The sequence below is a fragment of the Deinococcus sp. Arct2-2 genome (assembly GCF_004801315.1).
Classification (GTDB): Bacteria; Deinococcota; Deinococci; order Deinococcales; family Deinococcaceae; genus Deinococcus.
Genome location: NZ_SSNW01000001.1, coordinates 113154 through 169298 on the forward strand (window position 1 = coordinate 113154; position 56145 = coordinate 169298).

General features: G+C 61.3%; 53 protein-coding genes, 1 tRNA gene and 1 pseudogene (1 of these 55 cut by a window edge). 22 read left to right on the top strand and 33 right to left on the bottom strand.

What is annotated here, in order from left to right; translation table 11 throughout:
• The first annotated feature begins 105 nt into the window (after positions 1-105).
• The 3 genes from E7T06_RS00515 to E7T06_RS00525 all read left to right on the top strand — a co-directional run bounded on the left by E7T06_RS00515 (position 106) and on the right by E7T06_RS00525 (position 4551).
• Positions 106-1422 carry a hypothetical protein gene (locus E7T06_RS00515; RefSeq protein ID WP_240740769.1) on the top strand — a complete coding sequence of 439 codons (1317 nt, stop codon included), beginning with the start codon at positions 106-108 and terminating at the stop codon, positions 1420-1422.
• A 159-nt stretch (positions 1423-1581) separates the two neighbouring features.
• Positions 1582-3018 (top strand): hypothetical protein, encoded by a 1437-nt coding sequence (locus E7T06_RS00520; protein WP_136363892.1) that lies wholly within the window; start codon positions 1582-1584, stop codon positions 3016-3018.
• A gap of 243 nt (positions 3019-3261) precedes the next feature.
• Positions 3262-4551: a DUF4139 domain-containing protein gene (locus E7T06_RS00525; RefSeq protein WP_136363893.1), complete on the top strand. Its 1290-nt coding sequence runs from the start codon at positions 3262-3264 to the stop codon at positions 4549-4551.
• Between the two features lie 155 nt (positions 4552-4706).
• On the opposite strand, the gene E7T06_RS00530 is transcribed toward E7T06_RS00525, so the two are convergent.
• Positions 4707-5384 (bottom strand): methylenetetrahydrofolate reductase, encoded by a 678-nt coding sequence (locus E7T06_RS00530; protein ID WP_240740788.1) that lies wholly within the window; start codon positions 5382-5384, stop codon positions 4707-4709.
• A gap of 92 nt (positions 5385-5476) precedes the next feature.
• Positions 5477-9286, bottom strand: a complete 3810-nt coding sequence (gene metH / locus E7T06_RS00535) for a methionine synthase (RefSeq protein WP_136363895.1) — start codon at positions 9284-9286, stop codon at positions 5477-5479.
• Between the two features lie 627 nt (positions 9287-9913).
• Here metH and E7T06_RS00540 point away from each other — a divergent pair.
• On the top strand, positions 9914-10231 hold the full coding sequence (locus tag E7T06_RS00540; protein ID WP_136363896.1) for a hypothetical protein: 318 nt from the start codon (positions 9914-9916) through the stop codon (positions 10229-10231).
• A 93-nt stretch (positions 10232-10324) separates the two neighbouring features.
• The gene (locus E7T06_RS00545) at positions 10325-11308 is read left to right on the top strand and encodes a vWA domain-containing protein (RefSeq protein WP_136363897.1); all 984 of its coding nucleotides are present in this window, start codon (positions 10325-10327) and stop codon (positions 11306-11308) included.
• 270 nt (positions 11309-11578) lie between these two features.
• Here the strand turns inward: E7T06_RS00545 and E7T06_RS00550 are convergent.
• A pseudogene (locus E7T06_RS00550) lies at positions 11579-12651 on the bottom strand (IS4 family transposase).
• A 74-nt stretch (positions 12652-12725) separates the two neighbouring features.
• On the opposite strand from E7T06_RS00550, the gene E7T06_RS00555 reads away from it, so the two are divergent.
• Genes E7T06_RS00555 through E7T06_RS00565 form a run of 3 tightly spaced genes read left to right on the top strand, consistent with a single transcriptional unit; the run spans position 12726 to position 13657 of the window.
• On the top strand, positions 12726-13097 hold the full coding sequence (locus E7T06_RS00555; protein WP_136363898.1) for a hypothetical protein: 372 nt from the start codon (positions 12726-12728) through the stop codon (positions 13095-13097).
• Between the two features lie 51 nt (positions 13098-13148).
• On the top strand, positions 13149-13361 hold the full coding sequence (locus tag E7T06_RS00560) for a VWA domain-containing protein (RefSeq protein ID WP_136363899.1): 213 nt from the start codon (positions 13149-13151) through the stop codon (positions 13359-13361).
• 41 nt (positions 13362-13402) lie between these two features.
• A complete protein-coding gene (locus E7T06_RS00565; protein ID WP_136363900.1) occupies positions 13403-13657 on the top strand; it encodes a hypothetical protein in 255 nt (84 codons plus the stop codon).
• Between the two features lie 47 nt (positions 13658-13704).
• Here E7T06_RS00565 and E7T06_RS00570 read toward each other — a convergent pair whose 3' ends face one another.
• The 10 genes from E7T06_RS00570 to ccsA all read right to left on the bottom strand — a co-directional run bounded on the left by E7T06_RS00570 (position 13705) and on the right by ccsA (position 20881).
• Entirely contained in the window at positions 13705-14160 is a 456-nt protein-coding gene (locus tag E7T06_RS00570; protein ID WP_346763180.1) for a GNAT family N-acetyltransferase, read from the bottom strand.
• Between the two features lie 26 nt (positions 14161-14186).
• Entirely contained in the window at positions 14187-14420 is a 234-nt protein-coding gene (locus tag E7T06_RS00575) for a KTSC domain-containing protein (protein ID WP_136363901.1), read from the bottom strand.
• Between the two features lie 9 nt (positions 14421-14429).
• Positions 14430-15014: a Rieske 2Fe-2S domain-containing protein gene (locus tag E7T06_RS00580; RefSeq protein ID WP_136363902.1), complete on the bottom strand. Its 585-nt coding sequence runs from the start codon at positions 15012-15014 to the stop codon at positions 14430-14432.
• A 121-nt stretch (positions 15015-15135) separates the two neighbouring features.
• Positions 15136-16179 carry a c-type cytochrome gene (locus E7T06_RS00585; RefSeq protein ID WP_240740770.1) on the bottom strand — a complete coding sequence of 348 codons (1044 nt, stop codon included), beginning with the start codon at positions 16177-16179 and terminating at the stop codon, positions 15136-15138.
• The gene (locus tag E7T06_RS00590) at positions 16179-16682 is read right to left on the bottom strand and encodes a cytochrome c-type biogenesis protein (protein ID WP_240740771.1); all 504 of its coding nucleotides are present in this window, start codon (positions 16680-16682) and stop codon (positions 16179-16181) included. The genes E7T06_RS00585 and E7T06_RS00590 overlap by 1 nt, the downstream gene beginning before the upstream one ends.
• Positions 16682-17254: a TlpA disulfide reductase family protein gene (locus E7T06_RS00595; protein ID WP_136363904.1), complete on the bottom strand. Its 573-nt coding sequence runs from the start codon at positions 17252-17254 to the stop codon at positions 16682-16684. Before E7T06_RS00595 ends, E7T06_RS00590 begins: the two co-directional genes overlap by 1 nt.
• Before the next feature lie 236 nt (positions 17255-17490).
• A complete protein-coding gene (locus E7T06_RS00600; RefSeq protein ID WP_136363905.1) occupies positions 17491-19488 on the bottom strand; it encodes a heme lyase CcmF/NrfE family subunit in 1998 nt (665 codons plus the stop codon).
• 5 nt (positions 19489-19493) lie between these two features.
• On the bottom strand, positions 19494-19970 hold the full coding sequence (gene ccmE, locus E7T06_RS00605; protein ID WP_136363906.1) for a cytochrome c maturation protein CcmE: 477 nt from the start codon (positions 19968-19970) through the stop codon (positions 19494-19496).
• Position 19971: 1 nt separating this feature from the next.
• The gene (locus tag E7T06_RS21080) at positions 19972-20148 is read right to left on the bottom strand and encodes a hypothetical protein (protein WP_168733302.1); all 177 of its coding nucleotides are present in this window, start codon (positions 20146-20148) and stop codon (positions 19972-19974) included.
• Complete coding sequence (gene ccsA, locus E7T06_RS00610) at positions 20141-20881, bottom strand: cytochrome c biogenesis protein CcsA (protein ID WP_136363907.1); 741 nt, start codon at positions 20879-20881, stop codon at positions 20141-20143. Before ccsA ends, E7T06_RS21080 begins: the two co-directional genes overlap by 8 nt.
• A 487-nt stretch (positions 20882-21368) precedes the next feature.
• On the opposite strand from ccsA, the gene E7T06_RS00615 reads away from it, so the two are divergent.
• Together E7T06_RS00615 and E7T06_RS00620 are read left to right on the top strand one after the other, a co-directional pair.
• Entirely contained in the window at positions 21369-22091 is a 723-nt protein-coding gene (locus E7T06_RS00615) for a hypothetical protein (RefSeq protein ID WP_136363908.1), read from the top strand.
• A 367-nt stretch (positions 22092-22458) separates the two neighbouring features.
• A complete protein-coding gene (locus tag E7T06_RS00620; protein ID WP_136363909.1) occupies positions 22459-23589 on the top strand; it encodes a citrate/2-methylcitrate synthase in 1131 nt (376 codons plus the stop codon).
• 132 nt (positions 23590-23721) lie between these two features.
• Here E7T06_RS00620 and E7T06_RS00625 read toward each other — a convergent pair whose 3' ends face one another.
• From E7T06_RS00625 to E7T06_RS00640, 4 genes are all read right to left on the bottom strand, one after another.
• Positions 23722-24177, bottom strand: a complete 456-nt coding sequence (locus tag E7T06_RS00625; RefSeq protein ID WP_136363910.1) for a hypothetical protein — start codon at positions 24175-24177, stop codon at positions 23722-23724.
• Positions 24178-24492: 315 nt separating this feature from the next.
• The gene (locus tag E7T06_RS00630; protein WP_136363911.1) at positions 24493-25485 is read right to left on the bottom strand and encodes an MBL fold metallo-hydrolase; all 993 of its coding nucleotides are present in this window, start codon (positions 25483-25485) and stop codon (positions 24493-24495) included.
• A 35-nt stretch (positions 25486-25520) separates the two neighbouring features.
• Positions 25521-25997 carry a metallophosphoesterase family protein gene (locus tag E7T06_RS00635; protein ID WP_136363912.1) on the bottom strand — a complete coding sequence of 159 codons (477 nt, stop codon included), beginning with the start codon at positions 25995-25997 and terminating at the stop codon, positions 25521-25523.
• Between the two features lie 80 nt (positions 25998-26077).
• Positions 26078-26632 carry a hypothetical protein gene (locus E7T06_RS00640; protein ID WP_240740772.1) on the bottom strand — a complete coding sequence of 185 codons (555 nt, stop codon included), beginning with the start codon at positions 26630-26632 and terminating at the stop codon, positions 26078-26080.
• A gap of 96 nt (positions 26633-26728) precedes the next feature.
• Here E7T06_RS00640 and E7T06_RS00645 point away from each other — a divergent pair, with 96 nt between their 5' ends.
• The gene (locus E7T06_RS00645) at positions 26729-28534 is read left to right on the top strand and encodes a PQQ-binding-like beta-propeller repeat protein (RefSeq protein ID WP_136363913.1); all 1806 of its coding nucleotides are present in this window, start codon (positions 26729-26731) and stop codon (positions 28532-28534) included.
• Positions 28535-28723: 189 nt separating this feature from the next.
• On the opposite strand, the gene E7T06_RS00650 is transcribed toward E7T06_RS00645, so the two are convergent.
• Positions 28724-28799: transfer RNA gene (locus tag E7T06_RS00650), tRNA-Ala, on the bottom strand.
• 163 nt (positions 28800-28962) lie between these two features.
• Between E7T06_RS00650 and guaB the strand changes: the two genes are divergently transcribed.
• Both guaB and E7T06_RS00660 read left to right on the top strand, forming a co-directional pair.
• Complete coding sequence (guaB, locus tag E7T06_RS00655) at positions 28963-30489, top strand: IMP dehydrogenase (protein WP_168733308.1); 1527 nt, start codon at positions 28963-28965, stop codon at positions 30487-30489.
• A gap of 102 nt (positions 30490-30591) precedes the next feature.
• On the top strand, positions 30592-31251 hold the full coding sequence (locus E7T06_RS00660) for a hemolysin III family protein (RefSeq protein WP_136363914.1): 660 nt from the start codon (positions 30592-30594) through the stop codon (positions 31249-31251).
• A 121-nt stretch (positions 31252-31372) separates the two neighbouring features.
• On the opposite strand, the gene E7T06_RS00665 is transcribed toward E7T06_RS00660, so the two are convergent.
• The 5 genes from E7T06_RS00665 to hslO form a co-directional block, all read right to left on the bottom strand.
• Positions 31373-31981: a site-2 protease family protein gene (locus E7T06_RS00665; RefSeq protein WP_136363915.1), complete on the bottom strand. Its 609-nt coding sequence runs from the start codon at positions 31979-31981 to the stop codon at positions 31373-31375.
• A gap of 68 nt (positions 31982-32049) precedes the next feature.
• Positions 32050-32667 carry a hypothetical protein gene (locus E7T06_RS00670; protein ID WP_136363916.1) on the bottom strand — a complete coding sequence of 206 codons (618 nt, stop codon included), beginning with the start codon at positions 32665-32667 and terminating at the stop codon, positions 32050-32052.
• Positions 32664-33794 carry a CCA tRNA nucleotidyltransferase gene (locus E7T06_RS00675; protein WP_240740773.1) on the bottom strand — a complete coding sequence of 377 codons (1131 nt, stop codon included), beginning with the start codon at positions 33792-33794 and terminating at the stop codon, positions 32664-32666. The genes E7T06_RS00670 and E7T06_RS00675 overlap by 4 nt, the downstream gene beginning before the upstream one ends.
• Positions 33791-35071, bottom strand: a complete 1281-nt coding sequence (locus tag E7T06_RS00680) for a trypsin-like peptidase domain-containing protein (protein ID WP_136363917.1) — start codon at positions 35069-35071, stop codon at positions 33791-33793. The genes E7T06_RS00675 and E7T06_RS00680 overlap by 4 nt, the downstream gene beginning before the upstream one ends.
• A gap of 177 nt (positions 35072-35248) precedes the next feature.
• Complete coding sequence (gene hslO / locus E7T06_RS00685; RefSeq protein ID WP_136363918.1) at positions 35249-36160, bottom strand: Hsp33 family molecular chaperone HslO; 912 nt, start codon at positions 36158-36160, stop codon at positions 35249-35251.
• Between the two features lie 312 nt (positions 36161-36472).
• Here hslO and E7T06_RS00690 point away from each other — a divergent pair, with 312 nt between their 5' ends.
• The 4 genes from E7T06_RS00690 (at position 36473) to E7T06_RS00705 (ending at position 40420) form a co-directional block, all read left to right on the top strand.
• Complete coding sequence (locus E7T06_RS00690; RefSeq protein ID WP_136363919.1) at positions 36473-38227, top strand: ABC transporter substrate-binding protein; 1755 nt, start codon at positions 36473-36475, stop codon at positions 38225-38227.
• Positions 38228-38370: 143 nt separating this feature from the next.
• The gene (locus E7T06_RS00695; RefSeq protein ID WP_136363920.1) at positions 38371-38847 is read left to right on the top strand and encodes a winged helix-turn-helix domain-containing protein; all 477 of its coding nucleotides are present in this window, start codon (positions 38371-38373) and stop codon (positions 38845-38847) included.
• Positions 38751-39410, top strand: a complete 660-nt coding sequence (locus E7T06_RS00700) for an IS630 family transposase (RefSeq protein WP_136363921.1) — start codon at positions 38751-38753, stop codon at positions 39408-39410. Before E7T06_RS00695 ends, E7T06_RS00700 begins: the two co-directional genes overlap by 97 nt.
• 314 nt (positions 39411-39724) lie before the next feature.
• Positions 39725-40420, top strand: a complete 696-nt coding sequence (locus tag E7T06_RS00705) for a response regulator transcription factor (RefSeq protein ID WP_136363922.1) — start codon at positions 39725-39727, stop codon at positions 40418-40420.
• 106 nt (positions 40421-40526) lie between these two features.
• Here E7T06_RS00705 and E7T06_RS00710 read toward each other — a convergent pair whose 3' ends face one another.
• Entirely contained in the window at positions 40527-41756 is a 1230-nt protein-coding gene (locus E7T06_RS00710) for a lipid-A-disaccharide synthase-related protein (RefSeq protein ID WP_136363923.1), read from the bottom strand.
• 130 nt (positions 41757-41886) lie between these two features.
• On the opposite strand from E7T06_RS00710, the gene E7T06_RS00715 reads away from it, so the two are divergent.
• The 3 genes from E7T06_RS00715 (at position 41887) to E7T06_RS00725 (ending at position 43693) form a co-directional block, all read left to right on the top strand.
• The gene (locus tag E7T06_RS00715) at positions 41887-42306 is read left to right on the top strand and encodes a hypothetical protein (protein WP_136363924.1); all 420 of its coding nucleotides are present in this window, start codon (positions 41887-41889) and stop codon (positions 42304-42306) included.
• A 63-nt stretch (positions 42307-42369) separates the two neighbouring features.
• Complete coding sequence (locus E7T06_RS00720) at positions 42370-43413, top strand: alpha/beta fold hydrolase (RefSeq protein WP_240740775.1); 1044 nt, start codon at positions 42370-42372, stop codon at positions 43411-43413.
• 25 nt (positions 43414-43438) lie between these two features.
• On the top strand, positions 43439-43693 hold the full coding sequence (locus E7T06_RS00725) for a hypothetical protein (RefSeq protein WP_136363925.1): 255 nt from the start codon (positions 43439-43441) through the stop codon (positions 43691-43693).
• Between the two features lie 233 nt (positions 43694-43926).
• Here E7T06_RS00725 and E7T06_RS22020 read toward each other — a convergent pair whose 3' ends face one another.
• From E7T06_RS22020 to hpt, 4 genes are all read right to left on the bottom strand, one after another.
• Positions 43927-44049 (bottom strand): hypothetical protein, encoded by a 123-nt coding sequence (locus E7T06_RS22020; RefSeq protein WP_276605539.1) that lies wholly within the window; start codon positions 44047-44049, stop codon positions 43927-43929.
• A 314-nt stretch (positions 44050-44363) separates the two neighbouring features.
• Positions 44364-46820, bottom strand: coding sequence for a leucine--tRNA ligase (gene leuS / locus E7T06_RS00730; protein WP_136363926.1), 2457 nt, complete (start codon positions 46818-46820; stop codon positions 44364-44366).
• A 262-nt stretch (positions 46821-47082) separates the two neighbouring features.
• Positions 47083-47553, bottom strand: a complete 471-nt coding sequence (locus E7T06_RS00735; protein WP_136363927.1) for a GNAT family N-acetyltransferase — start codon at positions 47551-47553, stop codon at positions 47083-47085.
• Positions 47554-47576: 23 nt separating this feature from the next.
• Complete coding sequence (gene hpt / locus E7T06_RS00740) at positions 47577-48104, bottom strand: hypoxanthine phosphoribosyltransferase (RefSeq protein WP_136363928.1); 528 nt, start codon at positions 48102-48104, stop codon at positions 47577-47579.
• Positions 48105-48211: 107 nt separating this feature from the next.
• Here hpt and trpC point away from each other — a divergent pair, with 107 nt between their 5' ends.
• The gene (gene trpC, locus E7T06_RS00745; RefSeq protein ID WP_136363929.1) at positions 48212-49012 is read left to right on the top strand and encodes an indole-3-glycerol phosphate synthase TrpC; all 801 of its coding nucleotides are present in this window, start codon (positions 48212-48214) and stop codon (positions 49010-49012) included.
• Positions 49013-49015: 3 nt separating this feature from the next.
• Here trpC and E7T06_RS00750 read toward each other — a convergent pair whose 3' ends face one another.
• From E7T06_RS00750 to E7T06_RS00765, 4 genes are all read right to left on the bottom strand, one after another.
• The gene (locus E7T06_RS00750; RefSeq protein ID WP_136363930.1) at positions 49016-50137 is read right to left on the bottom strand and encodes a hypothetical protein; all 1122 of its coding nucleotides are present in this window, start codon (positions 50135-50137) and stop codon (positions 49016-49018) included.
• A gap of 158 nt (positions 50138-50295) precedes the next feature.
• Positions 50296-51147 carry a carbohydrate ABC transporter permease gene (locus E7T06_RS00755; protein ID WP_136363931.1) on the bottom strand — a complete coding sequence of 284 codons (852 nt, stop codon included), beginning with the start codon at positions 51145-51147 and terminating at the stop codon, positions 50296-50298.
• A gap of 15 nt (positions 51148-51162) precedes the next feature.
• Positions 51163-52095: a sugar ABC transporter permease gene (locus E7T06_RS00760; RefSeq protein WP_136363932.1), complete on the bottom strand. Its 933-nt coding sequence runs from the start codon at positions 52093-52095 to the stop codon at positions 51163-51165.
• A 238-nt stretch (positions 52096-52333) separates the two neighbouring features.
• Entirely contained in the window at positions 52334-53593 is a 1260-nt protein-coding gene (locus E7T06_RS00765; RefSeq protein WP_136363933.1) for an ABC transporter substrate-binding protein, read from the bottom strand.
• 511 nt (positions 53594-54104) lie between these two features.
• Here E7T06_RS00765 and gatA point away from each other — a divergent pair.
• The gene (gatA, locus tag E7T06_RS00770) at positions 54105-55589 is read left to right on the top strand and encodes an Asp-tRNA(Asn)/Glu-tRNA(Gln) amidotransferase subunit GatA (RefSeq protein WP_136363934.1); all 1485 of its coding nucleotides are present in this window, start codon (positions 54105-54107) and stop codon (positions 55587-55589) included.
• 541 nt (positions 55590-56130) lie between these two features.
• Here the strand turns inward: gatA and truB are convergent.
• Positions 56131-56145 carry the final stretch of a tRNA pseudouridine(55) synthase TruB gene (truB, locus tag E7T06_RS00775; RefSeq protein ID WP_136363935.1) on the bottom strand. It continues 918 nt past the right edge of the window, so only the last 15 of its 933 coding nucleotides appear in the window; the start codon falls outside the window, past its right edge; it ends in the stop codon at positions 56131-56133.

Consider the following 56145-nt stretch of genomic DNA (forward strand, 5'->3'; position numbering starts at 1 on the left):
AGCGTTCAAAGTGTTTAGGGGCTAGCCCTCTTGCTCATTTCCGCATTCCCAATCAGGTGAATCATGGCATGGTAGAGCGTGCGACTTTCAAAGACTTTCCGGCAAATGAAATTGAAACTGGGACTCATCACAGCGGCAGTTGCTCTGGCATCGGCGGCTCTGACCTCGGCGGCGCAGACGACCTCCTTGCGGCTGTATCCCAGCTTTGCCGAAGTGCAGGAACCCGTCAGCGCGGCCAGCACCAGCTTCAGCGTTTCGTTGTCGCCAGCGGTCTGGGCGGGCATCATTCCCGGCACGGTCAACTTGCGCGGCCTCGCCTTCAGCAGCGCGGTTCAGGGCCAAGACCCCGCGTGGCTTAGTCGCTGGGAAGGCAAAATCGTGACCCTCAGAACTGGCGCAGCGGGGGAGAAGGCCGAACCTGTGACGCTGATCCGGGCCGCCGACCTGACCGTAAGAGACGCGGCTGGAGAGTTTCGCCGGGTCACGTTGGCACAACTCAGCTTCTCCGAATTGCCGCCGCTGAACGCCGAAGCCGCTACGCCAACACTGACCTTCGCCTTGCCCCAACCGGGAACGGGAACGCTGTCGTACCTCACTCGCGCCCTAAGTTGGATGCCCCGCTACACACTCAATATCGTTGGGATTGGGGCGGCAGCAAAGGCCGACCTGAGTGCGCTGGCCGACATCCGCAACGGCACAGATGGGGTGGTGCAGGCTCCGGGGGCCGAACTGTTTGCCGGAGATGTGCGGCTGTCAGTGCCGTTTGAGATGAACGGTCTCGTGGGGAGAGTCGGGACGCTGACGAGTGGGGGAGGTGCAGCCGATGCTTCCTTCCAGAACATCGTTTCTCAGGGTGAATTGGGCGGCCTGTACCGTTTTGCGCTGACCCAGCCGCTTGTGTTGCCTGCCAAAAGCACAGTCACACTGCCGTTTCTGAAGCCTGCCCTCACTACTTTTCAGCCATTGTCCCGCCTGAACACAGGGTTTCAGTCCAACGACTCTGAAGGCATCCTGCAACGTGCTTACCGCCTGAAGGCCGATCAACGCCTGCCCGCTGGCGTGGTCAGTGTGCTGGAAGAAGACCGCCTGACCGGGCAAGCTAATATCGGCGACTTGGCAAAAGACACGGAGTTTATTTTGGAGTTGGGCGCAGACCCAGACGTGCGTTATACCTGCACAGTGGTTCTTCAGAACGTGCAGCGCGGGCTGTTGGGTGGGGGTAGCCGCACCTACCGCGTCACTTACACCCTGCGAAACGAGCAAGCCCAGCCGAGGCGGGCCGAAGTACGTGAGCAGGTGTACGGCACTCAGGTAGTGCTAGACAGCAAAACCACAGCGGGTTCGGCCACCGCCGTCCTTCTCTTTGACTTGCTCGCTGGAGGTAGCCTTTCCAAGTCGTATACCGTGGAGTTGCCGCAGTAATCCGGAGTCCGACTTGAATCTCAGCCGCCTCTTCGGGGGCGGTTTTTGCTGTGCTGCCGCCGATCATGCCGTGATCATGCGCTCAGGCTTACAACGGGCTTGCGGGTCAGTCTTATTCTCGTTTCTTATTCCGAGGCGGGCCGCGCACTGGGAGAGCGTATGCAAAACAGGGTGACGTACACGGTCAGCATGAACATTACGGACGACGAAACCTTTGGCAGCAACGAGCACGCCAGCATCAACCGGGGCGGGACGCTGGTGCTGGACGCGGGCACGCCGCAGCGCGAAGACCTGACCATCGGCAAATGCGGCGGCGAAGTGCGGGTAGAACTGCGCGTGACTTACCGCCAGCAGGCCGGGGGCGCGGTGAACGTGATGGGCAAAGCGCTGCTGTACGAGGGCACCAGCGAGAATACGGGCGATCTGGACGGACGGGCCGAGTTCAGCGGCGTGGTGAACAGTGGGCAGGGCCGTACCTTCAGCCTGCGCGTCCGCAACACCGACGAGGGCGGCGATTTTGCCGATATGACGGTCACGGTGAACAATCTGGCCCTCAGCGAAAACGATCCCTGCGCCAACATAGAAGCCAAAGCAGCGGCGCTGGGCGCAGGCTTTACAGGTGCGGCGGTATCGGGCTGCGAGGTGGTGCGCGGGGGCCACCGCAGGCGCTACCAGAACTGCGACATCTCCTATTCGCCGTCCACCGGAGCGCACGAAGTTCATGGCGATATTCGGCGCAAATACGACACCAAAGGCGGCCCCGACAGTGACCTGGCCTTGCCCGCCACCGACGAAACCACCGCGCCCGACAGCGTAGGCCGTTACAACCATTTCAGCGGCAACGGCAGCATTTATTGGCATCCCCGCACCGGCCCGATGGAAGTCCGGGGCGGCATCCGCGCACGCTGGGCACAAACCGGCTGGGAGCGCGGCGCATACGGCTATCCCACCAGCGACGAACTGAACATCAACCAAAGTCCGTGGCAGTGGTATAGCGATTTCCAAAACGGTGTGATCTTTTTTGAGGGGAACGCGGTGGTAGAACCGGCGACGGCCAGCCTCAGCGGAGCGGGCGTACTGGCTGCCTTCGACGCTGCCTTCCGTAGCCGTACAGCCGGTGACGCCCGTGTGCAAATCGATTCGGTGGTGGTGGTGGGGGTCAGCGACACCAACTACGATTTCACCCGCAGCGGCAACCGCGTCGTCACCTACCGCGTGTCGGGCGAGATCAGCAGCGGGCATTGGTACATTCCCGATCCCGATTTCGAGGTCACGATTCCGGTGCAGTTTGCCGCCACCCCGCAACCCGACGCCCGCCGCGAAGTCACCTTGCTGGCGCGGCAAGCAGGCGTGATCCACATTCATGTCAGCAACTTTGCCGGAATAGGCGTGGGAGACGTAGCAACCGCGCTCCGTGACAAACTGGCGGCCATTTTCAACGCCCCGATTCGGTTGGGCAACGTGCCTGCCGCCGCTGGTCTGCTCAGTTTCAAGGTCATGAAAGACGGCGGCCTCACACTGTATTTCCGCCCCGACTTGGCAGGCCGCTTTGCGGCGGTGGCGGCACAGGGGATGCTGGACAATATTCAGATTTGACAGCATTCAGAGTTGACAGCGCAGCAGACATGGGCCTGCACCGGACAGACATTCAGGGCCGCCCGCTCTGGATGTCCGTTTGGTGCAGGCCCGCTTTCTCTGGCTCCGACGGGGGTAAGCCAAAATATAGAACTCACCTTTCTGGCGTGATGTACGGCGTTTTATGTTTCCCATCCCCGAAGCTGTCGCCCGTCTGACTGGCCCTCTCACATCTCATATTCGGAGCGGCGTAAGGATAAGACTATGAAACCCAATCTACCCTACAGTCTGATGATGGCACTGGCTCTTGCAACTGGTTCGGCTTCTGCCGCCGATCTCCGTATTTACCCCAGCTTTTCGGAAGTGCGCGAAACCGTGAAGGCGACTGGAACCACCCTCGGCGTGAATTTGCCGCAGGAGACGTGGAATAGCGTGATTCCCGGCTCGCTGGACTTGGACGGCGTGGCGTTTTCCAGCGCCGTGCAAAAGCAGGAAGCCAACTGGCTCACCAGTTTGGAGGGCAAACCCGTGTTCCTGCGAACGGGCGACAAAATAGAAACGGTGACGCTGATCCGCGCCCGCGATCTGTTGATTAAAGACGCGCAGGGCCGTTACCGCAACGTGCCCTACAGCGACCTCAGCTTCACCAATCTGCCCCCGCTGAACCCGCAGTCGCCCACGCAAACGCTGACCTACACGGTTCCCAGCGGCGCAACGGGAACTTTAAGCTACCTCACGCGGGCCGTCACTTGGTCGCCGCGCTTTACCCTGAAAGCTAGTAGTGCCGGGGCGCAACTGTCCGCGTTGGCCGATATCCGCAATGGCACCGAGTTGCCTTACAACGTGCAAAACACCGAACTGTATGCCGGAGACGTGGAAGTGCAGGACGGCCAGCCGATGCCTGCCGCGCCGATTATGCAGATGCGGGCCGAAGCGGCCTCTGCCGACTTCGCCGCTCCCAAAGTCAACACAGTGGGCGAACTGCGCGGCCTGACCCGCTACGACTTGTCGGCTCCGTTTACCTTGCCCGCCAGCAGCATGGTCACTCTGCCCTTCCTGACGCCCAAGCTGACCAGTTTCGAGCGCTACGCGGGCCTGAATACCTACTTCAATACCGAAACCAGCAAGGGCACCATGAGCCGCTTTTACCGCTTCAAGGCCGATGAGCGCCTTCCCAGCGGCAGCTTGACCGTGCGCGAAGATGGCCGCATCGTGGGCCAAACCACCATCCCCGAAACGGGCAAGGGCGCAGACATAGAATTTAGCCTCGGCAACGATCCAGACGTGCGCTACACCCGCAGCGTGGAAACGCAGAACCAGCAAAAAGACAGCAAAGGCAACGTGACCCGCACCACCTACCGCGTGACCTACGCCTTCGAGAGCAGCAAAGACCGCGTGATCCGCGCCGAGGTGACTGAACGCGCCGGGGGCCGCCGAATCATCATCGACACTGCCCCAGCCGTGCAAAATCAGGGTGTGGCGAACCTGCGCGTAGATGTGCCCGCGAATGGCAAGGCGAGTAAGAGCTTTGTGTTGGTGATCGATAATTCTTGAGGGATCGTGGAGCGTGGGAGAAGATAGGGGCTTGAACAGTTCCACCGCTCGCTGAGCCACAACCGAAGAAAAGGGCCGTCTATTCCGACTGGCCCTTTTCGCTGTTTCCACGATCTACTCACCACCTTCTACGTTCGGGCGGTGTCGTTCCGCCCCTAAACAATTCCTTCCAAATAGTCGCGCGCATCGGCCCGCACTGGCATAAAATACACGTGCTGGGCGCGTTCGCGGGCAAAGTGTAGGGCGGCGGCGGCAAAAGTACGGTTCCACTCCAACGTCGGTTCGAAGCTGCGGGGAAACACGGCGTGGTTTCTGGCCCGCCAATAGTTCAGGGTTTGCTCGGTGGTCACGGTGGTCGCGCCCCACCACACGTCCGCGCCTTCTGGCATCAGATCGGCGTAGGCGTCCATCAAGCGCAGATCGAAAAAAGGCTGGGTAAAAAAGCCCACCGCGCCCGCGTCCAGCTTGCGCTCTAGGTAATCGCGCTCACGGGCAAAGCTTTGACGGTACGGATCAAGGCCCGCATACACTCGCACGTCCGGTAACTCGCGCCGGAAGCGGCGAATCACGTCTACAGCGTCCACGTCGTACACTTTGGCACTCATATCAGCGGGCGCGTCTCCGGTAATAATCAGCACTTCGGTGATGCCGTGCGCGGCCAGTGTGTCCAGCATCGGCAACGGCTCGCGCGGATTGATGTCCACCGCCCGGATATGCGGAATAGCCCGGTGGTGAGGCCGCGCCATCGCACAGCCCATCCAAGAGCGGGTAGAAAACCGGGGAAAATCGGGAATGTTGATGGTGTCTATGCCCGGCAAATGCTCCCGCACCATCTCCAATTCGGCCCGCAGGCCAGAGCGGGAACGCGGAACAAGTTCGATGGAGACGCGGGTTTGGGGCGCGGCCCCAGTCGCAAAACTTTGGCTCACTGTGCGCCGCCCGCTGAAGAGATCGGTCCAAGGGTCGAAGGGTCTGAGGGACTAAGCACCCCCACCGCCTTATCTTCTGCCGTTCTTAGACTCTTAGACCCTTGACCCTTAGACGCCGTGCCAGCCGGGTCATACGCCAAAATTGGCCCCAGCCAACGCTCGGCTTCCTCTACAGGCCAGCCTTTGCGCTGGGCATAGTCTTCGATCTGATCGCGCCCAATTCGGCCTACCGCAAAGTAACGTGCGTCGGGATGACCAAAGTACACGCCAGACACGGCAGCGGCGGGCCACATCGCGCAAGATTCGGTCAGGCTCAGGCCCACTTCTTCGGCGTGTAGTAGGGCAAACAGGGTACGTTTTTCGGTGTGGTCGGGCTGGGCAGGGTAGCCGGGGGCGGGGCGAATGCCGTCATAGCGCTCGCGGATCAAGTCCATGTTGTCCAGCGCCTCGTCTGCCGCGTAGCCCCAGTACTCCATCCGCACATCCCGGTGCAGTTTTTCGGCAAAGGCTTCGGCCAAACGGTCAGCCAGCGCCTTCACGAGAATGGAGTTGTAGTCGTCGTGCGCGGCCTCGAACGCCTGTGCCAATTCCTCGGCCCCGTGTATGGCGACGGCAAAGGCTCCGATATGGTCGCCGTGCGGAGCGATGTAGTCGGCAAGGGCAGTGTTGGGGGTAGTCTGGTCGCGCTGCTGGCGCAGGGTGTGGAGCTGGGTCAGGTGGGCCAGAGGGGTTCGCCCCGCCGCCACCTCATGGGTGTGATGATCTAGAGAATCCCTGTGCTGCTCGGCGTTCACCAGAATATCGTCGCCATCACGTTCGGCAGGCCACAGCCCAATCACGCCCCGCGCCGTTAGCAATCCTTCGTCTACCACGCGCCTGAGTAACGTCTGAGCATCGGCAAACAGCGAACGGGCTTCTGCGCCGCGCAGGGGGTCGGTCAGAATGTTGGGGTAGATGCCCTTCATCTCCCACGCGATAAAAAACGGTGTCCAGTCGATGTAGTCCAGCAGGCCGCTGATGGGCTGTTCGATGATCTGGCGTCCGGGTTGGCGCGGCGCGGGCGGCAGGGCGGGGGAGAGCCGGGGCGCACGTTCGCGGGCCGTGTCGATGGGAATCAGGCGCACCTGACGGTCTCCGTGCCGCTCGCGCAGAGCGTCGTATTCGGCCCGGATGCGGTCTTGCACGGCCACCGGGTCGGCCAGCAGCTCGGCAGTCACGGTCACGGCGCGGCTGGCGTCCAGCACATGCACCACTGGCCCGCCGTAGGCCGGGTCAATTTTCACAGCGGTATGGGCGCGGCTGGTGGTCGCTCCGCCGATCAAGAGGGGCTGGGTCATGCCCCGGCGCGTCATTTCGCGGGCCACCGTCACCATTTCATCCAAACTGGGCGTAATCAGTCCGCTGAGGCCGATGATGTCTACGCCCAACCGCGCCGCTTCGTCCAGCACGCGCTCGGTGGCTACCATCACGCCCAGATCGGTGACTTGATAGCCGTTGCAGGCCAGCACCACCCCCACGATATTTTTGCCGATATCGTGTACGTCGCCCTTTACCGTTGCCAGCAGCACTTTTCCTTTACCGCCCGCCTCCTGCTTCTCGGCTTCCATGTACGGCGTCAGGTGGGCCACCGCCCGTTTCATCACGCGGGCCGACTTGACCACCTGCGGCAGAAACATTTTCCCGGCCCCGAACAGGTCGCCCACCACGTTCATGCCGTCCATCAGCGGCCCCTCGATCACGGCCAGCGGCGATCCGAGCAGGCGGTAGGCTTCCTCGGCGTCGTCCACCACGTAATCGGTGATGCCCGAAATCAGCGCGTGCGTCAGGCGTTCGGTCACGGGCAGTTCCCGCCACGCGCTCACCGCCGTCGCCTCGCGTTTGATGTCTTTATAGCTTTCGGCCAGCGTCAACAAGCGGTCTGTGGCGTCCGGGCGGCGGGCCAGAATCACGTCTTCCACAGCCTCGCGCAGTTCGGGTTCTATGTCGGCGTACACGGCCAGCATCCCGGCGTTCACGATGCCCATGTCCAGCCCCGCACCGATGGCGTGGTACAGAAAGACGGCGTGCATGGCCTCGCGCACATGGTTGTTGCCCCGGAAGCTGAACGACACGTTGGAAATCCCGCCCGACACCAGCGCCCCCGGCAGGTTGGCCTTGATCCAGCGCGTGCCCTCGATAAAGTCCAGCGCGTAGCGGTCATGCTCTTCTATTCCCGTAGCGACGGTCAGCACGTTGGGGTCAAAAATAATGTCCTGCGGCGGAAATCCGGCCTGTTCGGTCAGCAACCTATAGGCGCGGGAAGCAATTTCTATTCGCCGCTCCAGATTGTCGGCCTGCCCCTGTTCATCAAAGGCCATGACCACTGCCGCCGCCCCGTAGCGCCGCAGCAACCGGGCGCGTTCCAGAAAGGTTTCCTCGCCGTCCTTCAGGCTGATGGAATTGACGACGGGCTTGCCCTGCACGCGCTTCAGGCCCGCTTCCAGAATCTCCCATTTGCTGGAATCCAGCATCAGCGGCACGCGGGAAATGTCAGGTTCTCCGGCCAGCAGATTCAGAAACTTGACCATCGCGGCCTCGCCGTCCAGCATGCCTTCGTCAAAATTCACATCTACGATTTGTGCGCCGTTGGTGACTTGTTGCCGCGCAATCTTGAGGCCCGCGTCGTAGTCTCCAGCCAAAATCGCCTTGGAAAAGCGGGGGCTGCCCGTCACATTGGTTCGCTCGCCCACGTTCACGAAGTTGATTTCGGGTGTGATGGTCAGGGCTTCCAGCCCGCTGAGGCGCAGGAAGGGTGGCAGCTTGGGCGCGGTGCGGGGCGCGATTCCGGCCACCGCGTCGGCAATGGCGCGGATATGTTCGGGCGTGGTGCCGCAGCAACCGCCCACGATGTTCACCAACCCGTCACGGGCAAACTCGGCCAGCACGTTGGCGGTGTGTTCGGGCGTTTCATCGTACTCGCCGAAGGCATTGGGCAGGCCCGCGTTGGGATGCACGCTGACTAACGTTTCGGTACTGGCGGCAATGGCCCGCAGATGGGGGCGCAACAGGTCGGCCCCCAGCGCACAGTTCAGGCCGAGGCTAAACAGGTTGGCGTGCGCCGTGCTGATGGCGAAGGCTTCGGGCGTTTGCCCACTCAGCGTGCGGCCCGAAGCGTCGGTGATGGTGCCCGACAGCATCACGGGCAGGCGGCGGCCCAGTCGCTCAAACACCGTTTCGCAGGCAAACAGCGCGGCTTTGGCGTTCAGCGTATCGAACACCGTTTCGATCAGCAGCAGGTCGGCCCCGCCCACCATCAGGCCTTCTATGGCGTCGCCGTAGGCTTCGGCCAAACTGTCGAAGGTCACGTTGCGGAATTCGGGACGCTCTACATCGGGCGACAGGGTGGCGGTGCGGTTGGTCGGCCCCACCGCTCCAGCCACCCAGCGCGGGCGTCCATCCAGCGCCTCGAATTCGTCGGCCACTTCGCGGGCTAAGCGTGCGCCCGCCTCGTTCATGGCGCGGGCCAAGCGTTCGGTGCCGTAATCGGCCTGACTGATGGTCGTGGAATTGAAGGTATTGGTGGAGGCGATATCCGCGCCTGCCTCAAAATAAGCGCGGTGCACGCCCCGGATGATGTCGGGCCGGGTCAGTTGCAGTAAATCGAAGTTGCCCCGGTACATCCGCAGCGGGTCGGCGTCGGGCAACCGGAAATCGGCTTCCGTCAGGTTGGCCCGCTGAAGCATGGTGCCCCACGCGCCGTCCAAGACTAAAATTCTTTGCTGCGCTTCTGTCTGTAACGCCTGTGCGCGTTTGCTGTTGATTTGCATCCTCATCACCTCTGCACATCCCCTGCGGGACAGCTCTGGCAGGTCGGCTGTGTGCGCCGCCCGCGTCTATAGCGTTTGCGCTCTATTTGCGCCGCCTCTGGGCCATCTGCTCGCCGCCGCGCCATCGTCGGCACTGCTTGGCGGTCAAGCCTTTCTATTTGGGGCACCGAATACCGTGATGAAGGCCGGTTGCCGCGCCGTCTACGGGCAGAAAAAGTCCCTCGGGCGCTCTGTGAGATGGCCGTGCGGGAGGCACGACGCCCAGCAGTTTAGCGCGGCGCGGGCAGGACAAAAGAGCATGGGTCAGACAGGTTGGGTAACGTCGGGTGGATGCCGATTTGATACGTAGCTAGAGTTGAGCCTCGTGTAAACCCCCCAGTCTGCTCCGCAGCCAGCCCCCTTAAGGGGAGCGCAAAAGCTTGTGTCCTCCCCTCTAAGGGGGGGCGTTGCGCCAGCAACGGGGGGGTTCACCTTGCCAGTCAGATTGAACTCGCCCGTAACCCCCAGTCTGATCATGGCCTGATCATGCCCCCTGCTGATGATGGGTTCAGGCGCGGGCCAAGCGGAAGCGGCCACTACAGATGGCACGGCAGGCACGGGCCGAGTTCAGACATTGGAGGAATTGCCATGACCGCATCCATCACCCCAGCATCCAGCCCTTCACCCACCCCAGCACCTACACAGTCCCACCCATCCGACACCCTGCACGACATCAAAACGCTGACCCGTGAAGTGCGTGCCTTGCGCCTCAGCCTGCGCGAACTGGCGGCCTCCGATTCGCTGGAGCGCCTGCTGAAACTCATTCCGCGCCCCGGCTGGACAACGCCCGCCGAATTTGAGTTGGTGCGCGGCAGTGTGGCCCACATGCAGGCCCAAGTGGACGCGCTGCACAGCTTCCAACGCACGGTACTGAAGGGAAGTGAATTGGTGGGGCGGGGGCGTTAAACGGCTGGGCACGTTGCTGTAACGGGTGACGTGAAAGATGGCCTTAGAGTTTATGAACAATTGGCCCTTCTCAAGCTTTCCGGAGGTTTTACCATGACGTACCTGCACAAGACGGCGCTCGCTCTGACCACTGCCCTGCTGACGCTGGCTTCTTGCGGCCCGGATGTACCCAATGTCATCTTGCCCACCATTCCGGCGGCGACAGTGCTTCAGATCAACGGAACCCGTGTGCTGAACGCCACATCCATCCAGTTTGGGGTCACGGCGCTCAATGGAACCACCGTGGTAGGCACGGGCCAGATCACCAATCCGGCAGTCGCCTTCACCACACCCGGCGTCACGGGCAGCGTGAGTGTGTGCGGGCAAATTACGGCCCAAAACGTGGTCACGGCGGCAGTGACGTTAGACGCTACCGGCAGCATGAGCAGCACCGATCCTGCCGAAAACCGCAAGCTGGCCGCCAAAGCGTTTGTAGACCGCCTTACCGGAGACAGTCAGGCCGCCGTGCTGTCGTTTGAAGCGAGCAGTACGCCCACCGCTGGGCTGCTTGCCAGCCGTTTGCAACAAGCCATGACGGGCGACAAGGCTTTGCTGAATATGGCCATAGACAACGCCACCTACGCTTCCGGCAGCACCAACTTTTATGACGCTGTCATTGACGCCGTGAAGATTGCCAAAGACTCTGGCCGAAGCAATCCCATCGTATTGGCCCTGACCGACGGTGAAGACAATTCCAGCAACAACACCGCCACAGAAGCGATTGCGTATGCCAAAACCAATAATGTTCCGGTGTACGCCGTGGGGCTGGATGCCACCAACACCATCAATTTCAGCGAAATGGAACGCATCGCCAGCGAAACGGGCGGCCTGTTCCGCAGCAACATCAGTAGCGGCGACCTGAACGACTATTTTTCCAAGCTCTACAACGCCTTTACCGCTCAGGGCTGCGTGCAACTGAATCTGGCGACTGCTCCGGCCACAGGCAGCACCATTGAAGGCACACTGACGCTGGACATTACGGATACGGGCAAAGCGGCAGCCACCTTGAATGTGCCGTTCAGCTATACAGCCCGCTAAACTTCCATCTTTATAAGCCCGTGCCGTTGGTTGGTGCGGGCTTATAACTGATTTTTGTAATGTCTGTCTAGTCAAGCAGTTAAATCTTCTCACTCCGATATTGCAATACCGTCAATATAGGTTTAGCTCATGAAAATGTGATTTGAGCCTTAATAGATGCACCCTCACTTTCACACCGTTTCTCGTGTGATGGGCACCTCTGCCTGTCCTTATTGGGGGTCTTCAATGAAATCTACGTATAAAACTGCTTTGGTGTTGAGCGTCAGCTCTCTAGGGGTCAAAAGTGGCCAGAAGTCGCTGGAATGACGGCCTAGACGCACTCTTTTTCTTGGGTCGACTTGACAGTGCGCTCTGGAGGGCATCAAGGCCCACTCGAAAGAGACTTTTTGCGGGGTAGCCGTGTTTGAGCATTTTTGGTGGGGACTTCGTTGCGACGAAGTCCCCACTCAAGCAGCACCAGATAAACGCCAGTGATACGACGCCAAACAGCAGGCTCACCCGTGTGCCTTCGGTCAAGCGCGTCGCTTCGAGATCAAAGCCTCTTCCCTTCAAGGCCTGATGCATATTTTCGCAGTTCCAGCGCCAAGAATAGCGTGTGATGGCCTGGGTGCCCCACCCGTGATAGGCCAAATAGAGCGTCTGTCCGTGAAGGTTCTGGCACGCCAGAACCCGCAGCCGTACCCCGTAGATCGTTGTCGGGGCATGCCAAATGCGAAGTTCTCCCGGTTGCAGCTTTTTGAAATAGGCCCAGACCTCAATACCGTTGACTTTGGTGGTCACGTGCAACCGGATGGTGGGTTTGATTCCGAGTCGTTTCAGTGCCCCAAACCACTCTTTGCCGATGAATTCTCGATCTGCGAGCAGGGCAAGACTCTTGCCCTGCATCAACGGCAGCACCGACTCCAGCAGTGCAATTCGGGTCGCAGTATTGCTGTTGCCACACAGTGGCAACAGCTGCCAAGCCAGCGGAAAACTGAAGGATTTCCACATGATGCTGAGAATCAGGAAATTGAGATCCGCTTTGCCCCATTTCCAATTCGTTCGGTCAAGGATCAGCACGAGTTCGGGGTCATCTCGGAAATGACTCAACACGAGTCGGGCCGTCAAGAGCTGCTGATCCTGCCATGCGAATTGAGCAAAGCGTTTGAGTCGCTGATAGATCGTCTCGTCGGCAAGGCGAGACGGATGCAACTCACCAACTGAGCGAGACACACCGTGCGCTTCTCGATGATGGCGAGGATCAGCGCGGCCAGCACCGTAAGACGACGAGGATCAAGAGGAAGAACGGTGGCGAGGTAAACGGACAGAGTATCTTGGGGCTGTCGGCTCCGGGGATTTTTCATCGCAGAAAACACCCTACAGGAGCCGACTTCTGCTGCCTATTCCCGACTTTTGACCCCTAGAGAGGAGCGTCAGTTTGTTGGCTTTGGCATCCTGTCAGCGGGATGTTGTTGTCGTCGCGCCTGCGGCAACGATCGTGCAGGTCAATGGTACCCGTGTCATCAACAACACGACCATTCAATTTGGAGTGACCACATTAGCCGCTTCGACTGTGGTCAGCACAGGCAAAATAGACAAAGTCACAGTCATGTTCACCACGACTGGTATTACTGGCACGGCTAACGTCTGCGGTCAAATAGCTGCACAAAACGTAGTCACGGCGGCAGTCACGTTAGATGCGACGGGGAGTATGGTAGACAATGATCCCAACAAAGACCGGAACGTTGCTGCCAAAGCTTTTGTGGATCGTCTGACGGGGGCTAGCCAAGCTGCAATTCTATCTTTTTAGGCTGACAGTGTTCCAAGTAGTGGTTTGCTAGCCAGTCGTTTACAGCAGAAGATGACCAGCGACAAAACTCTTTTGAAGGCAGCCATAGATAAAGCGACATATGCTTCTGGTGGCACGAATTTTTATGATGCAGTCATGGATGCGGCATTCATAGCTAAAGATTCGGGTGGAGCTAATCCCATCGTTCTGGCTCTAACTGACGGAGAGGACAACTCAAGTAGCAATTCTGCCGATAGTGTAATAGACTATGTAAAAAAAAATTAGGCGTTACTGTTTACACCCTGGGTTTGGATACATCTAACAATGTGAATTTTAGTCAGATGGAGCGCATCGCCAGCCAAACGGGCGGTCTATTTAATACAACCAAGAAAAGCACCGATCTCAACGACTATTTCTCTAAGCTCTACAACGCGTTCACAGCTCAGGGTTGTGTGCAGATCAATTTGGCTAACGCGCCTGCCGCTGGAACAGTTATCGAGGGCACACTGACGCTCGACATCACCGATGCAGGCAAGGCAACGGCGAGTCTGAAAGTGCCGTTCAGCTACACCGTTCGCTAGGATGTAACTCCTGTTCCGCCCGTGCCAGACAATGGTGCGGGCCTTTTCTATTCAACCCTCAAGCTGTACAGCACCACATGGTAAGCACCCACTTGCCGCCCTCCCACATTCTGAAAGCCGAAGTCGCCGTATAGCGCTCGCAATTTAGCCCGGTCTGAAGCCGTATCCAGACGCAGGAAAGGCGCACCCATACGGCGTGTTTCCGCGACAGCTTCAGCCAACAGCAACCGTGCCAAGCCGCCCCCCTGCACGTCGGGATGCACCGCCAATTTGTGCAGATACAGGGCCGTACCGGGCGCGTCGTCGGGCCAAAACAGCTCATCCTTGTCCAGCAGCACGTAAGCGCCCACCGCCTGACCGTCTTGCCACGCCACACGCCAGCCCGCATCGGGGTAGTGCCGCGCCAAACGTTCGGGGGTCAGACTTTGCGGCGGCCAGAGCGGTTGTCCGCGTGCAGCAAGGGCGGCGGCAGAGGCCATCAGAATCTCGGAGGCGGTCTGCACGTCGCCGGATGTAATGGTGAGGGGCTTCAGCGGCGGCCCCGCTTCGTGACCAAGCGGTCTGGGTAGCAGTCTAAAATCTCGTTCCTCATAAAACTGCCCTTAGACGTAGACGCCATCAGCCGTTCGTACACTTCCGGCTCTACACCGCTGTATTCGTACAATTTGCCGCTGCCAAATAAGACGGTCAGGGTGTGGGTCGCCGGATCGTAGCCCACATGGGACATCATGCTGGAGTCAACGGGCAGCAGCGGCACGCTCATAGTCACATTCTAATCGCCCAATTTTGGTGCGGGTTCTATTCCGGTGGCATATAAGTCGTTTCCGCGCCGTTCCAGCCGCACACGGGGCAGCGGGCCGTTCGCTTTGCCAAACACGGCTTCGCCTGCTTGCAGTGGGTCGAATACGCTGTAATGGCAGCGGCAGCCCAGTTGCGGGTGATTCGCGTCGGGCGGGGGGCGGTAATTGAAGGCGAATGCCAGCACTTCTGGGTCTCGCACCAAGTTCACAGTGCAGCCCAGATGCGTGCAAATGCGCGAGTAGGCCACGTAATGCGTCTGACCGAGATTCAGCCCGCCCGGAACGGCGCGTGGAATTCTCAGCACGGTACAGGGGCGCTTGTCGTAGGTAAAGTTCACTTCGGCCCAGTCTTGTGCCAGTTCAGAAATCGCGGCCACCCGCTGTGGTTGGCCTGATACAAATTGGGGTGCGCCTGCCCGCTGTTTGCCCAGCAGCACGCGGGAACCGTACCAGCCCATATACCCGAACGCGCCCACCGTTCCCGCGACGGGCAGCACCCACCACCGCGCGAGCAGGGCGCGGCGCGACAGGATGCGGCGGCCTTCCAGTCGGCTCACACGGCTTCCGGTGAGGTTTCGGAGTGGAGTTTCATCCGGTCAGCGTTTGGGAAGTGGGAAGGGCGTGGTGGCCGTACTAGCCCAGCTTCTGACAAGTGAATAACCGCTTGAAACGCTGGCATCATTCGCCCTCTTTCTGCCACTTTTCCATCAGGTCAAGCAGGCCATTCAGTTCCGCTTCGGTCAGGTTGGGAAAGGCGGGCATGGCTCCGCGCCCGTTGACTGTCACCAGTTTCAGGGCTTCCCGCGTGAGGCTAGAAGCACGCAGGCTGGGGCCGATGCCGCCGCCGCCCGCCGCGCCGTGACAACTGGCGCAACTGGCCGCGTAGACGCGCAGGGCCGGATCGCTGTCGTTCTGGCGGGCGCGAATGGCCGTAATCAGTTCGTCGGCGTCGCGGCCTTTGGGGTCAAGGGTGCGGTAGCTTTCCAGCGCCGTCAGCGCGGCGGCGTCTTCTCCGTAACGGGCCAGTGCGAAGCCCAGCAGCAACTGAGATTCGGCTTCTTTGGGGGCCAGTTGCGCCGCCGTGCGAATCAGTAGAGTGGCGCGTTCGGCGTCACTCTCACTGACCTTTTGCCCAGTCTGATCGCCACGGGTCAGCAGCAAAATCCCCAGTCGGCGCAGGGCTTCGGGTTGGCGGGCGTCCCGTTTCAGCGCGTTCCCGTAAGCCGTCACCGCCTGATCGTATTGCCCGGAATCGAAGGCGGCTTTGCCCCATGCCACGTAATCGGCGTTTTGGGTGGTGCGTTCGGCAGTGCGGCGCAGTTCCGGCAGTTTGAGAACTGCTTGCACGTTCTCGGCCTCGCCCGCGTTCAGGGCGGCCAATTGCCAGCGCGGAACGAAGGTCAAAGCTCCGGCCACCGTCAGGAGCACCACCGCGCCTACGCCGATCAGGGCCAGCGTGCTTGTGCGTTTGGGATTGCCCTGCACAGCGGGCGGCAGGGCATCCAGCCCACGCAGGGTCAGGGCGGCGCGGCGCTCTAAGTCGGGGCGTTTGGGGTCGTCTTCGTGCAACTGCGCCAATTCTGAATATAACCTGTCGCGTTCGGCCAACAAACGGTTACGCTCCGGGGCGTCGGGGTCGTCCGGGGTGGCCTGCCGCAGTGGGGATAGCACCAGCCAAAGCGCCGCGCCCACGATCAGCGCCAGCAACAACACACTCAACATCACGATTTGCCCTCGCTCTGGCCTGTATCGCGCCGCACCTGTGCCAAGAAGGGGTCAAAAGGTTCATCGGCAGTCTGTTCGCCCGCTACAGTCGGAGCTACCGCGCCTTGCTTGCGCCGCAAAAACAGCCACAGCACCGCGCCGCCGCCGCCCAATGCGGCTAAGGGCGCACCCCACAGCAGCAAGTTGCTCCCCTCTTTGGGGGGATCAAGCAACACAAAATTGCCGTACCGCGCCGAAAAGTAGGCGTACACGTCCCGCGCCGAGCGTCCGGCAGCCACCTGTTCGCGCACGCCGCGCAACATTTCGCGGCTGATGTCGTTGGTGCTTTCGGTGATCGGCACGCCAGTACAAATCGGGCAACGGATATTCACGGCAATTTGCCGCGCCTGCGCTTCCTGCTGCGGCGTGAGTGGAGCGGCGGCGAGGGCAGAAGCAGACAGCGCGAAAGCTAGGGCCAACGCCCTTCCCACGCCCCACGTTCCACTACCTACAGCACCCATCAAATCCCCTTCACCCCAATTTTCTCTAGCCCCACATTCAGCCGCTCGCGGGTCAGGCCGCCTCTGTCCATGTGCCGCACCGTGCCAGAAGCGTCTATGAACACAGTTTCGGGAATGCCGCTGACGCCGTAGTTAATGCCCGTTTTGATTCCGGGGTCTTGCAGATTGGGATAGGCCAGCGCGTACTCCTGAATAAAATCGCGGGCGCTCTTTTCGCTGGTTTCTTGAAAGAGCACGCCGATGACCGCTAAGCCCGTGCCCCCCGTTTGGCGCGTACTCAGTTCACGGAACAGCGGCGCTTCTGCACGGCACGGCCCGCACCAAGAGGCCCAGAAATTGACCACCACAGGCCGCCCCTTCAGCGAAGCGAGGCTGAGGCTGGAGCCGTCAAGCGTGTTCAGCACGAACGCGGGCGCGGGCTTGCCCACCAGCGGGCCGCCATCGGTGGCGTTGCGGGAGGGACTGAACAAGGCCAATCCCAAGACGACCACCAACGAGGCCGCCAACACAGGCGGAACGAAGCGCCGCCAAGCGGGAGGGGTTGCGGATTTGGTTGGAGGAGTGTGGGTCATTGGGTTCTCTCTTGTCTTTGCCCTCGCCCCTTGTGGGAGAGGGGCGCTGCGTATGCAGCGGGGTGAGGGGGTGAGCGGAGCGATTGCCGTTCCACACAGGGTCTAAGGGTGGCTCGTGAACCTTGGTGTTCGGCTCCCTCTCCCTTGAGGGGGGAGGGCTGGGGAGGGGGTGAATAAGCGCAGCGATTGCAGTTCCTAGACCCTTAGACGCCTTTCGCACCAGCCGACACCAACGCCTAATCCGTCGCGGGAGCCAGTCCAGACGGCACGCGCCGCGCCTGCATCTGCCGGGGCGACACCAGCGTCAGGCCCGCGCCGAGGCACACGATCAACGTTCCCCACCAGATCCACGACACCAGCGGGCTTTCGATCAGGCGCACGCTGACCCATTTGCCTCCGGGGTCGATGCTGGTCAGCACAAGGTAGGTGTCGGTCAGCGCTCCATACCGCACGGCGGGGGCAGGAAAGAACGTGCCGGGCGCTTGACGGAAGGTGTTCAGGCGGGCTTCGAAGGCACGGCCATCGATCAGCACGCGGGCAATGGCGCTGCTGCCGTAGGGCTTGTCTTCTTGGCGGAGAGAAATCAGTTGCACTTGCTCGTGCAGGAGGGCTTTGGGAGCCGCGCCCACATTCAGCGAAGCCTGAGCGTCGCCCCGGTAAGCACCGCTGAAGGCCAGCCCCAGCGCCAGCACCGCCAGCCCGATGTGTGCGGTGTACGCCCCGTAGCGGCGCGGTTGCTCCCGTACCAGTGCGAGGAAACCGCCGCTTTGACGGCCTTCGCGGCGTTGTTTGAGGGCGCGGCCCGTGAGGAGCGCCAATCCCAGCACGTTGTAGGCCGCCAGCGCCACCGTTGCCAACACACCTGCACTGCGTACACCCAGCACGAACGCCAAGGCTGCCGCGCCCACACCCACGATCAGCAGGGGCCGCAGTGCCCGCCAAAACGTTTGTCCATCGGCCCTGCGCCAAGGTAGGAGTGGCCCCACACCCATCATCAGCATCAGGCCGAGGCCCAGCGGAATAGCGAAGGCGTTGTAGAATGCTGGCCCCACGCTGGCGTCGCGGCGGCCCTGCACGGCCTCGATGAAGGTGGGAAACAGCGTGCCCACCAGCACCATCACGGCAAACACCACAAACAGCCAGTTGCCCGCCAAGAAGGCTCCCTCGCGGCTGAGGGCCGAGGGTGGGTCTCCATCATCCCGAAGTTGGGGCGCACGCCACGCCGCCAGCCCGATTCCGGCCACCAACAGGAAGGCCAAAAAGCCGAGGAAGACTGGCCCCACCGGGCCACCCGCGAAGGCATGCACACTCTGCACGATGCCGCTGCGGTTCAGAAACGTGCCCAGTACCGTACTCGCGTAGGCCAGCACGATCAGCCACACGTTCCAAGAGCGCATCAGCCCGCGCCGTTCCTGAATCTGCACGCTGTGCAGGAAGGCGGTGGTCAGGAGCCACGGAATAAAGCTGGCATTTTCTACCGGGTCCCACGCCCAGTAGCCGCCCCAGCCCAACGTTTCGTAGCTCCACCAGCCGCCCGCCACAATTGCAGCGGTCAGGAAGACCCACGCCACCAGCGTCCAGCGCCGCGTGACCGTGACCCAGTGATCGCTGAGGCGACCCGTAACCAGCGCGGCCACCGCGTAGGCAAACGGCACGCTGAGGCCCACGAAGCCCAGATACAGCAAGACCGGATGGACGGCCATCATCCAGTGGTTTTGCAGCGCGGGGTTGGGACCGCGTCCATCGGCCAGCAGGGTAGCCACAGGCGTAAACGGAGAAGCCACCGTCGCGCACACGCCCACGAAGAACAGCAGGCTGGCAAACATGGCCGCCAATGCCCAAGGCCGCAGCGAATCGCGCCGCAAGGTCAAACTCAGGATGAACGTGAAGCCCGCCAGCAGCCACGCCCACAGCAACACGCTGCCTTCCAGCGCCCCCCACAGGCTCGTGATTTTGACCCAAGTCGGAGAAGACCGCATGGAATGTTCGGCCACGTACCGCACCGAAAAGTCGTCGCGCAGCAGGGCCGTCATCAGGACGAGGGCGGCCAAAGACACCAGCGCGAATACGGCCCAAGTGGAGCGCCGCGCCGCTTCGGTGGCCCGTGCATCGGCCCGGACGCCGCCCAGTACGGCCAGCCATGCACCCGCCAGCGTAAAGGCGAGGGCGGCCAACAGCGCCAGTTGTCCCAGCGCCCCCATCGGACTGGACGAAAATGAAATCAGATTCAGCATGAGGCTTACTCCGTGCGCTGGAGCAGGTCTTTGAGTTCGGCCTGCGTCTTGGGAACGTTGTACTCTTCGCTGTGCTTGACCACCAATTCACGCGCATGGAAGGTATCGCCCGTAAACTCGCCGCGCACCACCACGCCCTGATTTTCCTTAAACAGGTCGCTGACTGCGCCGTTGTAGGTCACCGGAAAGCTGGCCCCGCCGTCGGTGACCGTAAACTTCAGATCCAGCGTTTGCGGGTTGTACTGCACGGCCTTCACCAGCCCGCCAATGCGGATCGGGCGGCCTTCCAGTTCGGTGCGTTGCTGCACATACTCGCTGGGGGTCACAAAATATTCCAAACTTTTGCCCAGATTTCCAAAGGCGATAAACCCGGTCAGGCCCACCAACGCCACCACGCCCAGCACCACAGGCAGCGGGCTACGCTTGCGGCGGCGGGCAGGCGGCAGCGGCGAGGAGGGTGGGGGAGAGGCGGGAACGGTCATGTCAGCCTCTCTTGCCCAAACTGCTGGCGGGTGTGCTGGCGGGTGTTCCGCCCTGTTCGGCCATTCCGGCTTCGTCCCGTGTGGCCCGCAGGCGTTGCGCCAACCACACCAAATACGCGCCCAGCAGCACTAGCGTCACCACGTACACCACGATCACGTATACGGCGTACTTATCCATGTTGGGCACTCTGTCCGGCAGCTTGCGGCGTCAGGCCAGTCAACTCACCTTGAAGATCGTTCATCAGTTCTCGTTCCTCGCGGGCATCGTCGCGGGCAGCCACGATGCCGCGCACGCGCAGAAGGTAGATGTACAGCAGGGTAAAAGCAGCGGTAGCGATCAGCAGCACCCAGCCGTAAATCGGCGCGGCGTCGAAGCGCACTTTGCCCAGCAGCTTGAGCGTCTGCGTCTGGTGTACGCCGCGCCACCATTCCACCGCCATGTAATTGATCGGAATGTACAGCGTGCCCACGATGCCCACCACCGCCGACACACGGGCGCGGCGTTCGGGATCGTCGATCATGGCGCGAATGAGCAGGTAGCCGCCGTACACGACCAAGCTCAGGGCGGTGGTGGTCAGGCGGGCATCCCAGACCCAGTAGGTGCCCCAAGTCGGCTTGGCCCACAGCATTCCGCCCACGATGGTTGCCACCGTAAACAGCACGCCCAGTTCTCCACTTGCCATCGCCAGCCTGTCCCAGCGGCGCTTACGTGTTATCAGGTACAGCAGCCCAAACAGGCCCGTGCCGCCATAAGCGAGGTAACTGACCCATGCGGTGGGCACATGCACGAACATCAGGCGCACCAGCGAACCCTGATTCACGTCCAGCGGCGAACTGAGGCCGAGGCCCACTGCGACGAGCAGCAGCAGCAGGGTCACGGCCCCCAGTGGGGTGGTTACGCGGTCTTTCATCTTCACACTCCCTATTCTGATCCGCGCCCTTCAGCGTTACCGTAATGCCTGACCGGGCGGGCGATCCGTCTTCTGTACCTGTCATTCCTAATTTGGTGGCGTCGAGGTGGTTTGGTTCCTGTCTTCCCTACTGCCACAGCATGCCGCTTGCGCCCTCTCAAACCAAGTGCGAGTGTCCCCCGCCGCACGGATCTAGTGTTATGGAAACAGGTTGGAAGGTCTTTGCCGAAAGCTGGCATGGGGTGGCCGCATTGATCGGCAGGGCCGGGTGTGCAGTAATGAAATAGAGGCCGTACCAGAGCTAGCCAGAGCCGCCAACGTCCTGCTGACTCTGGGGTAACTTAGAAACCGTGAGTGTGAAAAATTTACATAACATGCTCTTCAAGTCATCCGCTAAGCTATGGAGTCACCCTTTCCCCTTCAATTCAAGCCAGTCCAATTCATGCCACTCCGATTCATGCGAGTCCCAGCTCACCGAGGAACACTTATGCCTATCAACCGCTCTGCCTTGACACTTTCCGTTGCTGCCCTGTCTGCCGCCCTACTGCTAAATGCCTGTGCGCCTGCCCAAAGCAGCGGCCCCGCACTTGATCCGGCCACTTTTGTACCTGCTCCCGGCGAAGTCTTTACGGGCATAGACGATGTGGGCGACATGGGCCTGTGGATGATTACCAAAGACCTGAAAAACGCGACTTGGCTGGGCGAACAATATAAGGGCCGCACCCTACGCGAACCCGTCAACGTGATCCTGATCGACAAGTTCGCTACCACGCCTGAGCAGGCTACCGCCCGCATGTTGGACGGCATGAACAAAGCGGGCTACGGCCCTAAAGGTGGGCATAGCACCGGCTATTCCGGCTACCTGAATGGCCGCCTGTACGCCCAATATCCGCAGGGCAACGGCGAGGCGTTCAGCGACGGCAACTGGTGGCAAAGCAACAATCACGGCCGCATGTTCGGCCCAGTCAAAACCAGCGGCGGCTACGTGTTCATCGGCGCGGTCAGCGGCGAAGATTTCCGCTTGCTGCCCAATCCCGGCCACCCCTTCAACAATTTCATGGTGGCCCGCGAAAACTTTGCCGATAAATTGACGGCCAACACGGTGTTCAAGAAGAAAGGCTACATCGACCTGAAAGCCAAAATTGATACGGCCACCGAGACGACGGCAGATCATGACGGCTGCGCGGTGATTCTCGTCGCACGCGAGTAAAGGATATCTAAGGGTCTAGGGTCTGAGGGAAGGCAATCGCTGGGGCTCACTCCCCCCCTCCCCCCTCAAGGGGGAGGGAGCTAAACAAAGCTTGTGGCTCTTGCTTTTGCCCTCGCCCCTTGTGGGAGAGGGGCGCTGCGCCAGCAGCGGGGTGAGGGGAAGTGAGCGAAGCGATTGCCCTCCCTTAGGCCCTGAGCCCTCGACCCTTAGACCGCCCCACCCACAACCTCCCCCCAACAGCAGGGCCAGGCCACCCCGGATCGGCCCTGTTCTATTGACTCCTGTTGTCACCACAGCAGGAACGCTCAGGCTTTCTGACCGGCTTCTGAACCGCCCCGGCCCTGACCGGTGGTATGTTGGGCGCAACATGACAGATATCGCCAAGGGGCTGGAAGGCGTCCTCTTCACCGAGAGCAAGCTGACCTTTATCAACGGAACCGAGGGCATCCTCACCCATTTGGGCATTCCCATTCAGGAGTGGGCCGAAAACAGTACCTTCGAGGAACTGAGTTTTGCCCTGCTGCACGCCCGATTGCCCAACGCCGCAGAATTGGCGAAGTTTGACGCCGATTTGCGGGCCAACCGCGCCTTGCCTGAAAAATTGGTGGAAGAAATCGCCACTTTCCCCAAGCATGCTCACCCGATGCAGACGCTCCGCACGGCGGTCAGTTACCTCGCGCTGTTTGACCCACAGGCTGAGGACACCACGCCGGAAGGCCGCTACGACATCAGCTTGCGCCTGATTGCCCAGATGTCCACCATTATTGCCGCCAGTGCCCGCACCCGCGAAGGCCAAGCCATCGTTGCGCCACGCATGGATCTCACGCACGCCGCCAACTTTTTGTACATGCTGACGGGCAAAGAGCCGACGCCCGAACAGGCCCGCTTGTTCGACATCGCGCTCGTGCTGCACGCCGATCATGGCATGAACGCCAGCACCTTTACCGCCATTGCCACCTCTTCAACGCTCAGCGACACTTATTCCTGCATCGTGTCGGCCATTGGCGCACTGAAAGGGCCGCTACACGGCGGAGCCAACGAAGCCGTAATGGACATGCTGGACGAAGTAGGCACGCCTGACAAGGCCGCCGCGTATATCAACGGCAAGCTTGACCGCAAAGAGAAGATCATGGGTGTGGGCCACCGCGTCTACAAATACTTCGATCCCCGTTCCCGCGTGTTGCGCGACTACGCCGAGCATGTAGCGAACAAAGAAGGCAAAAGCACCTACTACCAGATTCTCGAAACCATCGAGAAGACGGTGGTGGAGCGCATCGGCTCCAAGGGCATCTACCCCAACGTCGATTTCTACAGCGGCACCGTGTACAGCGATCTTGGTATCCGCAAGGAATACTTCACGCCCATTTTTGCGCTGGCCCGGATCAGCGGGTGGTGCGCCAGCGTGAACGAGTACACCAAAGACAACCGTTTGCTGCGCCCCGATGCGGTGTACACCGGGGCCACCGACGCGCATTACGTGAAGCTGCAAGACCGGTAAGGATGGTCTAAGGGTCGAGGGTTGAAGAGTCTGAGAAAGGGCTAGGACGACTTCAAGACATAGAAACAGCAGGGCCAGAGATGCTTATTCTCTGGCCCGCCTTCATCTGTTCCCACTCACCACTTACCGCCGTCAGGCACTCATGCCCTTGCCCCCGTGCAGCGTCCGTTCTACCGCCTGCGTCACCTCGGCCTCAAAGCGGCGCAGGTGTTCATTCAGGCGGTCTAACTCGGCTTCCCCCAAATCGGGCAGCCACAGCACGGCGCGGCCCAATACGGCAAAAGCCACGACTGGCGCGTCAACGGGCGAATCGTCGTCGTCATCTTCAACGGGGTCTAGAATCAGCGCTCCGTAGTCCAGTCCTTGGTTCATCAGGTTCATGCCGATCAAAATGTCGGGCAGGCTTTCTTCTTCTACAAACAGGTCGAGGTCGAGGTGCAGCCGCACCAGCACGCCGCCCCGGTGATCCGGTTCAGTAAACAGCGCCACGCGGCTTTCTCCGTACTGAACCAGTGCGCCGTCTTCCATCGTCTCCACGGCCAGTCCAGTTGCCGTCAACGCGCTCACGATGCGCCCCAGTTCCGTCATGCGCGGAGTATAGAGCCGAGAAGGTCAGAGTTCTGAGGCTTGGGCGGGATTCGGGGGGCGATTGCGGTTACTGGGTGGCCCCCTCACCCCGCTGATGCTCAGCGCCCCTCGCCCACAAGGGGCGAGGGCGAACAGACAAGGGTTGGCATCTAGGGCTGTTGCTCCCTCTCCCTTGTCTGGGACAGTCCGAAGGGAGGGGGGAGGGCCGGGGAGGGGGTGAATGAGCAAAGCGATTGCCCTTCCGCCCTATCTTAGACCCTTAGACTAAGCCCCCAGAGCCGCCCTCCCCACTCACTACTTACCACTGACGGTTTTCTACCCGTGATACACCCACCCCCCATCCTGCCAAGTGCGGGCCAGTTGCCCCAGCAGGCGCAGATGCTCGGCGTGGGCCAGCGTTTCGGCCAGCGCAAAACGGCGGCCACTGGTGTTCAGATCGCGGTTGAACATCGCCAGAGACAGGCCGTAGGCGGTACGAGGCTCGGCGGTGGCCTCGGCGCGAATGAAGTCCAGCCGCTCATGGTGGTGGCCGCGCAACTGGCGGGCGCGGGCCTGCACGCCGTCCATCACCGGGCCGTGATGCCCGACAACGGCCAAGCGGGGATTCAGCGCCTCCAGTTTGCCCAGCGTTTGCAGGTAGTCGCCCAGAGGATCGGGCCGCGTGTAGGCATACAGGCCGATATTGGGGCTGATGCGCGGCAAAATGGCGTCCCCAGCAATCAAAATCGAATCGGGTTCGTTCCATAAACCCAAGTGTCCGTCGGCGTGTCCGGGCAGCCACAGCACTTCCCATTCGCGGCCCGCCAACGTCACATGTTGGCCTTCGCGCAGGGGTTGTACGCGGGTGGCAGGCTGAACGCGGGTGCGGCCCCGGCGACTGTCGGCCTCCAACGTCGCCAGCAGTTCGGGCGGCAGGCCGTGATCCTGCATATGCTTGATGTGCCCCGGCAGCCAGTCTTCCCACATGTGCCAGTACCGCTCACCGCGTCCGATTTCCACGTCCAGCATGAACACGCCTGCGCCGCTGCGTTCCTCGATCACGCCCGCCAAGCCGTAGTGGTCGGGGTGATGGTGCGTGATGATGACGCGCTCTATATCAGGCCAGTGCAGGCCCAGTTCGCTCAGGCCGTCTTCTATGGCCTGCCGCGCTTCAGGGGTGTCCAGCGCCGTGTCGATCATGGTGACCGGGCTTTGGCCGCCGCCCGTATCAATCAGTACCGTCACCGTCTTCATAGGGTAAGGAATCGGCACCTGCAAGGCGTGCAAGGTGCCGATGATGGGGGTCAGCAGGGGCGCGGCGGCAGTCATAGGGGCGAGCGTAGCACCCGGCCCACACGCGGCCCCTAAACCTCCAGCGTGACAGGCTCGGCCGTGATCTGGCCGCCACTGAGATGCAGCCACGCGCACGCTATAGGCAGCCGAAAGCGGCGCGGCCCCACCGAACCCGGATTGAGAAACAGCACGCCGCCCCGCTGCTCCAGCTTGGGCTGGTGCGTATGCCCACTGATGACCACTTGCACGCCCGCCACTTCCGGCACGAGGTCTAGCGTGTTCAGGTCGTGCAACAGGTACACCCACACGCCGCCCAGTTCCAGCAGCAGGGTTTTGGGCAGGGCGTTTAGAGGGGCCACGCGGTCTACGTTGCCGCGTATCGCATACACCTTCCCTGATGTGGCGTCCCCCAACGCTTCCAAAATCTCTGGCCGTCCCACATCGCCCGCATGGAGTACCACGTCTGCTTGCCGCACCAATGCCACGACTTCTGGCCGCAACAGGCCGTGCGTATCCGAGATCACCAAGACCTTCTGGCCCACCTTCATCACCCCTCCCCCGTAAGTTAAAGGAAAAATAAAAGCCGCGCCTCCCAGTGCAGGGGCGCGGCTTTCCTAAGTTCTTCGGATTACATCAAGCGCTTCATGATGGCTTGCAGGCTGGCGCTGTCCTTCCACGCCATGCCTTTCTCGACGTAGGTGCGGGCGCTGTCCATATCGCCGCGCTGGAGGGCCAAGTAGGCCAGTTTAGCAGCGCTCAAGGAGGCGTACTCTTTCTCGGTGTCGTTCAGTTCGCCCAGTTTGTCCCACGCGTTGTAGGCGTTGATCCACCACTGGGTCTTGGTGTACAGCTGAGCCAAGTAGGCGTTGTAGTCGCGGTTGGTGGCTTCGGTGGTGGCGGCCACGTAGGCGGCGTCTACGGCAGCCTTCCAGAGGGTGCGGTCATAGAAGGACACGGGGTAGGCCACGTCGGCCTGCACGGCGTATTCCTGCGCCTTACCAAACGCTTCGCTGGCGCTCATGGGCATTGCCATGGTCGCGTCGGTCATCGTGGTGTCGGTGGTGGTTTCCGTCGTGGTTGTTTCGGTGGTGGTAGGAGTCTCGGTGGTTGTGGGGGTGGTGGTGTCCTGCGCAGCGGCGAGGCCAGCAAGCGCGAACGCGGTCAGCATGAGAATCTTCTTCATAACGAAACGCATCTTAAGGGCTACCCTAGCGGGCGTCCACCTCTTCACGCCCGACCCGCCTCACCGTAAAGGCAATGTAAAGGAGCTTACCTTCAAATGAGAAAACTTCACTCGAAACTCACAAGCCTGACCCTCACCACCGGCCTCCTGCTGGCCGTGCAGGGTGCGTCGGCCCAAACCACCGTGCCACGCGCTACGCCTGCCCCTACCACCAACCCCGCCACCACCCCTGCTACAACCCAACCGGGTTCCAATCAGCCTGCTCGCCCCGCCGCTTCTGCTGCGGTGGCCGTCCCCACTGCCGCGCCGCAAGTGGCTTGGTTCAAGGAACTGCGCGTGCTGTCGGGCGTTGCCGTCTCCGACACCGGAGATTTGGTCTTTGTGGGCGCAGATGCCCGCATTCACCGCACCGATGCACGCGGCGTGGAGAAGTGGAACTATGCCACAGGAGACATAGGCCGCGCTCACCCCATCATGACCCCCGACGGCAAAGTGATCGCCGCTTCCTACGACGATTATTTGTATTCGCTGGACGCTGCCGGAAAACTGCTGTGGCGTGTCAGGCTGGACGGCGACCTGTTTGCCAGCCCCGCCCTGCGTGCCGATGGCAGCGTGATCGCCACCACAGCGGGCGGCAGCGTGTACGCCGTTTCTCCTGCCGGAAAGATTCTGTGGACGCTGAAAATCGCCGCGCCCATCTTCAGCAGTCCGGCCATTGCGCCCGACGGCACGATCTACTTTGGCGGCCAAGACAACCGCATGCACGCCCTGACGCCCGAAGGTAAGCTGAAATGGGCCTTCACTGCCGGATCGTTGGTGTTCAGTAGCCCCGCTGTAGACGCGCAGGGCAACGTGTATTTCGGTTCCAGTGACCGCCGAATCTATGCCGTAGGGCCAGACGGCAAGGTGCGCTGGTCCAAGCCTACGGGCCTGTTCGTGAATGCCAGCCCGATCATCACCAGCAGCGGTCTTGTGGTGGTGGGCAGCTACGACGGCAGCCTGTATGCCATCAACACCACCGGCGAAACCGAGTGGACGTACAAGGCAGGTGCGCCCATTGCCGCGCCCGCTGTGGAACTCAGCGACGGCACGGTTGTCGTGGGCGACCTGAGCGGCACGCTGCACGCGGTGGGCAAGGCGGGGCAAGCCATCTGGACGCTCAAAACGGGCAAAAAGATGGATACGGGCGTGGCTGTCAGCGATCAGGGCATGCTGTATTTCGTGACCGAAGGCGGCGGCCTAAGCGCCCTTGCCAAACAGCGCCCACTGGCCGACGGCGCATGGACGATGTTCCGGGGCGTGCCGAGTGGCTGGGGCCGTGTGCTGACGCCCGCCGAAGCTCAAGCCCGCACACTGGCCCGCCGCGCCGCTGCAGCGGCGATGTTAGCCACGTTGCCGCCCGCGCCCACGACTCCTACCACCCCGGTCACGCCGCCCCGCCCGACTCAACCCACCACGCCGACGACGCCAACCCCACCCAAGCCGCCTGTTGTCGTCACTCCGCCCGCGCCCGTTGTCCCTGTGCTGACGCCCGCGCAATTGGCCGGGGCCGCTGCTACAGGCGCACGTCTAGAGGCCGGACTAGTCTACTTGCCTCTCACGCCCGCTGCCGGAGCCTTGGGCCTAACGGTACGGGTGCAGACGCCACGCACGGCCACGCTGGCCGCCAACGCCGCCGATGGGGGCCAAGTCGTGCCGGTGCGAATGCTGAATAAAGTGGCGTATGTGTCACTGGCGGCGCTGGCCAAGCTGTCCGGAACCCAAGTGACGCTGACTCAAACGCCTGCGCCCGCCGTCACGTTCACCCGTGCAGGCCGCGTGACTGCCTTCCCGCTGAATCTGCCCAAAGTCACGCCGCTTAAGCCTGTGCCGGAGTATCCAGACGTGATCGTGCGGAAGTAGGGGGTCTCGTGAAACCTTGTTTTTGCTCCCTCACCCTTGAGGGGGGAGGGTAGGGGAGGGGGTGAGTGAGCAACGCGAATGCCCTTCTTAGACCCTTAGACCAACCCCCCCCCGCCAACCCAATCCACAAAAAACCCGCCGTCACAGGCGGGCTTTCTTGTACCAAGACCAACTCGGACTGCTCTTTTCTGGTGGAGTCGAGGGGGATCGAACCCCTGACCTCGTCATTGCGAACGACGCGCTCTCCCAGCTGAGCTACGACCCCACACCTTGCCCCCCACACTTTGCCCTAAGCGGCGACAGAAAATCTAGCATGAGGCCCCGGAGCCTGCAAGCAGCACGGCAATCTAAGGGTACGGGCTGTCGGTGGCCCACAGGTGTGGACACCGTCACCGCACAAGGCAGCCCATCAGAGTAAACTCCGGGCCATGAGTGCGCCAACGACACACCCGACTGCCCCCAACTTACCCGGTGAAACGCTGGGCAGTGGGTCAGACCGATTTAATTACAAATTTGCACAAGAAGGCATTACCTTCGACGATGTATTGTTGCAGCCCCGGCATTCTACCGTATTGCCGCACGAAGTGAACGTGGAAGCCCAACTGACCCGCCGCGTGCGCCTGAATATCCCGTTCGTGTCGGCGGCGATGGACACCGTGACCGAATTGGCGATGGCCGTTGCGATGGCCCGTGAAGGCGGCATCGGCGTGATTCACAAGAACATGACGATAGACGCACAGGCCGAAATGGTACGCAAGGTGAAGCGCAGCGAAAGCGGCATGATCGTAGACCCGATTACGCTGCCGCCGCACGCCACCGTGGGCGACGCTGACCGCCTGATGGGCGAATACCGCATCAGCGGCGTGCCCATCACCGATCCAAATGGGTTGCTGCTGGGCATCATCACCAACCGCGACATGCGCTTTATAGATGACCTGACCACGCCCATTGCCGACGTGATGACCCGCGAAAATCTGATTACAGTGCCGGTGGGAACCACGCTGGAGCAGGCGCACGAGATGTTCAAGCGCAACCGCATCGAGAAACTGCTGGTCACCGATGAGGGCGGCATGTTGCGCGGCCTGATCACCATCAAAGACCTGACCAAACGCGTGAAATACCCCCGCGCCGCCAAAGACCACTTGGGCCGTCTGCGGGTGGCTGCCGCCATTGGCGTGAGTGCCGACCTGATGGACAGGGCCGCCGCGTTGGTGCAGTCGGGCGTAGACGTGCTGGTGCTGGATAGCGCTCACGGCCACAGCCAAGGCATCCTAAACGCCCTGAGCCGCGTGAAAGAGCAGTTTGACGTGGACGTGATCGCCGGAAACATTGCCACCAAAGCGGGAGCTAGAGACCTGATTTTGGCCGGTGCAGACGCAATTAAGGTGGGCATCGGGCCGGGTTCGATCTGCACCACCCGCATCGTCACAGGCGTCGGTGTGCCCCAGATCACCGCCATTTTTGAAGCCAGCGGTGTGGCGCAGGAAGCTGGGATTCCCGTCATCGCAGACGGCGGCATCAAGCAAACGGGCGACGTGCCCAAGGCCATTGCCGCCGGAGCCAGTATCGTGATGATGGGCAGCATGTTGGCCGGAACCGACGAATCTCCGGGTGAAACCGTGCTGCGCGATGGCCGCCGCTACAAGAGCTACCGGGGTATGGGCAGCCTTGGCGCAATGGATCAGGGCAGCAGTGACCGCTATTTCCAGTCGGGCAGCCGCAAGTTTGTCCCCGAAGGCATTGAGGGCATCGTGGCTTACCGGGGGACGGCCAGCGAAGTCATCTATCAATTTGTGGGCGGTTTACGGAGCAGTATGGGCTACTGCGGCGCACCCGATTTGCAGGCCATGCGCGACCATGCCCAGTTTGTACGGATCACGGGGGCCAGCCTCGTGGAAAGCCACCCACACGGCGTGACCATTACGCGGGAAGCGCCGAATTACGGCGGCAAGTAAGCTTCTTGCCCCCGTGTCCACATCCCTGTGTCTAAACGAGCGGCTTTGCACTGTGTCCCCTTTCCTACACCCCACATCCACGGGCGCACTACCCTAGAGCTTATGAACCGACTGCCTTCTCCCCGCGAGCCTGTGAACGCCCTGACCCACTGGGCGGGAGCGGCTGCGGCCCTGATTGTGCTGGGGCCGCTGCTGTGGTGGGCGCACTCGCGCGCGCTGAGCCTGTGGCCTTTCGTGGTGTTCGGCGTCAGTATGGTGGCGCTCTACGCGGCCTCGGCCAGCTACCATTCCTTCCGGGCAGGCGAGCGCGGGCTGCTGTGGCTCCGCAAGTTGGATCACGCCGGAATTTTCTTGCTGATCGCCGGAAGCTATACCCCGGTGGCCTACTACGGCCTAGAAGGCGTGTGGCGCGAAGCCGTGCTGTGGGTCATCTGGGGCATCGCTTTGGCCGGAATTACCCTCAAGCTCGTTACCATGCGCCTGCCCCGCTGGATCAGTACGCTGCTCTACGCGGGCATGGGCTGGACGGCCTTGGCCCTGATGCCGCAACTGGTGAAGAATTTGCCCCCAGTGGCTATCTTCTGGCTGGCCGCAGGCGGCGTGATGTACTCGGTGGGCGCAGTCGTCTACGGCACCAAGCGCTGGCTGCCCGGCCCACGCGGACGCATGTTTCCCAAACATTGGGGTTTTCATGAAGTCTGGCACCTGTTCGTGTTGGGCGGAACGGCGGCGCATGTGGCGATGATGTTTAGCTTAAGCTGACCCCGATCAAGTTCCACCGCTTGCTTATCAAATGAAACACCGCCCCACTCTCTAGCTGGGGGCGGTGTTTAATTGTTGCTTCTGATCGCCAGTTCATGCCGATCAGGGCAGGCGATTAGGCCTACCCCACAATGCCTAATACCCAAGTTTGTACGGTGCGAATGATTCCGTTGATAGGTTCGCGGGCCAGAAAGATAAAGCCCATGACCAATAAGAAGCTAAACGGCAGTGCTTCAAATTGCGCGAGGCTGCGGCCCAATGACGGCACGAGTGCGCCCAGAATGCGGCTGCCATCCAACAGAGGGATAGGAATGAGATTGAAGACGGCCAACACGACATTGATGCCTAGAACGGTGAGCAAGACCTGAAACGTCAAGTCGTTTTGGGGCAGGACACGCAGCAAAATGGCGGCAACAAAAGCAATGAGCAGGTTGCTGATAGGGCCTGCTGCCGACACCCAGAGTACGCCCCAGCGCCCCAAATTGGCCGGATTGATGGGCACAGGCTTGGCGAATCCGAAGCCTGCCACCAAGAGCAGCAGCGTGCCCAGCGGGTCGAGGTGCTTGCCCGGATTGAGGGTGACTCGCCCGTAGCGGCGCGGTGTGGGGTCTCCCAATTTATCGGCCACATACGCATGGGCAAATTCGTGCACGGTCAGGGACAGGGCGAGAGCCAGCGCGATAATGACGAACGCGGTAGGGTTGGAGTTCAGCAGACTGAGAAGGCCCATAGACTCAGCATTCTATGGGCAAGCCGCAGCGCGAACAGAGACCATTCTTCCCACCCGTTTAAATGGTGTTAAGGCAGCAGCGCAATGGTGCTTTGCAACCCCGCCCACAGCGGCGCGGTGGCCTGTTGCAGTGCGCCAGTCAGGAACAGGGCCGTCCAAGCGAGGGCGGGCAGCAGCGTGCCGCGCAGAGGCCGGGGCAGGCGCGGCAACTGGGCAATGTGGCCCAACATGCGCCCCAAATCCAGCTCCGGCAGCGGCAAAAAGTTGAACAGGGCGTGCAGGCACAGGCCGTAAGCGGCGCGGCCCAGTCCGGTGCCGATCACGTCGGCGGTGGCGGGCAGGAGTTGTTGTTGGGCACGCTGGAGGGCCAGCAGCACGAGGGCAAAGGCCAGCAGGGTCACGGGGCCACTCAGCAGTGCAGCGGCAGCCTTCGCCCCGCGCAAGGCCAGCGGCACGGGCCGGGGCAGGGCCACCCCGATCAGCAGGTGCAGCGCCAGCCGCCACAGGTCAAGGTGGACGGCAGGTTCAGGCCAACCGAAGCCCGCTTGCACGGCGCTTCTGTCCCCCCAATGGGCCGCGAGCCGGGCTTGTACCACTCCCTTCAGAAGCATGCCTGCCAGCAGCGCGGCGACTTGCACCAGCAACAGCAGCGGTTCGGTGGTCAGCAGGGTCAGTGGGCCAATCATGGTGAGAGGTGGCTCTGTACATAACGGGTCAGCGCCGCCCGTTCATCCTCTGCCGACTGCACTTGGCCCACTGCCCGCAGCCCCGCCAAATAAGCCAGTGCCGCGCCGATCTCTTTGCCTGCCGGAACGCCCAGCGCCACCACGTCGCGCCCAGTCAACGGCGTGTAGGCGTCCGGGCGCAACAATCGCCGCAGGATTCGTTCGGAGCTGCCATCTGGAAACGGCGTGTCAGACAGGGCGCGGGCGAGTAGCGCGGCGGGCTTGTCGCCCAGATTCAGGCGGGCGGCCAAGTCGGCGGGATTCGGCGCGGCGTGCAGCAATGCGGCGGCATAGGTTTGAAAAGTGACTGTCGCGCCGCTGTATTGCTGGGCATCCAGTGCGTCTAGCAGCGGCAAACTGGCAAGCGGCAAGAGTTCGCCCGCGCCCCAAGTTTCCAGCATTCGGGCGGCCCGTCCGGGGCGAGGTTCGTCTAGCAGCAACCGCAGTTCGGCCCACAGGCGCGGAGTGTGTTCGGACATCTTCAGGGCGTTTGGAACTTGCGCCAATAGGTCAGGATGGGCCGCCAAGTCCAGCCGCGCCGCCAACCGTGCCGCCCGCACCAATCGGCTGGCATCCTCATAGAAGGAGCCGGAATGCAGGGGCCGCAGTACCCGTGCCTCTACATCGGGCAGGCCGCCGACTACGTCCAGCAGGTGCATTCCTTCACCCAGCACCAGCGCCAGCGCATTGAGGCCAAAATCGCGCCGCTGCAAGTCTTCGGCAAGGGTTCCGGGTGCGGGCACGGGGTTGCCGCCCGCCACCGGGTACGTTTCGCGGCGGGTACGGATCAGGTCTACGGTTCGGCCACCCGGCAGGGTCACGGTGGCATTGCCAAACGCGGGGTGAAAGGTGAAGGGGAGGCCTGTAGCCGTTGCCAAAGCCTGAAGATCTGCGCCTTCTATCGCCAGATCGAGGTCAGGGGATTTTGTAGCCGACAGCCCCAGCAAGCCGTCCCGCACCGCGCCGCCTACCAACGCCACAGTTGCCCCCGCCGGAGCCTTCGACGCCAAGTCGATCAACCAGCGTTGATCGTTTGGGGGAAGGCTGCCCCAGACGGCGTTTGCTTCTTCTTCCAACTCGTTAATCACTGAAAAGCGGCGGCGTCCAGCGTGACCTTCACCTCACGGGTTTTGCCCGCATTCACCACCTTCAGCGTTACTGTGTCGCCTTCCTTCTTGTCTATCAAAGCGGCTTGCAGGTCTTCCAGTGCGTCTACGGGCAGGCCGTCAGCGGCTACGATCACATCACCGCCCAACTGAATCGCTCCGCCCCGGAAGGCTTGGGTATCGGTGCCGCCGCGCAGTCCGGCCCGTGCCGCAGGCGTTCCCGGCTCTACCCCGCCCACCACCAGCCCCGATACAGGCAGATTGAGGGTGCTTTTGCCCTCGCTGGACAGCATGCTGAGACCCACCGCCACGTTGCGTGCGCCGCCCGCCGTGCGCTGCTGCACCACCAAACCGGGCGTGACTCCGGTCAGTTTGGGCGCAAGCACCACGCCGCCGCCCGCAGCCTGAAGGCGGGGCAACAGGTTTTTGGCCGCGTTGATGGGAATGGCAAAGCCCACGCCCGCACTCTGAGACGCGCCGCTAGCCCCGCTGGGAGAATAAATTTGGGTGTTGATACCGATCACGCGCCCGCCGCTGTCTAAGAGTGGGCCACCGCTGTTACCGGGATTGATGGCCGCGTCAGTCTGAATGGCCTTTTGGGTAATGCCCTCACCGCTGCCGCTGGTAGAAAAGCCAATGGGAATCTGGCGGGCGGTGCTGCTCACGATGCCTTCGGTCACACTAAAATCCAGCCCGAACGGAGCGCCCATCGCCACTGCTTTTTGGCCCACCTGCAACGTGTCCGAATTGCCCAGCGGAATCGGTTTGATCAGGCCCGCAGCCAACCCTTCCGGGCGAATCAGGGCGAGGTCGTATTGCGGGGCCAGCCCGATGACTTTGGCGGTCACCGTATCCGTGCGGCCCATCACGCGAACGCGGATTCTGTCGGCGGCTCCCGCACCCGCCTCTCCTGCCACCACATGATAATTGGTCAGAATATCGCCCTCGGCATTCACGAAAAAGCCGCTGCCGACGCCCTGCTGAACTTGCGTTTCTTCTGTGCCACCGCCAAACATCCAGCCGAAGGGATCGCTGCTGGCGATGTCTTGCTCGGTGCTGATATAGACCAGTCCCGGCTCGAACCGCCGCACGATGTCGATGGTATTCAGTTCGTTCTGCAACTTGGCAGCGGCTTCGTTGGGCTGCGTAACTGGCGCGGGCGCACCCGCATTGCCTATCGGCACTTGATCTCTGAGCAACGTCGCGCCCAAGCCAAGTCCAGCGAGTACCAATGCAATTCCAATTAAACGAGCCTTCATAGGGGGAATTGTAGGGGCGCGTCGGGGGCATGTGGGTTACGTGGTCTGGGAAGTGGGCTAAGGCTGACTGACAGGAGCGTGCCGCCCCAATGCTTGGGCTGAAAACCTAAGAGTTGGAACGGCACTGCTTTTGTCTTTTTTTATCTTTCGCTCTCGTCTTTTCCTTGCAACGTGGCTTTAAGCTTTGGCCCGCCCTGCCGCCGCTTCCAGCGCCGCAATTTCGTCGGGGCTGATCTGGTAATGCTCGCCGCACCAGTGGCACACGATTTCTTGCCCGCCCGCGTCCATCATTTCCTGACGCTCCTCGGCAGTAAAGAATTTTAGGCTGTCGCTGGCCTTTTCGCGGGAGCAGCGGCACTGAAAGCGGGCGGCCTGTGCTTCGGCGGCCAGCAGCAATTCCAGTCCTTCGGCGGCGCGGTGCATGGCTTCCATCAGGCTGCCCCGGCGCAGGTTGTCGGTGATTTGGCCCATCGCCCGGATGTTGGCTTCCAGCTTGCCCAGCGTTTCGTCGGTCACGCCCGGCATGGCCTGTACCAGCAGGCCGCCCGCGTGGGCCACCCGCCCGCCTTCCTCGTACACGCCCAGCAGCACGGCATTCGGAATCTGCTCCGACACGCCTAAGTACATGCTCACGTCTTCGGCAATCTCGCCGCTCACGAGGTCGACGCTGCCCGTGTACGGCTCGCCGTTGTCCAGCAGGCGGGTCACGGCCAGTTCACCCTCGGTGCCCACGATGCCGCTCACGTCCAGTTTGCCGTCGCTTTCGCGCAGAGGCAAATCGGCGTCGGGCTGGCGCACGTAGCCGCGCACGCTACCGTCGGTGCTGCCCTCGGCCACGATCCACCCCACTGGGCCGCCTCCCTCTAGGCGCAGGGTCACGCGGCTGTCGGTCTTTTTGCCCAGCACGACGGCTAATAGTGCCGAGGCCGCCAGAGTACGTCCCAGCGCCGCCGTCGCCGTTTTGCTGAGGTCGTGGCGCACGCGGGCATCTTCTACAATTTTGGTTGCGTCTATGCCCACAAAACGCAGCGTGCCGCCCGCCGCCGTGCCGCGCAACACATAAGAGTCAGAGGTTTGGCTGGATGTCATCAGGGAATCTTACATGAAGGCACTCAAGGCTGATGTGGGACGACTTGCATTCAGCCTGCCGAGGTTTGACCGCGCCGAAGGAAGACCTGCTTGGCCCGCCGTAAGTCAGGCTCAAGCTTTTGCCAGAACGCCTTCTTGAGTCTTTTTATATCCGGTGCAATGTGCTGGCGGGCCTTCGCAGGCTTGTCTGACGCGGGCAGCCTTCACCCTTGATGGTTGTCCTAACGCGCGCTCATGTCTCCTCTCTAATCTGCCTTTCCATTTCCCGAATGTCCACCCGAAGTGAGTCATTCGCCGAATCCAAGGAGAACCATGAACCGACCTCTTTCCCCCAAAAAAGCCCTCAGCGCCGCCGCGCTTGCCACCATCGCCCTCACTCTGGCTGCTTGCAACCAACAGGGCAAAACCGGCGCGTCCAGCACGCTCGTGGTGCAGGAATCCGCCGACATTCCCACGCTTGATCCCGGCACGACCTACGACACGGGCAGCGGCCAAGTCGTAGAGAACCTGTACGAAACGCTGCTGACCTATAAGGGCAACAGTCTGACCGAGCTTGCGCCGCTGCTGGCAACCGAGTGGACAGAAGGCGACGGTGGGCGCGAGTACCGTTTTACGTTGCGTGAAGGCGTCAAGTTTCATACCGGAAACGACTTCAAGTGTGCCGACGCCGAATACACCTTCCGCCGGAATCTGGTGACCAATACGGGCGAAAGCGGTAACTGGTTCATGTCCGAAAGCTTGCTGGGCACGGGCGCGAACGCCAACGACGACAAGTCCATCACTTGGCAGCGCATCGCGGGTGTCGTGAGGTGCGACGGCGAAACACTCGTGTTTGCCCTGCCCAAGCCTGACCCGGCCTTCTTGGCAAAGCTGGCCTATACCGGCCAAAGCATCGTGGACAGCGCCCATGCCAAAAAAATTGGTGAGTGGGACGGCACCGAAGCCACGTGGAAGGCAGCCGTGGGCAAAGACCTGATGGGCAGCCCTCTGGCTAAAGATCCCAGCGGCACTGGAGCCTACCGTCTGAATCAAAAAACGGCCACCTCCCTGAGCGCCACCGCGTTCGACGGCTACTGGGGCGACAAGGCCCAGATCAAAAACGTGATTCTTCAGCTGGTGCCGGAGCAGGCCGCCCGAATTCAAGCCTTCGAGAAAGGCGACGCCGATTTGATTGAAACTGGTGGACGCTCGATCATTGAGGAGCAATTGAAGGGCAAACCCGGTATTGCCATCGTGGACGATTTGCCCGATACAGGCGCGTTCGGGTTCTCTATGAACCAGAACATGAAGGACGCCACCAAAATTGGTAGCGGCAAGCTGGACGGCAAGGGCATTCCGGCCAACTTTTTGAGTGACGGAGACGTGCGCCGGGGCTTTGTGGCCGCCTTCAACGTGCCGCAGTACATCGAGGAAGTTCAGGCGGGCAAGGGCGAACCTCGCAACTTCCTCTTGCCCGATACCTTCCCCGGCTACGACAAGAATCTGGTTGCGCCCAAGTTTGACCTAGACGCCGCCCGCGCCGCCTTCCAGAAGGCTTGGAACGGCGAGGTGTGGAAGAACGGCTTTACGCTGAACGCCACCTACCGCGCCGGAAGCGTGACGGCCCAGACGGGCATGGAACTGCTGAAACAGAACGTGGAATCGCTGAATCCCAAGTTCAAGGTCAACATCGTCGCTAAGCAGTGGTCAGACATCCTGAGTGACGGCGCGGCGGGCAAAGAACTGATGATCATTACGGGCTGGGCACCCGATTACGCCGACCCAGACAACTACGTGCACACCTTTTACAGCAGCGACGGCTACTACCAGCCCCGCCTGAACTTTAAGGACACGCAGTTGGATGCTTGGATCAACGAGGCCCGCAGCACCACCGATACGGCCCGCCGCAACACCCTGTACAGCGACATTGCCCGCCGTGCCGCAGATCAGGCGTACTACGTGTTGCTGCCCAGCAATCCCGGTATTCTGGCCTACCGTGACACCCTCAAGGGCATCAGCGCCGACGCCTTTAACCCGATGCTCTCGTTCCGCACGGGGACGCTCTGGAAGGCGCTTAGCAAAGGCTGAAGCGTTGAGTACTTGAACTGCCGTTCCTTGAGTGGGACGGCGGTTTGTGTTTGGGTGAGTGGGAGTTGGAGGGCGTCTAAGGGTCTAATACGGATTCCGAATAAAGATGCCATACTGGAGGGATCAACAAGTTCTATTCTCCGGTGAAGTTTCAGCATCAAGCTGATGAGTTCTGGGCGATTTACCGCGTGAGTACCTGTGCGGTGGAGCGACGACGGGCGCAATTCTTCGCGCTGCTGGCCGAAGGGCGAAGTGAAGGTGATGTCATGGACATCACCACATATGGGGTGCGCTCCGCTCGCTACGTGGTTGATCGCTATCACCAGTTCGGTTTGAAGGGCTTGCAAGATGGACGGCGGGACAATCGGGGGGCACCACGCGTCTTAACCGCTGACGAGCAGCAAGCACTTGCGGCTCAGTTGCACGCAGATGTTGAGCAGGGCGTGGTGTGGGAAGGCAAGCGGCTTCAAGAGTGGATCAAAGAGCAGTTTGGCAAAGAGGTGTATCTGGGCCGCACCTATGAATTCATGCGTGCCGCCGGGTTCTCCCCCCAGAAGCCCCGTCCACAGCATGTCAAAGGCGATCCGGAGGCCAAAGAAGCCTTCAAAACAAAGTCTTAGGGGAGGCGCTCCGCCGTGCGGAGCGTCTCCATCCTCGGGTCTCTCTGTGGGCGATGGACGAACATCGTCTGGGTCTCAAGCCCATCCTTCGGACAGCGTGGGCACCGACGGGGCAGCCGTTCAGTTGCCCCGTACATCCCCGCTATGAATGGCTCTACATTTATGCCTTTGTCAATCCAGAAACCGGGGAAAGTCGCTTCTGGATCGTTCCCGCGCTCAATCAACAGGCCTATCAAGCTGTTCTCGCGGCCTGTGCCACCAGTGTCGGAGCGGGCCAAGATCATCACGTCGTGCTGGTGGAAGACAACGGAGGCTTTCATGTCCCGGCCAAGCCGGGACATCCACTCGGGATCGAGATTGTGCGCCTCCCCCCCTATGCCCCAGAACTGCAACCTGTCGAACGTGTCTGGCACCTCACCGATGCCTCCATCGCTAACACCTGTCCGGACAACTTTGACGCATTGGAACAAGCAGTGGGGAAGCAATGTGCATGGCTCGAAACTCAACCTGACCTCATCACCCAACACACGCTCTTCCACTGGTGGCCTTTGTGTCAGAATTAATCGGAATCCGTATAAGGGGGTCAAGGGCACTCGCTACGCTCACTCCTCCCACCCCGCTGCTTTGCAGCGCCCCTCCCCCGCAAGGGTGGAGGGATAAAAGCAGGAGCAAGAATCGTGGGCTTTTAGCTCCCTCACCCTTGGCTTGCAAAGCTCCGCAGGAGAGGGGGGAGGGCTGGGAACTCGCAGAGCTGCGCGGCAGAGGGGGTGGGGGGAGTGAGCGTAGCGATTCCCCTTGCCCTTCCTTAGACCCTCAGCCCTTAGACCCTTAGACTTCCTGCCCCATCTTCCCCCGCCGCGCCGCGTATTCTGCGCCTATGCTTGATGCAGACCCCCGCGAACCCGACACCGAGACGCCCCGCGCCATTACGTTGCTGCTGGTCGACGATCATCCGGTGGTGCGGAAGGGCACACGGGAACTCTTGGAAACCGAAGCCGATTTGCGCGTGGTGGGCGAGGCCGACAGCGGTGAAGACGCGATTGTGAAGGCCCGTGCTCTGCGCCCAGACGTGATCCTGATGGACGTGTCTATGCCCGGTATGAACGGCATCGAGGCCACCCGCGCCATTAAAGCCTTCCTGCCCGGTGTGGGCGTGCTGGTGCTGACCAGCTACGACGACGATGCCTACGTATTTGCCCTGCTGGAAGCGGGCGCGGCGGGTTACCTCCTGAAGAACGCCAGCGAGGATGACCTCTTGGGCGCGGTGCGGGCGGTGGCAGCGGGCGAAAGCGCCCTGCACCCCAGCGTGGCCCGCAAGGTGCTGGAGCGGTTCAGTGCCCAAACCACGCCCACGCCGCCCGAAGACGCCCTCAGCCCGCGTGAACTGGAAGTGCTGCTAGTGGCCGCCACAGGCCGCACCAACAAAGAAATTGCCCGTGATCTGGACATCAGCCCGCGCACGGTACAGGTTCACCTTGCCAATATTTTCTCCAAACTGGGCGTGGGCAGCCGCACCGAAGCGGTGTTGTTCGGAATCAAGCGGGGCTGGATCGATCCGAAGCAGATTGGGTAGGAAAACCGTGAATGATGAGTGGTCAGTAGTGAGTGATAAGGGCGGGACGCTTCGCAGGGATCGTAGAACGTGGATTGTGGGTTGGGCTGTTTCTACAATCTACGTTCTACATTCCTGCTACTCGCCGCACTTCCTCGGCAATCACTTCTAACGCTCCGGCTGGCCCGATTCGCGTTATGCCTGCCAGTGCAGCGCGGGCGCGGCGGGGGCCGTCTTGCATCAGCGCACGCACTTCGGCAGCGAGGGTGGCTGGGTTGGCATCTACCACACTCAGCGCCTCGCCCAGCAGGCGGCCCTGCCTGCGGGCAAATCCTGCGGTGAATTGCGGGCCAGCCGTCGCAAAGGCCACCACTGGTTTGCCCAGTCCGGCCAATTGTTCGTTAGCGGTGCCTGCTGTCCCAATGGCTACATCTGCGGCGTGGGCAATGGCCCCGAATGCGCCGCGCAGCACAGGCACACGCATACTTTCGCCCACTGCATAAGCCTCCGTTTCACCGTGAATGTCCAGTGTCCAGCCAGCGGGCAGGGTCACACTGTCCCAGTCGTGCGGCCATGCCACCAGCGCGGCCAGTTCGGGGAAGCGGGCGGCGGCCAGCAGCATCAGCGGCAGGCTTTGGCGGTGGTCTTCGCGGGAGCCGGGGATCAGGGCCAGCACGGGCTTTTGATGCGTGAACTGGCTCAGATCGCGTTCGGGGGCGGCCAGCACATCCATCGCAAAACTGCCTGCCCAGCGTGCGGCCACACCCCGCGCCGCGTAGTAGGCAGCGGTGGGGGCATCCCGTACAAACACGGCCCGCGCCCCCGCTGCCAGCCGCAGTTCGTAGGGCATCGGCAGGTTGGCCCCCAGCGCGTTCAGTTCTTGCATGGCCCCGCGCACGCCTAAGCCTTCCAAGTATTGTGCGCTCAGCAGAGGTTGCACATGAATCAGCCCAATCCCGGCCCGCCGCGCCGCCAACGTGCCTACCATCAGGGCGTAGGCGTCGCCTACCACCACTATTACACCCGCGCCGCGTGCCCCCCGCACGGCGTCTTGCCATTGCCCCAGCGACTCTTGCACCAAGCCCGCCGCTACATCTGCCCGCAAATTTCCTACGCTGCCGAAGGGGAAACCGCCGCTTGGCAGCCTCAGCACCTGGCCTACCTGCACCGCTCCCGGTACGCTCCCATACGCTTTGCCTTCTCCTACCAGCGGGCAGTAGCGCACGGGCAAACGCAGCAAGCGGGCCAACCGCGCTCCGATCAGGTCTTCTGCCGTGCCGTTGGAAATCAGCAAGGCGGGCTTGGCGTCAGAATCAGCCTTAGGGGTGGGGGAGAGCGGCAGGCCAGCAAGGGTCACGCCCCGCAGGATACCTGTGCCGGGGCTGCCGCTCTCATGCCGCCTTTGTCTTCTTCTGGATCAGGGCGCGGGCGGGGGCCAAACATGGTAGGAATACGGCCAGATATGCCTGCCCTCATCGCTACCCCTCATGAGTGACTTCGACGCCCTGCAAGCGGCCATCCGCCGTCATGCCGAGGCTCGGCAGGCCGAACAGCGGGCGTGCGAGGCCTTTATCAATGCGCTGTATCACGCCCTGAGGACGGCCAGCGGCCCCGGTTTGCCCCTCAACAATGTCACGCTGGACTTTACGCCCGATCCCGCCAACCGCCTGCGTCCCGCTCCCCCCGGCGGCTGGGTGGCGGCGTGGCTGCGGCTGGGCCTATGTGAAGTGCTGGTGCGGGTGCGGCGCGTAGAGGGCCTGTTTCAGGGCGAATATGGCGCGGGCGGCAGCTTCCGGCTAGAGCGCATTTCGGAAGACGATTTGATTGCGCTGGCCCGCCAATTGCTGCGCGATGTGGCCGCCACCTATGCCAGCGAACCCTCTGGAACCGCCAGCCAACTCAATTGAAGGGAAGGCAGATATCAACCAAAGTTACAATCGCTTCACTCACCAAGACTGAACGATAGGTTCATGAAATTCGGCCTCAGCGTTCTGACCACCGCGCTCCTCTTGACTTCCGGTACAGCGGGGCTAGCCCAAACCAGCACTCCAGCGCCCACCATTACTGTTTCTGCCAACGAGACTGTTCCGCAGCTTCAAGTTCAGACCACTGTGACTGTTGCGCCTCTTCTCGGCGTGCCGACGGTCAGCCCCTTGCGGCCTGCGCTGGGTGGGCAACGCTACAGCCTAGAGCTTCCCGGCTTTGGCCCCATCAACGTGTACGCCGACATACGCGGCTCGGGGCGGCCCCTGATTCTGACCCATTCGGTCAATGCCGCCGCCAGTGCCTACGAGATGAAACCGGTGTGGGACGCCTACGCGGGCACGCGCCCGGTGTACGCCCTAGAGTGGCCCGGCTTTGGCAGCAGCGCCCGCCCCGATATTGCCTACACCCGCGACCTGATGACCCGCGCTCTGCTGCTGTTGGTGGCCAAGCTTGGAAGTGATGTAGACGTGGTTTCGATGAGCCTCGGCAGCGAATTTGCCGCCCGCGCCGCCCTGCAAGACCCCCGCATTCGCACACTGGCCCTGCTGAGTCCCAGCGGTCTCGGCACGCCACGCGGAAACACCCAGCAGGCCAACGCCGACGACGGCGGCCAGCAGCTTTACGGCACCCTCAGCCGCTTCGGAACGCCGCTGTATGCCATTTTGCGAACTCGCCCCGTCATCGAACTGTTCCTGAATCCGTCGTTTCGCGGGCCGGTCAACGTGGGCCTGATCGACTACGCCGTAGACACCAGCCGCCAGCCCGGAGCCAAATACGCGCCCCTGTATTTCATCGGCGGCCAACTCTTTACGCCCGATGCTTACGCCGACTTGTACAGCAAACTGACCATTCCAGTGGTCGTCATGTATGACCAAGACGCCTTCGTCAACTTTGCCCGCCTGCCTTACTTTGCCGCGCTGCCGGGCAAAAGTGCAGTCAGAATTGCCGACACCGATGGCCTGCCGCACTGGGAAAAAATGCTGGATGTGAAGGTGACTCTGGACGCCTTCTGGCGGGCGAATCCTTAAGCGCTGATTTGTGCCACTCTGAACTATGTCGGTTGCTTCCCTTACCCCGTCCCAAATCTCCATTCTCAAAGAGTTGGCGGGCGGCGCACTCGGCTATTACCGCGACGACGTGTGCGTGCTGCTGTATCTGCTTTTTGCCGAGCAGGACATCAGCCTGAGCGACGTGCTGGCGCTGGAACATGCGGGTCTGTTGGTAGGCGGCAGCATGTTCGAAATCAGCGACGCGGGGCGGCAGGCTCTTGCTGAATGGCAGGCCAGCAGCTCGCCTCAAAGTCTCTAAATCCTTGCCGTGAAAACCAAAAACCCCCGAATCTGGGGGACTTATGTTGCCTTACAGTGAAGATAAAATCAGCTCATACGAAACTAAACTGAATCCCGAACATGAGCAGGAACGCCACTCACACGCCCCCTCTCCTGCGGAGCTGTACCAGCCACCCCTCTGCGGTGCAGCGCCCCTCTCCCACGAGGATAGAGGGGAAGACCAAGATGTACGAAACTCTTTTTAATTCCGTATCAGACCGCTTCGGCTTCCAACTCCTGCCGGGTAATGCGTCCGCTCATGGCCGAGCAGATGACCAACACGGCGAAGACAGGCACGACGAACACGGCGTAAAGAATCCTAAAAACGTAGCTCATCGGGAAACTCCTCTCGGGCGGGTGGGGTATGAGGTGGTGGTAGCTCGAATCTGCATCAAGCATAAACATGAAGGACTGACAAAGGTCTTACGCTTGATTGGGTTGAGTTGGGTGGGGTTCTGCCCAAAGCGGGGCCAGTAGCAGGAAAAAGCTTCAGGTCAGGGAAGGGCCACAGTCTCTCACGGCTGAGCTATAAGCAGATGAGTTGACCAGCCGGAATCTAGGAGTCCATAAACAAAAAATCCCACCCACCAGCCTGAACTGGGGAGTGGGAATGAGACTGCCTTGAGATAATTGCTTAGCTGTCTATTTTGTCACTTCACCACGATGTTGATGATTCGGCCCGGCACGTACACTTCTTTCACCACTGTTTTGCCTTCCGTGTATTTCTGTACATCGGGCAGGGCTTGAGCAGCGGCCATCGCCTCGGCCTGCGTCGCGGTCTTGGAGATGGTGACTTCACCGCGTACTTTCCCACTGACCTGCACGCCCAAAGTCACGGTGTCGCGGGTAGCGGCGGCTTCGTCTACGGCGGGCCAACTCTGGGTATGAATGCTGCCGCTGTTGCCCCGTTGGTTCCAGACTTCCTCGGCCACATGGGGCACTACCGGAGCCAACATCAGATTCAGAATATCCAGCGCTTCGGTATAGGCGGGCGTGCTGCGTACTGGGCTGCGTTTGGCGTCGGCCAAGGCGTCGGTCAGGATGTTCAGCGTGGCAAAAATAGTGTTGAAGTTCAGGCGCTCGAAGTCGTCAGTGACGCGCTTCAAGGCCGAGTGCGTGGCGTAGCGCAGTTCAGCTTCGGTCATGCTTTTGGCTGGCCCGCTCACTTCTTCATCGAAGTACAAGCGCCACACGCGCGACAGCCACCGCGCTGGCCCCTGAATTCCGGTGGGATCCCAAGGCCCGCCGTCTTCCCACGGAGCAATCGACAACAAGTAGGCCCGCACGGTATCGGCCCCGTATTCGCGCACCAAGTCGTCTGGGTCAACCACGTTGCCACGCGACTTGCTCATCTTGTCGCCATCTGGCCCCAAGATCATGCCCTGATTTCGCAGCCACTTGAAGGGTTCATTTTGTTCGGTCAGGCCCATGTCGCGCATAGCTTTCGTCCAGAACCGGCTGTACAGCAGGTGCAAAATGGCGTGTTCTATACCGCCCGTGTACAGGTCGACAGGCAGCTTGGCCGCCTCTGCCGGGTCGAACGGGTGAACGTCGTCACGCGGTGACAGGAAGCGGTACATGTACCAACTGCTGTCGACAAAGGTATCCATCGTGTCGGTGTCGCGCTCGGCGGGGCCGCCGCACACGGGGCAGGTGGTCTGCACCCACTCGCGGTTCAGCTTCAACGGGCTTTGTCCGGTGGGCGTAAATTCCACGTCGTCGGGTAGGCGTACGGGCAACTGGTCGGCGGGGACGGGCTGAGCGCCGTGTTCCTCGCAGTACACGATGGGAATAGGCGTGCCCCAGTAGCGTTGGCGCGATACCAGCCAGTCGCGCAGGCGGAAGGTGGTCTTGGATTTGGCGACGCCGTGTTCGTCCAACTTGGCAATAATCTGGGCAATACTGGCCTTGCCGCCGCGCAAGCCGTCAAATTCGCCGCTGTTCACGATCAAGCCTTCGCCGTTGTAGCTGGCTTCTGGGTTCTCGCCCATGCCTTCCCCGCCTTCGGGCCGAATCACTTCCCGAATCTCCAGCCCAAACTTGCGGGCAAAGGCAAAGTCACGCTCATCGTGCGCGGGTACAGCCATGATGGAACCTGTGCCATAGGTGACCAGCACGTAGTCGGCCACCCAGATCGGCACCTGATGACCGCTGACCGGGTGCGTGGCGTAGCTGCCGGTAAACACGCCCGTTTTCTCGCCGCTGTCCTGTTGGCGTTCCACGTCGGTTTTGCGTCCGGCGGCTTCCAAGTAGGCCCGCACCGTCTCTGCTTGTTCGGGCGTGGTTAGCGCCGCCACCTTGGAGTGTTCAGGGGCCAGCACCAAAAACGTTGCGCCCATCAGGGTATCGGGACGGGTGGTAAACACAGTTTCGGGGCCAGCGGGCGTGTCGAAGGTGATTTCTGCGCCCACGCTCTTGCCGATCCAGTTGGTCTGCATCAGGCGCACGCGCTCGGGCATGTCGGTGTCGTCAAAGTCCAGCAACTCATCGGCGTAGTCGGTAATTTTCAAGTACCACTGGCTCAGCTTGCGGCGTTCTACTGCGGTGCCGCAGCGTTCGCAGTGGCCGTTCACCACTTGCTCGTTCGCCAACACGGTCTGGTCTTTGGGGCACCAGTTCACCAGCCCGTCTTTTTTGTAGGCCAGCCCACGCCGGAAAAATTCGGTAAAAAACCATTGGTTCCAGCGGTAGTATTCCGGGTCACAGGTGGCAAAGCTGCGGCTCCAGTCGATCATGGTGCCCATCCGCCCAAACTGCCCAATCATGTAGGCAATGTTTTCCCGCGTCCACTTGGCCGGGTTCACGTTGTTCTTGATGGCGGCGTTTTCGGCGGGCAGACCGAAGGCATCAAAGCCCATCGGAAACAGCACGTTGTAGCCGCGCATCCGCATCCAACGGGCGCGGGCATCGGGCGCAACGTTGGCGTACCAGTGCCCGATGTGCAGGTTGCCGCTGGGGTACGGGAACATGGTCAGCGCGTAATACTTGGTTTTGCTGGCGTCTTCGCGGAAGGTGTACAGGCCATCGGCGGCCCACTGCTCTTGCCACTTGCCTTCTATGGCGTGCGGGTTATACCGCTCGGCGCGGGGTTCTTTGATATCGGTCATGGGTATGTTCTCCTAATGGGTGAAATAAGCCCTTTGCAAACACTGCGGGCAAAGAAAAGCCCCGGCCAACAACAGACCGGGGACACGCGCACAAGCCTAGGCTAGTCGCGCCGTCCCCGGCGAGTAAGCGCAGAGCGGATCATGGGAAACAGTGTAGCGGAATTGGCGAAGGCGGGTCTAAGGGTGGCTTGTGGAACTTGGTGTTTTCTGAACGGCTCTAGCCCTTGCCTTTGCCCTTCCTAGTCTCTTAGACCCTCGACCCTTAGACGCCCTTCGTACTCTCCACGTCCAACTCCCTCACCATCACCACTTCATCTAGCCCCGGCCCGTAGCCGTCCGGCGTGCGCTTGGTTTCCTGAAAACCGTGACGGGCAAAGAAGGGGGCGCTGTGTTGGCTGGTGTCGATCCAGCATTGGAGTTCGCCCATGTCGCGTAGGGCACTCAGGCGGTGGCGCAGCAGCAAAGAGCCGAAGCCAGAGCGGTGCAGATCGCGCCTCACCATGCCCCATGCCAGCCCCGCCCGGCGCTCCGGCCTACCGAAGTTTTGCCACACACCGCCGCAGGCCACCAGTTCCCCGGCTTGTTCCACCACCCAATACGCACCGGGACTCAGCAGATAGGCCTCAAAATCGGCCCGCTCCTGCACCGTGAAAAAGGTGGGAATGTTGGAGTCGAACAGAGCGAGGCACATAGTTGTATCGGCGGAATTGAATGGACGAATTAGCGGCGTCATTCTCTACACCCCACGTTCTGTGTTCAATCCTGACTGGTGATAAACGGCAGATTCCGGTCGTACTGGCTGCGGTCTAGGCCGTATCCGTATACGAAGGCGTCGGGAATGGTGAAGCCCAAGTATTCCACCGGCACTTCGACTTTGCGGCGGCTGGGTTTGCTCAGCAGGGCGGCCACTTTCAGGCTGGCGGGGCCGCGCCCCTGCAAGTAGTGCAGCAGGTAGCTCATGGTAATGCCGGTGTCTACGATGTCTTCCACCAAAATCACGTCGCGGTCACTGATCGGAAACTGCAAATCCTTGACCAATTTCACTTCGCCGCTGCTCTGTTTTTCGTTGCCGTAGCTGCTGGCCTGCAAAAAATCGATGGTACAGGGCACGCCAAGCGCCCGCACGAGGTCGGTATAAAACATAAATGCGCCGTTGAGGACACAGATCAGGTGGGGATCGCGTCCGGCGTAATCGTCCCGAATGCGCTGGGCGAGTTCGTGAATGCGGGCCTGAAGTTGATCCTGTGTGATTTGCACGGGGCCGTTGCCGGGGGCGAGGCTCATATGCCTCATAACCTAACACGGCGGGTGCTGACAGAGCGCTGATGAGGAACCCCTCTGCCTAGTAGGGCTGCCCGATGTGCTGGGTGTGGCCCCGTATACTCCGGTTTATGGTGCAAGGCAGCTTGGAGAGCGTAGAAGTGGATTTCAGTGGGGTTCCGGGCGTGCTGGGGCGCATCGTGGCCGAACGGGTGGCCGATTATGCGGGCGCTGAAGGGGGTTTGGGTGCGGCCCGCCCCCGCCTGCGCCGCTTTGAAACCGCGCTGCGGGCCGCAGGATTGTCGCTGATTGCCGAAGTCAAACGGGCCAGCCCCAGTCAGGGAGCCATTGCCCCGCTTGACCCGGCACAGGCGGCACTGGCCTACCAAGCAGGCGGTGCGGCGGCCATCAGTGTCCTCACCGAACCGCGTCACTTCGACGGCAACCCGGAAGCCTTGCACGCCGTTGTCGCCGCCATTTCTCTGCCCGTTCTCCGCAAAGATTTCGTCGTTCATCCCGCGATGCTGCGAGAGGCCGCCGACTGGAGCGCGTCTGCCGCCCTACTGATGGTGAGTGTGCTGGGTGAGGCGGTGGGCGAGTACTTACAGATGACGCATCATTTGGGGCTAGACGCATTGGTCGAAGTCCATGACGAACATGAGTTAGAAATAGCGATGCGGGCTGGAGCCGAAATTATTGGCGTAAACAACCGTGACCTGACCACGCTGCACATCGATTTGGCCGTCAGCCCGCACCTGATTGCCCGCGCCCGCGCCGCCGGATTTTCGGGCCTGCTGGTGGCCGAATCGGGCTACCGCACTCCCGCCGATGTAGAAGTAGTGCGCGGGCTGGCCGACGCCGTGCTGGTGGGCAGCAGCCTTGCCGGAAGCGCAGATTTGGCGCAGGCCACGCGGGACTTGCTGAGCGTCTAACCCTTACCTCGCAAACAACCTCTGCTCGTACAGGCACGCCTTGAAAAATGCATTCCAAGCGTAAGGCCACGTTTGCCCGCTGCTGGCGAGGGCAGGGTTGTTGTGCCAAGCGGGCCCGAGAAAATTGGCCCAAGCATCGGTCAGGTGCGCCTGAGTCGAGGGACTGAGGGGGTCGGCGTAGGGATTGGGTTTGGTGGGCAAGCTTGCCAGCAAATACCCCCGCAGCCGCGACGCACTCAGCAAAAAATGGTCATACGGCGAGTTGAGGGCGGCTCTGGCTTGCGCCTCGTCGGTGGGGTACGGGCCGTTGAGCGTCACGCCGAGCGAGCGCAGGCGGTCTGCTTGCCCCACCGCGTCTTCCCAGCTCATTTGGGTCAGGCCCACCGTCCGCGACAGGCGGCCCGTGGCTCCGCTGCTGCCGTAGGCTTCGGTGGCCCGCAGCGCCACAGTATCGGTGAAGGTTCGCAGCCATCCCGATAGGCCAAATCCGCTGCGTGCGCCCGCCTGCTCGTTGTCTAAAATGGCGGCCAGTCCACCGGGCGCGAGGTGCAGGGCGTTGGCCGCCCGCACGATGTTGGCGCGGTTGGCCCGCACAATGTGCGGCGCAATCGGTACCGGAGCTTGCTTTGCCAAAGCCCGGTCTCCGGGGCGGGTGGTTTCGGCCCATGCCACAAACGCCAGCCACCCTTGCACGTTGTTCAGTGCGGCTTCGGGGCTGCCAAACACGCTGCGGCGGCTGAGGGCTGGGTTTTGGTTGCGAATTTCGGTATTCAGCAGGCGCATCGTGGCGCTGGCCCGCGCAGGCCCAAGCGTCTGCCGGGCCTGCACATAAGTTTGGTACTGCATCTCGGTCAAGCTCAGGCGGCGGCGTTCGCTGACACGCACATCGGCCAAGGCCCCCTGAAAACTGAGGGCGGTCAGGGCGTAGCTTCGCACCACTTCTGCCGAGGGGACGCCCACCCGCGCTGGGGGCAAAGTGGCTGATTGCTGCGCTGGGCCGCCCAAAAAATGCTGAGCATAGAAGGCGGCGGTAGGACTGAAGGCCAACAAGGACAGCGCCAACACCGCCGACACCCAGCGCCCGATATGTACCCGGCGCACGGGGGAAGCAGGCAGCGCAGACATGGAGCCAGCCTAGCGGGAATGGGGGAGGGGGAGGAGAAGTTGTAGAGAGGCGGGGTGTGAATGGCGAGTCCTTCAACTTCTTGCCCACAATCACCCACCAAAAAAAGCCGCCCCCAAACAGGAAGCGGCTGCAAGAAACGGAGTGGTAAGCCAGAGCCTTAGCCCTTGACGGCTCCGGCGGTGAGGCCCGACACGATATTGCGTTGGAACACCAAGACCAGAATGATCAGCGGCACCGTGACCACAATGCTGGCGGCCATGATCTGACCCCAAGGTTGATCGAATTGCGTGGCCCCGGAATAGTTGGCGATGACCACAGGCACGGTGCGGTTGGTACTCGTGAAGGTCAGCGCAAACAGGTACTCGTTCCAAGCGTTGATGAAGGCCAGCAGACCCGTCGTGACGAGGGCAGGCATCATCACCGGAAACAAGACTTGAAACAGCGTTTGCAGGGGCGAAGCGCCGTCTACGAGCGCGGCTTCTTCCAGTTCTCCCGGAATGTCCCGCACAAAGCTGGTGAGTACCCACACCGTAAAGGGAATGGTGAAAATCAGGTAGCTGAGAATGAGGCCGATGGGGCTGTTGTACAAATTCAGGTTGCTGATCAGGGTGTACAGGCCGCCCAATACGGCAATCTGCGGAAACACGCTGACGGCCAGAATGATGTACAGCACCGCCGACTTACCCCGGAACTTGAAGCGGCCCAGCGCGTAAGCGGCGAAGCTGCCGAAGATCAGGCTGATGACCACCGAACCGACGGCCACGATCAGGCTGAATAGCAAGCCCTTTTGGAAGTTGGGGTTGGCAAAGACGTCTATGTAATTGCCGAAAGTGCTGGCCGCGCCCACAAATTGGGCAGGAGGCAAGAACAGATCGCCCGATTTGCGGAAACTGGTCAGAACCGCCCACAGAAAGGGCACCAGCAGATACAGGGTGATGACGATGACCAGCAGATAGAACCCGGTGCGCTGAAGGTAGTAAAGCGCGGGATTGGTACGTTTAAGAACCATGACTGTCAGCCTCCTTTAGTCGAACTTCACGCGGAAGGCGGTCACGTAAACCACCACGATGACCATGATGATCACGAACACCGCGATACTGACGGCGCTGCCCATGCCCAACAATTGGTTGTCGATCAGGGCTTGCCGTGCGTATCCGGTCATAGAAGTGCTGGCCGCGTTCACGTTGCCCAACATGACCGACATGATGTCGAACACGCGCAGGGCGTCCAAACTACGGAACACCAGCGCCACCAGCAGCGCAGGCCGCAGGAGGGGCAGGGTCATGCGCCAAAACTGCGTCCACTTGGTTGCGCCGTCCATGTCGGCGGCTTCGTACATATCGGTGGGCAGGCTTTGCAGTCCGGCCAAAATCAGCAGGGCCATAAACGAAGTGGTCTTCCACACGTCTACGGCAATCAAGGCCCAAATTGCACTGTCGGTATTCGCCAGCAGCGCTTGTCCGCCTAGCAGCCCGCGCCCAATGAGGCCGAAGGAATCGTTGTACATGTAGGCCCACATTTGGGCGCTGACCACCGTTGGAATAGCCCAAGGTACCAGCATGGCCGTTCTCAGGAAGGCGCGGCCCTTAAAGGCGCTGTTCACTACCAGCGCGATAATCATTCCGAATACGGTTTCTAAAAAGACCGACACCACCGTAAACAGCATGGTGTTTTTGACTGCGCCCCACCACTTGGGATCTTGGAGAAAACCAAGCTCGACTCCGTCAGAGGTGGTAAACCAGAAATTGCCGAGGCCGAGGAAGGTGCGCTGATCCGGGTTGGTCAGGTTGGCCTCGAACATAGAAAAGAAAATGGTGCGGTACAGCGGGTAGCCAGCCACGAGTGCAATGGCGATCAGCGTGGGCAGCAACAGCAAGACAGCTTGCCGGGCGCGGGCCGCCTCGATGCCCCGGCGTCTGACGGGAGCGGCAATTTCGGGTGTGGCATTGGTCGTCATGGATGTCCCCCTGTTCCGCCCGGTGGGGCAGGATGGTGGCCGCAGTCTTGGCCGTGCGGCAGCGGTGTGAAGAGAGTAACGCGGGGCGCGAGATCGGCAGTGAAGCCTTAGCGTGCGCCTGCAAATGGCGCGGCGTCATGAGAAAAATTCGACAAAAATGAAGGTGTGCAAAAAAAGGGGAGGACGCCCGGTGTGTGGACGTCCTCCCTACGCGCTCAGTAGGAAGCGCGGCGAGAGATTACCAGCCACGTCCCTTGATGCGGGCGAGGTCGGTGGAGAGTTTGGCAACGGCTGCCGCGCCTTTGCTCTTGCCGTTCAGCACGTCGCTGACAGCGGTGCTGAAGGCTTGAGACACTTGGTTGTACTTGCTCTTGGTGGGGCCGGAAGGACGGGCCACCGCGCTCGTGAACACGTTGAGCAGGCTGCCGAAGAAGGGGTTGGCCTTCAGGACTGCGGAATCCTTGTAGAGGGCCTGAATGGTGGGGTTGTAGGCACCTTCGACGGCGCGAATCTTTTGCTCGTCGGGGCCGGCGAGGTAGCGCACCAGCGAAATCGCGGCGGCCTGATTCTTGGAGTAGGTGCTGACGCCGAGTTGCCAGCCGCCGAGCGTGGCTGCGTTGCGTGCGCCGCCGCTGGGCAGAGGAGCGACGCCGATCTTGCCTTTGACCTTGCTGTCGTCGCCTTGGCCGAGTGCCCAAGCGTAGGGCCAGTTGCGCATAAACGCCGCGTTGCCCGACTGGAAAATACCGCGTGCTTCTTCTTCGCCGTAGGTGGTCACGCCAGCGGGACTGATGTTCTTGACCCAGCTTGCGGCGGCGTCGAGCGCGGCAGCAGCCTTGGCGTTGTTGATGGTGACGGTGCCCTTGTCGTCGACGATGGTGCCGCCGCCGAACGAAACAACCCATTCCAGCGCGTCGCAGGTCAGGCCTTCATAGTTCTTGCCCTGCCACACGAAGCCTGCAAAGGACTTGTTGGTCTTTTGCTCGCCGGTCTGGATCTTCTTGGCCATCACAGCCATTTCGGCCCAAGTTTTGGGAGCGGTCTTGTAGCCGTACTTGGTGAGCAAGTCGGTGCGGTAGTACAAGAGGCCGGCGTCGGTAAACCAGGGCATAGCCACGAGTTTGCCGTTCACGGTGTTGGCGGCGACGATGCCTTTGAAGTGAGCGTTGACTTCGGCGGCGGGCACTTTGCCCTTCAGGTCGACGAAGTGCTGGGCGAGCAAGCCGGGCCAAACGACGTCGAGTTGGTACACGTCGATGTCGCTGCTCTTGGCGGCCAGCTGCTGCTGGTACAGGCCGAGGCGGTCGTTGGTGAGGTTGGGGCTTTCAAAGATTTTGACGGAGTTGCCCGTCTTGGCGGCCCAGCGATCAGCGCCCGCCTTGCAGAGTTCAAGTTCCTGACCGACAGCGCCGCAGGCCAAAGTGACCGTGACCGCTGCGGCCTGAGAGTTCGCTGCAATTGCAGCAGTAAGACCGATGATGGCGATTACTTTCTTCATGCATCCCCCTTGGTGGGTTTTTGAACTGCACCGGTGTGCAGCCCCGCCCCTTTTCGGAAGCGGTTCCACGAAAGTCTAAAAGTTGGTACGTGAAGGCTACACCGTCAAATCGGGCCTGTCAATGTTGTCTTAACAATCGGGGGAATGAGGCCCCCTCTTGATGAAGCTCGACCGCCTCTGACACGGAGGTCAGCAGTTTCTACTGTAACGCCATCATCATCACAATTGTAACCGCTTACAATGCCAGCGCACTTTTCTTTGCTGTTATTTGCCCCCTTACAAAGTAGCCAAATGCGCTTGCGAAACTAAAATTTCAGACAGGTCTGAAAGGAGGTTCTGGTAGGGTATAAGGGTTTAAAACTCTTGCCAGAGGAGTGAACTTGGTTCCTGAGGCGAAAGCTGTCCTTTCAAGGCTGGACTGTTAGACCAAGGACACGCCAGCAGATAGAGAACGGGGCGCTTACCTGGCCCACTGCTTTCTCCTTTGCAGCTGCGCCGTTACACTGGCGTGATGTCTGTTCCCGTGACCCCTTCTCCAGCGCACACGCCCCAACGTTCTGCCACCGAATTGGCCCGTGCCGTGCTGGCGCGAGAATCCACCCCGCAAGGCCTGTTGTCCGAATCGTTGGCGCGGATAGAGGCGGCCCACCACCTGAACGCCCTCGTGAGCCTGAATGCGGGGGCCGAAGCACAGGCCGAAGCGGTGCAGGCGCGGGTGCAGGCGGGCGAAAGGTTGCCGCTGGCGGGCGTGCCTATCATCGTGAAGGACAACATCAACGTGCGCGGCACCCGGACGACGTGCGGCAGCCGGATTCTGGCGAACTACACCAGCCCTTACGACGCCACGGTCGCCCGCCGCCTAGTCAGTGCGGGCGCAGTGATCGCGGGCAAGGCCAATATGGACGAATTTGCGATGGGCAGTTCCACCGAATCGAGCGCCAGCGGCCCCACCCTGAACCCGTGGGATACGGCCCGCGTTCCCGGCGGCAGCAGCGGCGGAAGCGCGGTGGCGGTGGCGGCCAATCTTACGCCCATCAGTTTGGGCAGCGATACGGGCGGCAGCGTGCGCCAACCTGCCGCATTTACTGGGGTCTACGGCCTGAAACCCACCTACGGGCGCGTCAGCCGCTTTGGGTTGGTGGCCTACGCCAGCAGCCTCGATCAGATCGGGCCGTTTGCCCGCAGCGCCGAAGACCTCGCCCTGATCATGAACGTGATCGCCGGACACGACCCACAGGACGCCACCAGCCTGCACGCGCCGCCGCAGTTTGCCGCCGGAACCGCCGACGACTTGCGCGGCCTGCGCGTAGGCGTGATCCGCGAGAGTTTGGAAGGCAACACGGCGGGCGTAGAAAGCACCCTCAACGCCACCCTAGACGCCTTGCGCGGAGCCGGGGCGAGTGTGCAAGAAGTGAGCGTCGCCAGCGTGCGGCACGCTATCGCCGCCTATTACCTGATCGCCATGCCGGAAGCCAGCAGCAACCTCGCCCGCTACGACGGCATGACTTACGGCAGCCGCGAGACCCCCGGCGCAGACGTGAACACCAGCATGACCCTGACCCGCGAACACGGATTCGGGCGGGAAGTGCAACGCCGTATTCTGATCGGCACCTATGCCCTCAGCAGCGGCTACTACGACGCCTATTACTCCAAAGCCATGAAGGTACGTGGCCTGATCGCACAGGATTTCGCCCGCGCTTTTGCTGACTTCGATGTGTTGGTGACGCCCACTAGCCCTTTCCCAGCGTTCCGGCACGGCGAGAAATCCAGCGATCCACTCGCCATGTACGCCGCCGATGTGGATACGGTTGCCATCAACTTGGCCGGACTGCCCGCCCTGAGCGTGCCCGCCGGGTTTGAAACTGTGGACGGCGTGCGCCTGCCCGTAGGCATCCAATTCATCGCCCCCACCCTGAAAGACGAAGTGCTGCTGACGCTGGCCGGGGGGCTAGAAGGTGTGGGAGCCGTGCAGATGGAAGGGCCAGCGGGGTACTAAAATTCTTGCTAGAGGTTCTCTCTGAGGGTATGGCAGGGGTGAATGCTTCTCTCGTTCGCTACTGTAAAGCGTGACTCGACTTCTATGGGCAGTAGCGTTGGTCTTGGCGTGCAGCAGCGTGGCCTACGGGCAGAAGTGGGAGTACGCCCGTTTGTTTTTTGCCTACACCTACCCAGTCAATCCTAAGCTCTCTCTGAGTAAACCCCTGAGGTTTACCGCCAATTGGGAGTCCAGCTGCCAGACTGAGGTCTACACGCAGGACGACTTGAGCAGGCCAAATCCAGCAGGGTTTCAAGCCTTTGTTGAGGAGGTGGTAGGCAAACGAGTTGATGTGACTGGGCCGGGGATCAAGCTCTTCAATGTGCTGGGGCAGCTAGGCTGGGAACTGACGGATTGTGTGCCATACGAGGCAGTTGTGAACCGAGGCTATGAACTTACGAGTGAGTGCTTTTTCAAACGCCCCCTGACTAAAGATTTCGATTCCCGTTGAGTGCTGTAGATCGTCACGGCACTGTCTGGGACAGATTTTTCTAGCTGCCCCTTACGCCCACGCCCG

Excerpts from the sequence above, each read along its gene's own strand:
- E7T06_RS00515 (WP_240740769.1), top strand. The coding sequence starts at position 106 with ATGAAATTGAAACTGGGACTCATCACAGCGGCAGTTGCTCTGGCATCG.
- E7T06_RS00520 (WP_136363892.1), top strand. The coding sequence starts at position 1,582 with ATGCAAAACAGGGTGACGTACACGGTCAGCATGAACATTACGGACGAC.
- E7T06_RS00525 (WP_136363893.1), top strand. The coding sequence starts at position 3,262 with ATGAAACCCAATCTACCCTACAGTCTGATGATGGCACTGGCTCTTGCA.
- E7T06_RS00530 (WP_240740788.1), bottom strand. The coding sequence starts at position 5,384 with ATGGTGCGGGAGCATTTGCCGGGCATAGACACCATCAACATTCCCGAT.
- metH (WP_136363895.1), bottom strand. The coding sequence starts at position 9,286 with ATGCAAATCAACAGCAAACGCGCACAGGCGTTACAGACAGAAGCGCAG.
- E7T06_RS00540 (WP_136363896.1), top strand. The coding sequence starts at position 9,914 with ATGACCGCATCCATCACCCCAGCATCCAGCCCTTCACCCACCCCAGCA.
- E7T06_RS00545 (WP_136363897.1), top strand. The coding sequence starts at position 10,325 with ATGACGTACCTGCACAAGACGGCGCTCGCTCTGACCACTGCCCTGCTG.
- E7T06_RS00560 (WP_136363899.1), top strand. The coding sequence starts at position 13,149 with ATGACCAGCGACAAAACTCTTTTGAAGGCAGCCATAGATAAAGCGACA.
- E7T06_RS00575 (WP_136363901.1), bottom strand. The coding sequence starts at position 14,420 with ATGAGCGTGCCGCTGCTGCCCGTTGACTCCAGCATGATGTCCCATGTG.
- E7T06_RS00585 (WP_240740770.1), bottom strand. The coding sequence starts at position 16,179 with ATGTTGAGTGTGTTGTTGCTGGCGCTGATCGTGGGCGCGGCGCTTTGG.
- E7T06_RS00590 (WP_240740771.1), bottom strand. The coding sequence starts at position 16,682 with ATGGGTGCTGTAGGTAGTGGAACGTGGGGCGTGGGAAGGGCGTTGGCC.
- E7T06_RS00595 (WP_136363904.1), bottom strand. The coding sequence starts at position 17,254 with ATGACCCACACTCCTCCAACCAAATCCGCAACCCCTCCCGCTTGGCGG.
- E7T06_RS00600 (WP_136363905.1), bottom strand. The coding sequence starts at position 19,488 with ATGCTGAATCTGATTTCATTTTCGTCCAGTCCGATGGGGGCGCTGGGA.
- ccmE (WP_136363906.1), bottom strand. The coding sequence starts at position 19,970 with ATGACCGTTCCCGCCTCTCCCCCACCCTCCTCGCCGCTGCCGCCTGCC.
- E7T06_RS21080 (WP_168733302.1), bottom strand. The coding sequence starts at position 20,148 with ATGGATAAGTACGCCGTATACGTGATCGTGGTGTACGTGGTGACGCTA.
- ccsA (WP_136363907.1), bottom strand. The coding sequence starts at position 20,881 with ATGAAAGACCGCGTAACCACCCCACTGGGGGCCGTGACCCTGCTGCTG.
- E7T06_RS00615 (WP_136363908.1), top strand. The coding sequence starts at position 21,369 with ATGCCTATCAACCGCTCTGCCTTGACACTTTCCGTTGCTGCCCTGTCT.
- E7T06_RS00620 (WP_136363909.1), top strand. The coding sequence starts at position 22,459 with ATGACAGATATCGCCAAGGGGCTGGAAGGCGTCCTCTTCACCGAGAGC.
- E7T06_RS00625 (WP_136363910.1), bottom strand. The coding sequence starts at position 24,177 with ATGACGGAACTGGGGCGCATCGTGAGCGCGTTGACGGCAACTGGACTG.
- E7T06_RS00630 (WP_136363911.1), bottom strand. The coding sequence starts at position 25,485 with ATGACTGCCGCCGCGCCCCTGCTGACCCCCATCATCGGCACCTTGCAC.
- E7T06_RS00635 (WP_136363912.1), bottom strand. The coding sequence starts at position 25,997 with ATGAAGGTGGGCCAGAAGGTCTTGGTGATCTCGGATACGCACGGCCTG.
- E7T06_RS00640 (WP_240740772.1), bottom strand. The coding sequence starts at position 26,632 with ATGAAGAAGATTCTCATGCTGACCGCGTTCGCGCTTGCTGGCCTCGCC.
- E7T06_RS00645 (WP_136363913.1), top strand. The coding sequence starts at position 26,729 with ATGAGAAAACTTCACTCGAAACTCACAAGCCTGACCCTCACCACCGGC.
- guaB (WP_168733308.1), top strand. The coding sequence starts at position 28,963 with ATGAGTGCGCCAACGACACACCCGACTGCCCCCAACTTACCCGGTGAA.
- E7T06_RS00660 (WP_136363914.1), top strand. The coding sequence starts at position 30,592 with ATGAACCGACTGCCTTCTCCCCGCGAGCCTGTGAACGCCCTGACCCAC.
- E7T06_RS00665 (WP_136363915.1), bottom strand. The coding sequence starts at position 31,981 with ATGGGCCTTCTCAGTCTGCTGAACTCCAACCCTACCGCGTTCGTCATT.
- E7T06_RS00670 (WP_136363916.1), bottom strand. The coding sequence starts at position 32,667 with ATGATTGGCCCACTGACCCTGCTGACCACCGAACCGCTGCTGTTGCTG.
- E7T06_RS00680 (WP_136363917.1), bottom strand. The coding sequence starts at position 35,071 with ATGAAGGCTCGTTTAATTGGAATTGCATTGGTACTCGCTGGACTTGGC.
- hslO (WP_136363918.1), bottom strand. The coding sequence starts at position 36,160 with ATGACATCCAGCCAAACCTCTGACTCTTATGTGTTGCGCGGCACGGCG.
- E7T06_RS00690 (WP_136363919.1), top strand. The coding sequence starts at position 36,473 with ATGAACCGACCTCTTTCCCCCAAAAAAGCCCTCAGCGCCGCCGCGCTT.
- E7T06_RS00705 (WP_136363922.1), top strand. The coding sequence starts at position 39,725 with ATGCTTGATGCAGACCCCCGCGAACCCGACACCGAGACGCCCCGCGCC.
- E7T06_RS00715 (WP_136363924.1), top strand. The coding sequence starts at position 41,887 with ATGAGTGACTTCGACGCCCTGCAAGCGGCCATCCGCCGTCATGCCGAG.
- E7T06_RS00720 (WP_240740775.1), top strand. The coding sequence starts at position 42,370 with ATGAAATTCGGCCTCAGCGTTCTGACCACCGCGCTCCTCTTGACTTCC.
- E7T06_RS00725 (WP_136363925.1), top strand. The coding sequence starts at position 43,439 with ATGTCGGTTGCTTCCCTTACCCCGTCCCAAATCTCCATTCTCAAAGAG.
- E7T06_RS22020 (WP_276605539.1), bottom strand. The coding sequence starts at position 44,049 with ATGAGCTACGTTTTTAGGATTCTTTACGCCGTGTTCGTCGTGCCTGTC.
- leuS (WP_136363926.1), bottom strand. The coding sequence starts at position 46,820 with ATGACCGATATCAAAGAACCCCGCGCCGAGCGGTATAACCCGCACGCC.
- E7T06_RS00735 (WP_136363927.1), bottom strand. The coding sequence starts at position 47,553 with ATGACGCCGCTAATTCGTCCATTCAATTCCGCCGATACAACTATGTGC.
- hpt (WP_136363928.1), bottom strand. The coding sequence starts at position 48,104 with ATGAGCCTCGCCCCCGGCAACGGCCCCGTGCAAATCACACAGGATCAA.
- trpC (WP_136363929.1), top strand. The coding sequence starts at position 48,212 with ATGGTGCAAGGCAGCTTGGAGAGCGTAGAAGTGGATTTCAGTGGGGTT.
- E7T06_RS00750 (WP_136363930.1), bottom strand. The coding sequence starts at position 50,137 with ATGTCTGCGCTGCCTGCTTCCCCCGTGCGCCGGGTACATATCGGGCGC.
- E7T06_RS00755 (WP_136363931.1), bottom strand. The coding sequence starts at position 51,147 with ATGGTTCTTAAACGTACCAATCCCGCGCTTTACTACCTTCAGCGCACC.
- E7T06_RS00760 (WP_136363932.1), bottom strand. The coding sequence starts at position 52,095 with ATGACGACCAATGCCACACCCGAAATTGCCGCTCCCGTCAGACGCCGG.
- E7T06_RS00765 (WP_136363933.1), bottom strand. The coding sequence starts at position 53,593 with ATGAAGAAAGTAATCGCCATCATCGGTCTTACTGCTGCAATTGCAGCG.
- gatA (WP_136363934.1), top strand. The coding sequence starts at position 54,105 with ATGTCTGTTCCCGTGACCCCTTCTCCAGCGCACACGCCCCAACGTTCT.